At 71.8% G+C, this 52752-nt stretch carries 45 protein-coding genes; 13 read left to right on the top strand and 32 right to left on the bottom strand.

Translation table 11 applies throughout. The annotated features are described in order from the left end of the window. The 3 genes from N865_RS14565 to N865_RS14570 all read left to right on the top strand — a co-directional run. Window positions 1-3580 (top strand): multifunctional oxoglutarate decarboxylase/oxoglutarate dehydrogenase thiamine pyrophosphate-binding subunit/dihydrolipoyllysine-residue succinyltransferase subunit (locus tag N865_RS14565; RefSeq protein WP_034807398.1); only part of this gene is annotated, 3580 nt, incomplete at its 5' end. 127 nt (window positions 3581-3707) lie between these two features. Then, window positions 3708-3884, top strand: a complete 177-nt coding sequence (locus N865_RS22780; RefSeq protein WP_157557712.1) for a DUF6104 family protein — start codon at window positions 3708-3710, stop codon at window positions 3882-3884. Between the two features lie 224 nt (window positions 3885-4108). Next, the gene (locus N865_RS14570) at window positions 4109-4711 is read left to right on the top strand and encodes a GDSL-type esterase/lipase family protein (protein WP_245603777.1); all 603 of its coding nucleotides are present in this window, start codon (window positions 4109-4111) and stop codon (window positions 4709-4711) included. 45 nt (window positions 4712-4756) lie between these two features. On the opposite strand, the gene N865_RS14575 is transcribed toward N865_RS14570, so the two are convergent. Continuing rightward, window positions 4757-5185 (bottom strand): hypothetical protein, encoded by a 429-nt coding sequence (locus tag N865_RS14575; protein WP_051510614.1) that lies wholly within the window; start codon window positions 5183-5185, stop codon window positions 4757-4759. Window positions 5186-5581: 396 nt separating this feature from the next. Between N865_RS14575 and N865_RS14580 the strand changes: the two genes are divergently transcribed. Beyond that, window positions 5582-5830 (top strand): WhiB family transcriptional regulator, encoded by a 249-nt coding sequence (locus N865_RS14580; protein ID WP_013493302.1) that lies wholly within the window; start codon window positions 5582-5584, stop codon window positions 5828-5830. A gap of 113 nt (window positions 5831-5943) precedes the next feature. Here N865_RS14580 and N865_RS14585 read toward each other — a convergent pair whose 3' ends face one another. Then, entirely contained in the window at window positions 5944-7431 is a 1488-nt protein-coding gene (locus tag N865_RS14585) for a sensor histidine kinase (protein ID WP_034807401.1), read from the bottom strand. A gap of 134 nt (window positions 7432-7565) precedes the next feature. Next, window positions 7566-12869, bottom strand: coding sequence for an NAD-glutamate dehydrogenase domain-containing protein (locus N865_RS14590; protein ID WP_051510616.1), 5304 nt, complete (start codon window positions 12867-12869; stop codon window positions 7566-7568). Between the two features lie 201 nt (window positions 12870-13070). On the opposite strand from N865_RS14590, the gene N865_RS14595 reads away from it, so the two are divergent. The 3 genes from N865_RS14595 to N865_RS14605 all read left to right on the top strand — a co-directional run bounded on the left by N865_RS14595 (window position 13071) and on the right by N865_RS14605 (window position 14488). Beyond that, window positions 13071-13391: a hypothetical protein gene (locus N865_RS14595; protein ID WP_034807404.1), complete on the top strand. Its 321-nt coding sequence runs from the start codon at window positions 13071-13073 to the stop codon at window positions 13389-13391. Further along, window positions 13388-13921 (top strand): hypothetical protein, encoded by a 534-nt coding sequence (locus N865_RS14600; protein WP_034807406.1) that lies wholly within the window; start codon window positions 13388-13390, stop codon window positions 13919-13921. The genes N865_RS14595 and N865_RS14600 overlap by 4 nt, the downstream gene beginning before the upstream one ends. 69 nt (window positions 13922-13990) lie before the next feature. Further along, on the top strand, window positions 13991-14488 hold the full coding sequence (locus N865_RS14605; RefSeq protein ID WP_034807408.1) for a DUF2505 domain-containing protein: 498 nt from the start codon (window positions 13991-13993) through the stop codon (window positions 14486-14488). Between the two features lie 107 nt (window positions 14489-14595). Here N865_RS14605 and pruA read toward each other — a convergent pair whose 3' ends face one another. The 8 genes from pruA to N865_RS14645 all read right to left on the bottom strand — a co-directional run bounded on the left by pruA (window position 14596) and on the right by N865_RS14645 (window position 21851). Beyond that, window positions 14596-16224, bottom strand: a complete 1629-nt coding sequence (gene pruA, locus N865_RS14610; RefSeq protein ID WP_034807411.1) for an L-glutamate gamma-semialdehyde dehydrogenase — start codon at window positions 16222-16224, stop codon at window positions 14596-14598. Window positions 16225-16377: 153 nt separating this feature from the next. Continuing rightward, window positions 16378-16779, bottom strand: coding sequence for a DUF4870 domain-containing protein (locus tag N865_RS14615; RefSeq protein ID WP_034807414.1), 402 nt, complete (start codon window positions 16777-16779; stop codon window positions 16378-16380). 141 nt (window positions 16780-16920) lie between these two features. Further along, window positions 16921-17625: an SGNH/GDSL hydrolase family protein gene (locus tag N865_RS14620; protein ID WP_034807416.1), complete on the bottom strand. Its 705-nt coding sequence runs from the start codon at window positions 17623-17625 to the stop codon at window positions 16921-16923. 59 nt (window positions 17626-17684) lie between these two features. Then, window positions 17685-18656, bottom strand: a complete 972-nt coding sequence (locus N865_RS14625; RefSeq protein ID WP_051510618.1) for an alpha/beta hydrolase — start codon at window positions 18654-18656, stop codon at window positions 17685-17687. A gap of 40 nt (window positions 18657-18696) precedes the next feature. Beyond that, window positions 18697-19368: a TetR/AcrR family transcriptional regulator gene (locus tag N865_RS14630; protein WP_084328258.1), complete on the bottom strand. Its 672-nt coding sequence runs from the start codon at window positions 19366-19368 to the stop codon at window positions 18697-18699. A gap of 45 nt (window positions 19369-19413) precedes the next feature. Next, on the bottom strand, window positions 19414-19893 hold the full coding sequence (locus tag N865_RS14635; RefSeq protein WP_084328261.1) for an NUDIX domain-containing protein: 480 nt from the start codon (window positions 19891-19893) through the stop codon (window positions 19414-19416). An 81-nt stretch (window positions 19894-19974) separates the two neighbouring features. After that, the gene (locus tag N865_RS14640; RefSeq protein ID WP_034807419.1) at window positions 19975-20418 is read right to left on the bottom strand and encodes a DUF6912 family protein; all 444 of its coding nucleotides are present in this window, start codon (window positions 20416-20418) and stop codon (window positions 19975-19977) included. Beyond that, window positions 20418-21851, bottom strand: coding sequence for a WS/DGAT/MGAT family O-acyltransferase (locus tag N865_RS14645; protein WP_034807421.1), 1434 nt, complete (start codon window positions 21849-21851; stop codon window positions 20418-20420). The genes N865_RS14640 and N865_RS14645 overlap by 1 nt, the downstream gene beginning before the upstream one ends. 40 nt (window positions 21852-21891) lie before the next feature. Here N865_RS14645 and N865_RS14650 point away from each other — a divergent pair, with 40 nt between their 5' ends. Together N865_RS14650 and N865_RS14655 are read left to right on the top strand one after the other, a co-directional pair. Then, a complete protein-coding gene (locus N865_RS14650) occupies window positions 21892-22296 on the top strand; it encodes a hypothetical protein (RefSeq protein WP_034807423.1) in 405 nt (134 codons plus the stop codon). 4 nt (window positions 22297-22300) lie between these two features. Continuing rightward, window positions 22301-23671, top strand: a complete 1371-nt coding sequence (locus N865_RS14655) for a hypothetical protein (protein ID WP_245603775.1) — start codon at window positions 22301-22303, stop codon at window positions 23669-23671. A 15-nt stretch (window positions 23672-23686) separates the two neighbouring features. On the opposite strand, the gene N865_RS14660 is transcribed toward N865_RS14655, so the two are convergent. Beyond that, window positions 23687-25045 (bottom strand): AAA family ATPase, encoded by a 1359-nt coding sequence (locus N865_RS14660; RefSeq protein ID WP_051510620.1) that lies wholly within the window; start codon window positions 25043-25045, stop codon window positions 23687-23689. Next, window positions 25042-25704: an SAF domain-containing protein gene (locus N865_RS14665; protein WP_034807426.1), complete on the bottom strand. Its 663-nt coding sequence runs from the start codon at window positions 25702-25704 to the stop codon at window positions 25042-25044. The genes N865_RS14660 and N865_RS14665 overlap by 4 nt, the downstream gene beginning before the upstream one ends. A 275-nt stretch (window positions 25705-25979) precedes the next feature. On the opposite strand from N865_RS14665, the gene N865_RS14670 reads away from it, so the two are divergent. Beyond that, window positions 25980-26213 (top strand): helix-turn-helix domain-containing protein, encoded by a 234-nt coding sequence (locus tag N865_RS14670; RefSeq protein ID WP_034807428.1) that lies wholly within the window; start codon window positions 25980-25982, stop codon window positions 26211-26213. Window positions 26214-26222: 9 nt separating this feature from the next. On the opposite strand, the gene N865_RS14675 is transcribed toward N865_RS14670, so the two are convergent. Continuing rightward, a complete protein-coding gene (locus N865_RS14675; RefSeq protein WP_034807431.1) occupies window positions 26223-26768 on the bottom strand; it encodes a hypothetical protein in 546 nt (181 codons plus the stop codon). A 137-nt stretch (window positions 26769-26905) separates the two neighbouring features. Between N865_RS14675 and N865_RS22785 the strand changes: the two genes are divergently transcribed. Both N865_RS22785 and N865_RS14685 read left to right on the top strand, forming a co-directional pair. After that, the gene (locus tag N865_RS22785; protein WP_157557714.1) at window positions 26906-27817 is read left to right on the top strand and encodes a LysM peptidoglycan-binding domain-containing protein; all 912 of its coding nucleotides are present in this window, start codon (window positions 26906-26908) and stop codon (window positions 27815-27817) included. Next, window positions 27814-28383, top strand: coding sequence for an Rv3235 family protein (locus tag N865_RS14685; protein ID WP_051510625.1), 570 nt, complete (start codon window positions 27814-27816; stop codon window positions 28381-28383). The genes N865_RS22785 and N865_RS14685 overlap by 4 nt, the downstream gene beginning before the upstream one ends. A gap of 75 nt (window positions 28384-28458) precedes the next feature. On the opposite strand, the gene secA is transcribed toward N865_RS14685, so the two are convergent. Both secA and N865_RS14695 read right to left on the bottom strand, forming a co-directional pair. Then, window positions 28459-31254: a preprotein translocase subunit SecA gene (gene secA, locus N865_RS14690; protein WP_034807433.1), complete on the bottom strand. Its 2796-nt coding sequence runs from the start codon at window positions 31252-31254 to the stop codon at window positions 28459-28461. Window positions 31255-31331: 77 nt separating this feature from the next. After that, window positions 31332-32654: an MFS transporter gene (locus tag N865_RS14695; protein WP_034807435.1), complete on the bottom strand. Its 1323-nt coding sequence runs from the start codon at window positions 32652-32654 to the stop codon at window positions 31332-31334. Window positions 32655-32719: 65 nt separating this feature from the next. On the opposite strand from N865_RS14695, the gene N865_RS21890 reads away from it, so the two are divergent. After that, window positions 32720-33394 carry an ArsR/SmtB family transcription factor gene (locus tag N865_RS21890; protein ID WP_051510627.1) on the top strand — a complete coding sequence of 225 codons (675 nt, stop codon included), beginning with the start codon at window positions 32720-32722 and terminating at the stop codon, window positions 33392-33394. Between the two features lie 7 nt (window positions 33395-33401). On the opposite strand, the gene N865_RS14705 is transcribed toward N865_RS21890, so the two are convergent. From N865_RS14705 to N865_RS14780, 16 genes are all read right to left on the bottom strand, one after another. Further along, window positions 33402-35792, bottom strand: coding sequence for an ATP-binding cassette domain-containing protein (locus N865_RS14705; protein ID WP_034807437.1), 2391 nt, complete (start codon window positions 35790-35792; stop codon window positions 33402-33404). 323 nt (window positions 35793-36115) lie between these two features. Beyond that, a complete protein-coding gene (locus tag N865_RS14710; RefSeq protein WP_084328260.1) occupies window positions 36116-37390 on the bottom strand; it encodes a winged helix-turn-helix domain-containing protein in 1275 nt (424 codons plus the stop codon). After that, on the bottom strand, window positions 37387-38079 hold the full coding sequence (locus N865_RS14715; RefSeq protein WP_034807439.1) for a response regulator: 693 nt from the start codon (window positions 38077-38079) through the stop codon (window positions 37387-37389). Before N865_RS14715 ends, N865_RS14710 begins: the two co-directional genes overlap by 4 nt. 117 nt (window positions 38080-38196) lie before the next feature. After that, a complete protein-coding gene (hpf, locus tag N865_RS14720; RefSeq protein ID WP_034807443.1) occupies window positions 38197-38832 on the bottom strand; it encodes a ribosome hibernation-promoting factor, HPF/YfiA family in 636 nt (211 codons plus the stop codon). A 224-nt stretch (window positions 38833-39056) separates the two neighbouring features. Next, window positions 39057-39818, bottom strand: a complete 762-nt coding sequence (locus N865_RS14725; RefSeq protein ID WP_157557715.1) for a ComF family protein — start codon at window positions 39816-39818, stop codon at window positions 39057-39059. Between the two features lie 132 nt (window positions 39819-39950). Then, window positions 39951-41771 (bottom strand): LpqB family beta-propeller domain-containing protein, encoded by a 1821-nt coding sequence (locus N865_RS14730; RefSeq protein ID WP_034807446.1) that lies wholly within the window; start codon window positions 41769-41771, stop codon window positions 39951-39953. Further along, a complete protein-coding gene (gene mtrB, locus N865_RS14735; protein ID WP_245603776.1) occupies window positions 41768-43663 on the bottom strand; it encodes an MtrAB system histidine kinase MtrB in 1896 nt (631 codons plus the stop codon). The genes N865_RS14730 and mtrB overlap by 4 nt, the downstream gene beginning before the upstream one ends. 1 nt (window position 43664) lies before the next feature. Continuing rightward, window positions 43665-44342 (bottom strand): MtrAB system response regulator MtrA, encoded by a 678-nt coding sequence (gene mtrA / locus N865_RS14740; RefSeq protein WP_034807449.1) that lies wholly within the window; start codon window positions 44340-44342, stop codon window positions 43665-43667. A gap of 131 nt (window positions 44343-44473) precedes the next feature. Next, complete coding sequence (locus tag N865_RS14745) at window positions 44474-45019, bottom strand: hypothetical protein (protein ID WP_211244909.1); 546 nt, start codon at window positions 45017-45019, stop codon at window positions 44474-44476. Window positions 45020-45228: 209 nt separating this feature from the next. Continuing rightward, a complete protein-coding gene (gene ahcY, locus N865_RS14750; protein WP_034807452.1) occupies window positions 45229-46665 on the bottom strand; it encodes an adenosylhomocysteinase in 1437 nt (478 codons plus the stop codon). 116 nt (window positions 46666-46781) lie between these two features. Continuing rightward, complete coding sequence (locus N865_RS14755) at window positions 46782-47714, bottom strand: DUF808 domain-containing protein (RefSeq protein ID WP_034807455.1); 933 nt, start codon at window positions 47712-47714, stop codon at window positions 46782-46784. Between the two features lie 70 nt (window positions 47715-47784). Beyond that, window positions 47785-49167: a mycothione reductase gene (locus tag N865_RS14760; RefSeq protein ID WP_034807458.1), complete on the bottom strand. Its 1383-nt coding sequence runs from the start codon at window positions 49165-49167 to the stop codon at window positions 47785-47787. Window positions 49168-49250: 83 nt separating this feature from the next. Continuing rightward, a complete protein-coding gene (locus N865_RS14765) occupies window positions 49251-50522 on the bottom strand; it encodes an SIS domain-containing protein (protein ID WP_245603779.1) in 1272 nt (423 codons plus the stop codon). Beyond that, window positions 50482-50676, bottom strand: a complete 195-nt coding sequence (locus N865_RS14770) for a Trm112 family protein (protein ID WP_034807461.1) — start codon at window positions 50674-50676, stop codon at window positions 50482-50484. The genes N865_RS14765 and N865_RS14770 overlap by 41 nt, the downstream gene beginning before the upstream one ends. Then, on the bottom strand, window positions 50673-52163 hold the full coding sequence (locus N865_RS14775) for a phosphomannomutase/phosphoglucomutase (protein ID WP_051510631.1): 1491 nt from the start codon (window positions 52161-52163) through the stop codon (window positions 50673-50675). The genes N865_RS14770 and N865_RS14775 overlap by 4 nt, the downstream gene beginning before the upstream one ends. Window positions 52164-52179: 16 nt before the next feature. Then, window positions 52180-52575: a DUF3499 domain-containing protein gene (locus N865_RS14780; RefSeq protein ID WP_034807463.1), complete on the bottom strand. Its 396-nt coding sequence runs from the start codon at window positions 52573-52575 to the stop codon at window positions 52180-52182. Window positions 52576-52752: the final 177 nt, after the last annotated feature.

Below are 52752 nucleotides of genomic sequence, written 5' to 3' on the forward strand. Positions count from 1 at the left end.
CGCCACGCCGGCCGCCAACGGCGCGGCACCCGCCACCGGCACCCCTGCTGCGACGGCCGCCCCGGCTCCGGCTGCTCCGGCACCGGCCGCCCCCACGAAGGAGGCCGCGAAGGAGGCCGAGGTCCCGACCCCGCGTGACATCCCCGCGGTCAAGGCGACGGGACCGGTCAACGAGGACGTCGTGACGCCGCTCCGTGGCGCTCCCGCGCGCGTCGTCTCCAACATGGAGGTGTCGTTGACCGTACCGACCGCGACGAGCGTGCGCGCGGTCCCTGCCAAGCTGCTCATCGACAACCGCGTCGTCATCAACAACCACCTGGCCCGCTCGCGCGGCGGCAAGGTCTCGTTCACGCACATCATCGGCTACGCCATGGTCAAGGCTCTCGCGACCATGCCCGAGATGAACAACGGCTACACCGAGAAGGACGGCAAGCCCGCCCTCGTGCAGCCGGCCCACGTCAACTTCGGCCTCGCCATCGACCTCCAGAAGGACGACGGCACCCGCACGCTCGTCGTCCCCTCGGTCAAGTCGGCCGAGGAGATGGACTTCATCCACTTCTGGACCGCCTACGAGGACATCGTCCGCAAGGCGCGCAGCAACAAGCTGACCGTCGAGGACTTCCAGGGCACGACGATCTCGCTCACCAACCCCGGCGGCATCGGTACCGTCCACTCCGTGCCCCGCCTCATGAAGGGCCAGGGCGCCATCATCGGCGTCGGCGCGCTCGACTACCCGGCCGAGTGGCAGGGTGCGAGCAACGAGACGCTCAACCGCAACGCCGTCAGCAAGATCCTCACGCTGACCTCGACGTACGACCACCGGATCATCCAGGGCGCCCAGAGCGGCGACTACCTGCGGATCATCCACGAGCTGCTCCTCGGCAAGAACCACTTCTACGACGAGATCTTCGAGTCGCTGCGCATCCCCTACGAGCCGGTCCGCTGGATCCAGGACATCGACTCCTCGCACGACGACGACATCAACAAGGTCGCCCGCGTCCAGGAGCTCATCCACGCCTACCGCGTCCGCGGCCACCTCATGGCCGACACCGACCCGCTCGAGTACAAGCAGCGCCGTCACCACGACCTCGACGTCACGACCCACGGCCTGACCCTGTGGGACCTCGACCGGACGTTCGCCACGGGCGGCTTCGGCGGAGCGCCGTTCCTCAAGCTGCGCAAGATCCTCGGCATCCTGCGCGACTCCTACTGCCGGACCGTCGGCATCGAGTACATGCACATCCAGGACCCCGAGCAGCGCAAGTGGATCCAGGACAAGGTCGAGCGTCCCTACGCCAAGACCTCCCGTGACGAGCAGCTGCGGATCATGCGCCGCCTCAACGCCGCCGAGGCCTTCGAGACCTTCCTCCAGACGAAGTTCGTGGGCCAGAAGCGCTTCTCCCTCGAGGGCGGCGAGTCCGTCATCGCCCTGCTCGACCGCATCCTCTGCCGCGCCGCCGGCGAGGGCCTCGACGAGGTCTGCATCGGTATGCCGCACCGCGGGCGCCTCAACGTGCTCGCCAACATCGCCGGCAAGTCCTACGGCCAGATCTTCCGCGAGTTCGAGGGCAAGCAGGACCCCCAGTCGGTCCAGGGCTCGGGCGACGTGAAGTACCACCTCGGCACCGAGGGCGAGTTCGTCGCCGAGGACGGCGCGAAGACGAAGGTCTACCTCGCGGCCAACCCCTCGCACCTCGAAGCGGTCAACCCGGTCCTCGAGGGCATCGTGCGCGCCAAGCAGGACCGCCTCAACCTCGCGGGCCGCGACTTCACCGTCCTGCCGGTGCTCCTCCACGGCGACGCCGCGTTCGCCGGGCAGGGCGTGGTCGCCGAGACCCTCAACCTCTCGCAGCTGCGTGGCTACCGCACGGGCGGCACGATCCACGTCGTCATCAACAACCAGGTCGGCTTCACGACGTCGCCGAGCTCGTCGCGGTCCTCGGTCTACTCGACCGACGTCGCACGGATGATCCAGGCGCCGATCTTCCACGTCAACGGCGACGACCCGGAGGCCTGCGTCCGCGTGGCCGAGCTCGCCTACGAGTTCCGCCAGCAGTTCAACAAGGACGTCGTCGTCGACATGGTGTGCTACCGCCGCCGTGGCCACAACGAGGGTGACGACCCGTCGATGACGCAGCCGCTCATGTACAACCTCATCGAGGCCAAGCGCTCGGTCCGCAAGCTCTACACCGAGTCGCTCATCGGTCGCGGCGACATCAGCGTCGAGGACGCCGAGCTCGCCCTGCGCGACTACCAGCAGCAGCTCGAGCGGGTCTTCGTCGAGACGCGTGAGGCGACCCGCGGAGCACACCCGTCGGCCCAGTCGGAGGGAGCGACGGACGCGCCGGACAACGCGGGCCTCGAGAAGCCGACGGCGCAGGTCCAGGACGACTCCGCCCCCAAGCGGTCCGCGACCGCCACGGGCGTCCCCGCGAGCGAGATCCAGCACATCGGTGACGCCTTCGGGAACCCGCCCGCCGGCTTCACGGTCCACCCAAAGCTCGCCCAGCTGATGGACCGCCGCGTCCAGATGACGCGCGAGGGCGGGATCGACTGGCCGATGGCCGAGCTGCTCGCCTTCGGCACCCTCCTCAAGGAGGGCACGCCGGTCCGTCTCGCCGGGCAGGACAGCCGGCGCGGCACGTTCGTCCAGCGCCACGCGGTCCTCATCGACAAGCACACCGCGGAGGAGTGGACCCCGCTGCTCTACCTCGGCGAGGGCCAAGCCCGCTTCTGGGTCTACGACTCGCTCCTGTCCGAGTTCGCGGCGATGGGCTTCGAGTACGGCTACTCCGTGGAGCGGCCCGACGCCCTCGTGCTGTGGGAGGCGCAGTTCGGCGACTTCGCCAACGGTGCGCAGACGATCGTCGACGAGTTCATCTCGAGCTCCGAGCAGAAGTGGGGCCAGCACTCCTCCGTCGTGCTCCTCCTCCCGCACGGCTTCGAGGGCCAGGGCCCGGACCACAGCTCGGCCCGGATCGAGCGCTACCTGCAGCTCTGCGCCGAGAACAACATGACGGTCGCCTACCCCTCGACGGCGGCCTCGTACTTCCACCTGCTGCGCAAGCAGGCCTACGCCCGGCCGCGGCGCCCGCTCATCGTCTTCACGCCGAAGTCGATGCTGCGCTCCAAGGCCGCCGCGAGCCCGCTCGAGGCGTTCACCCAAGGCGGGTTCGAGCCGGTGCTGCACGACCACCCGGGTGTCACGAAGGACGTCACCCGCGTCATCCTCGCCTCGGGCAAGGTCGTCCACGAGCTCGATGCCGAGCGTGAGAAGCGCGGTGACACCGCGACGGCGATCATCCGGGTCGAGCAGCTCTACCCGATCCCGGTCGCGGAGATCGCCGAGGCCGTCGGCCGCTACCCCGGCGCCGAGCTCATGTGGGTCCAGGACGAGCCGCGCAACCAGGGTGCCTGGCCGCTCATGGCCCAGTGGCTGCACGAGGACCTCACCGCAGTCGGGGAGAACCGCCCGTGGCGCGTCGTGGCCCGCAAGGCCTCCGCCTCCCCGGCGACGGGCTCGACGAAGAAGCACGCCGTCGAGCAGGCCGAGCTCATGGACCACGCCTTCAACCGCTGACGTCCCGAGCACGCACACCTCCTCAGGGCGGTCGACCCCCGTGGTCGACCACCCTGAGCGCTGCCCGACGGCCGGACAGCGGGCCCGCCTGCGCGGGTCCCGCTGCCGGACGCGATAGCCTCCAAGGGTGTACTTCACCGACCGGGGCATCGAGGAGCTGGCCAGCCGCCGGGGCGCCGAGGAGGTGAGCCTCGAGTGGCTCGCCGAGCAGCTGCGCACCTTCGTGGACGTCAACCCTGAGTTCGAGGTGCCCATCGAACGATTCGCGACGTGGCTGGCACGCCTCGACGACGACGAGGACTGAGCACCGTGAACGACCGCACCCCTGACCTCGACCGCGCGCCGTACGGGGTCGGACCCGCCTACCCTTCCTCCCACACCCAGTTCGTCGACCCCCCCGACACGGGTCCCCTCCGCCGCGCCGCGGCCTCGGCTGATGCCGCCGCGGAGACGACGACGGAGCACCCGGGCGTCGCCGCCCCGGGGCGCGGCGACGAGCCCGCGTTCGCCCCGACGACCGGGTTCACGGTGGCCGAGGGAGTGCGTGACGTGGGCATGGTCTTCGTCGGGGCCTCGATGACGGCCGGCTACGGCGACCCCAAGGGCCTCGGCTGGGTCGGCCGGGTCGTCGCCCGCACCCAGCACCCCGACCTCGACCTCACGGCCTACAACCTCGGGGTGCGCGGGGACACCTCCGGAGACGTCGTCGCCCGCTGGGCGGCCGAGTGCCACCCGCGCTGGAAGGCCCGCTCCGAGCGGCGCCTCGTGCTCTCCGTCGGCACCAACGACGTCCTCAGCGGGATGACGATGGCCCGGTCGAGGCTCAACCTCGCCAACGTCCTCGACGAGGCCACCACGCACGGGATCGGCGCGTTCGTCGTCGGCCTGCCCCCCACCCTCGACCCTGAGCTCAACCGACGGATCGAGGCGCTCGCCGAGGCACAGGCAGACGTCTGCTCTCGACGCGGGATCACCTACGTCGACTGCTTCCGTCCGCTCGTCACGCACGACCAGTGGATGGCCGACCTAGCCGCCAGCCCCGACCGGGCCCACCCCGGGCAGGCGGGCTACGGCCTCATCGCCTGGCTCGTGCTGCACAACGGCTGGAACGACTGGCTCTCGATCGGCTGAGTCCCCGCCCCTCGGGCTGAGCCGCCGCCCCGTCGACCGGAGGTCCTAGCGGGGAGTGTCGTCGATGTGCTCGGCCGCGTCCACGGGCTCTCGCGGCGGCGCGGCCAGGGCGGCGGCGATGCTGGCAACGGCGAGCACCGCGACCGCGATGGCGAGCTCCGTCCGGTCCGACTCGTGGAGCGACCAGGCCACGGGGAGCAGGAGGGCGTTCCAGAGCAGGGTCGGGGTGCGCACCCAGTCGGAACGCCGCCACCACCCGCGCGCGATCGCCAGAAGGAACACGGCGAACACGAGAATGAGCGCGCCGGACGTCGCCGCGCGGCTCAGGTCGGACGTCGCGCCCCCCGCCATCTCGACGACGTAGAACACGACGAAGCCCAGGAGCACCAGGGCCTCGACGAGGCTGAGGATCGCAGCCGCCCTGGGGGCACGCGTGCGCGCCTCGACGGCGGGTGGTTCGGCGCTGTCGGTCACCGGAGCAGCCTACCCATGCAGCCACGGTGCACGAGCGACGTGTCCCGGAGCACAGCGGCAGGTGAGGTTTGGGTCTGGAAACGAATGGCATCTGCGGATAAGATAGATCCTCGTGTGACCTGCTCCCCGGCTCGTGCGCCATCGACGCGCGACGCGATCGCTGCTGAGGCATCACCTCTTGAAGCATCACAGGGCGCCCGCCACACTGGATCCTGACTTCGGACGCGTGCGGAACCACTTCGTGCGCGTTTCCGTTGGTCAGGGGGGTGTTGCCCCGTGGAACACCCCGAAACCACGCACTTAAACGGCTCCGACAACGACGCTGGCGCCCGAGAACGCGCACCACCCCCGAACCTCTCGGTGGTGCCACCAACTTGATGAAGGAGCACGATCCACATGGATTGGCGCGACCGCGCTGCCTGTCTGGATGCTGACCCGGAGCTGTTCTTCCCCATTGGGAACACCGGACCCGCCATTCTCCAGATCGAAGAGGCCAAGGCCGTGTGCCGGACCTGCCCGGTGATCGACACGTGCCTCAAGTGGGCCCTCGAGACCGGCCAGGACGCCGGCGTGTGGGGCGGCCTCTCCGAGGACGAGCGCCGGGCCCTCAAGCGTCGCAACGCCCGCGCGCGCCGCGCCGGCTGAGCCCACGATCGCAGGCCCGGTGACCCGGTTGGGGTCGCCGGGCTTTCGCATGTCCGGGCGGTCACATCCACCGGTCCGGACCGCCGGCGCAGATGCCCGGCCATCCGTTGCGCCTAGGTGACGGGCCGCAGACTCGCGGTGAAGGTCGCGCGCGTCCCGTGCGGCGTGACGCCCTCCCACATGATGCGTCCCTGGAGGTCGGCGACGAGGGACTGGACGATCTGGGTCCCGAGGCCGGACCCGGGTCGCCTGGCCGGGTCGATCCCCTTGCCGTTGTCCTCGATGCAGACGACGACCATGGGTTGCCCGCGCTCGTCGCTCTGCCGCTTGACCGAGATCCGCACCTCTCCCCCGGTGTCCCCGAGCCCGTGCTCGATGGAGTTCTGGACGAGCTCGCTCATGACCATCGCGAGCGCCGTCGCGTCCTCGGCGCGGAGCCGACCGAAGGACCCCTCGGTGATGGTGCGCACGGGGGCGCCGTTCGCCGCCACCTCCACGACGGCGTTGAGGCCCCGCTGCGCGATCGCATCGAAGTCGACGGTCTCGTCGAAGCCCTGGCTCAGCTGGTCGTGGACCATGGCGATCGTGCCGACGCGGCGCTCGGCCTCGCGCAGGGCGTCCTTGGCCTCTCCTTCGGGCACGCGGCGGGCTTGGAGGCGGAGCAGGGCGGCCACCGACTGGAGGTTGTTCTTGACGCGGTGGTGGATCTCGCGGATCGTCGCGTCCTTCGTCATGAGCTCTCGCTCGCGGCGACGCAGCTCCCCGACGTCGCGGAGCAGGACGATCGCCCCGAACCGCTGGCCGGCCTCGGTGAGCGGGATCGCGCGCATCGAGACGGTGGTCCCGCCGGCGACGACCTCGGTGCGCCACGGCTGGCGACCGGTGACGACGAGCGGCAGCCCTTCGTCGACGGGGTAGGTCTCGCGGACGTTGTCGGTCACGACCTGGGCGAGGCTCGCGCCGACCACCTCGCCGAGGTGGCCGAGGCGGTGGAGTGCGGACACGGCATTCGGGCTGGCGTAGGTGACGATCCCGTCGACGTCGAGGCGGATCACCCCGTCGCCGACGCGCGGGGCGCCGCGCCTCAGGCCGGTCGGGGCGCTGCTGTGCGGGAACTCACCGCCCGTGACCATCCGGCAGAGCGCGTCGGCCGTCGCGAGGTAGGTCAGCTCGAGACGGCTGGGCGTGCGCGTCGTCCAGAGGTTGGTGTGCCGCGTCATGACGGCGACGACATGCCCGCCGCGCACGACGGGGATGTACTCCTCACGCACGGACTGGTCGGGCTGGTGGTCGTGCTCGATCTGCACCTGACGCACGCGCAGGATGCGCTGCTCGGCGGCCGCCTCGTCGAGGAGGTCGCGGGTTCGTCGGTCCTCGGCGACGCGGCCGACCTGGTCGTCGACGAAGACGAGCTGACCGGTCGTGGGACGGACGTGGGCGACGGCCTCCCACCGGTCGCTGGTCGAGCGCACCCAGAGGACGAGGTCGGCGAAGGAGAGGTCGGCGATGAGCTGCCAGTCGCCGACGAGCAGGTGCAGCCACTCGACGTCGTGGTCGGGGAGGCTGGTCCGCCCGCGCAGGAGCTCACTCAGGGTCGCCACAGACCGAGCCTATGCGCCCTCTGTCGCGAGCTGCAGGGCGGTCTCCCCGTCCGTATGCCGCTGGGCCGGCTGACGTCGACGGACCCGACCCCGCGGGGTGGGTCACCCCCGGGGCCGGGTCCGTCGACGGTCGGTCATCCGCGCGCGGCGGCCGCCTGCCCGGTGGCCTTCTTCGCCGTCTTCTTCACAGCCTGCTTGGCGGCCTTCTTCGTGGTCGCCTTCGTGGCCTTCGTGGTCTCGGCCTTGGTGACCGTGGCCTTCGGCTGCGTGGCCGTGGACGTCGTCGCGGTCCGCTTGGGCGCCGCATCCGACGCGACGACCTTCTTCGCGGTCGCCTTGCGCGGCGCCACCTTCCGCGCTGCCGTCTTCCGCGCGACGGGTTTCCCTGCCGTGCTCGACGCCGCCGGCTCCTCCGCCGCCTCTTCGGTGGCCTTCTCGGCAGCCTCGGTGGCCACCTCGGTCGGCTCGGCGGTCGCCGCGATCGCAGCCGCCACCGCCTGGGTTGCAGAGACCGCCGGCGGGGCGCTCGCGGTCGACGGGCGGGTCACCGTCCGGAGCGTCCGGAGCGCGACCGAGAGGGCCGCGATCCCGGCGTGGTGCATCCGCTCGATCCCACCGAGGGCGGCCCGGGCCCGGCTGAGGGCGTCGGCGTTGAGCCCGGCCCACTGGTCGAGTCGGGCGCGTGCGTCGTCGCCGCGCCGGCTCACCTCGAGCACGGACCGGCACAGGCTCTCGAGCACCGCGTAGAGGTCGTCACGCAGGGCCCCGCGGGCGAGGGCGTCCCACCGGTCGTCGCGTGGGAGCTTGGTCACCCGGGAGAGCATCGCGTCGATGGAGAACGTCTCCGAGGTGAGGTAGTAGACCCCCACGACCTCCTCGAGCGACTCACCGGTGTCCTCGGCGATCTCGATGCAGTCGAGGAGCGAGTAGGCGTCGAGCAGGGCCGCAGCCGAGAGCGCGAGGTCCTCCGGGATGCCCTTGCCCTCGAGCTCACGGGCCCGGCGCACGAGGCGCTGGCGCTCGCTGCCCTGGAGCAGCTCGGGCATGCGAGCGGCATACGTCTTGATGCCGGGGCGGAAACGGGCGACCTCGCCCGCGATGTCGAGCTCGGCGGGGCGGGAGGTGAGGAACCAGCGCACCGAGCGGTCGAGCAGGCGACGGAACTCGAGGTAGAGGGCCGTCTGTGCCGCGGTGGTCACGACGTTGTCGGTCTCCTCGACCCGGCGCACGAAGCCGGCGAGGTCGAACACCTCACGGCACACGACGTAGGCCCGGGCCACCTGCTCCGGGGTCGCGCCCGTCTCCTCGCCTGCCCGGTAGGCGAAGGTGATGCCGCCGCGGTTGACCATCGAGTTCGCGACCGCGTTGGTGATGATCTCCCGGCGCAGCGGGTGGGCCGCGATCTGCGCGGCGTACTTGCTGCGAAGCGGCTTGGGGAAGTACTCGGCGAGGGTCGCGGCGAACCACGGGTCGTCCGGCAGCGACGTCGCGATGAGCTGGTTCTTGAGGTAGAGCTTCGCGTAGGCGACGAGGACGGAGAACTCCGGCGAGGTGAGGCCGAGGCCGTCCTTCTGGCGCCGCGCGATCTCGGCGTCGCTCGGCAGGAACTCGAGCGCCCGGTCGAGGTCGCCGTTCTGCTCGAGGAACTGGATGAGCCGTTCGTGGACCGTCAGCATCGCGTGCTGCTGGGCCCTGGCGTTGCCGAGGAGGACGTTCTGCTCGTAGTTGTCGCGCAGCACGTGCTCGGCGACCTCGTCGGTCATCGAGGCGAGGAGCGAGTTGCGACGACGCATCGTCAGCTCGCCCGACCGGGTCAGCTCGGTGAGGAGGATCTTGATGTTGACCTCGTGGTCGGAGGTGTCGACCCCGGCGCTGTTGTCGATGGCGTCGGTGTTGACCCGGACCCCGGCGAGCGCGGCCTCGATGCGGCCGAGCTGGCTCATGCCGAGGTTGCCGCCCTCTCCGACGACCTTGCAGCGCAGGTCGGAGCCGTTGACGCGGATCGCGTCGTTGGCCCGGTCGCCGATCTCGGAGTTGGTCTCCCCGGCCGCCTTGACGTAGGTGCCGATGCCGCCGTTCCAGAGCAGGTCGACGGGGGCGAGGAGGATCGCCTTCATCAGCTCTGCGGGGGTCATGCTCTTCGTCCCGGCTCGGAGCCCGAGCGCGGCGATCATCGCGGCGCTGACCGGGACCGACTTGGCAGCCCGGTCGAAGACGCCCCCGCCCGCGGAGATGAGGCTCGCGTCGTAGTCGGCCCACGACGAGCCCGGCAGGTCGAACATCCGGCGCCGCTCGGCGTAGGACGTCGCCGCGTCGGGGTTGGGGTCGATGAAGATGTGGCGGTGGTCGAAGGCCGCGACGAGGCGGATGTGCTCCGACAGGAGCATCCCGTTGCCGAAGACGTCGCCACTCATGTCGCCGACGCCGACGACGGTGAACTCCTGGCTCTGCGTGTCGACGCCGAGCTCGCGGAAGTGACGCTTGACGGACTCCCAGGCGCCACGCGCGGTGATGCCCATGCCCTTGTGGTCGTAGCCCGCGGACCCGCCCGAGGCGAACGCATCGTCGAGCCAGAAGCCGTAGTCGGCGGAGATGCCGTTGGCGATGTCGGAGAACTTCGCCGTGCCCTTGTCGGCGGCGACGACGAGGTAGGTGTCGTCCTCGTCGTGACGCACGACGCGGTTCGGAGCGACGGCCCGGCCGGCGACGAGGTTGTCGGTCAGGTCGAGCAGGCCCGAGATGAAGAGGCGGTAGGAGGCGATGCCCTCCTCGAGCCAGGCCGCGCGGTCGACGAGCGGGTCGGGCAGCTGCTTGGCGTAGAAGCCGCCCTTGCTGCCGGTCGGCACGATGACGGCGTTCTTGACCATCTGCGCCTTGACGAGGCCGAGGATCTCGGTGCGGAAGTCCTCGCGCCGGTCAGACCAGCGCAGACCACCCCGGGCGACCTTGCCGAAACGCAGGTGGACGCCCTCGACGCGCGGGCTGTAGACCCAGATCTCGAACATCGGGCGTGGGGCCGGCAGGTCCGGGATCTTCTTGGGGTTGAGCTTGAGCGAGACGTAGGACTTCGGCTCGCCGTCCACGTCGGGCTGGTAGAAGTTGGTCCGCAGGCTGGCGAGGATGACGCCGAGCAGGGCGCGGACGATGCGGTCGTGGTCGAGGCTCGCCACGTCGTCGAGCGCCTGGCGGATGTGCGTGACGATGGCCTTCTGGCGGGCCGCGCGCTGGTCGAAGCCGGCCTCGGTGCCGGGGAAGGCGTCGGGGTCGAACCGAGCCTCGAAGAGCTCGACGAGGCTGCGCGCGATGCCGGTGTGGGCCACGAGGGCCGACTCGACGTAGTCCTGCGAGAACGTGGAGCCCGTCTGGCGGAGGTACTTCGCGACGGTGCGCAGGATGACGACCTGACGCCAGGTCAGGCCCGCCCCGAGGACGAGGGCGTTGAAGCCGTCGGACTCGGCGCGCCCCTCCCACACCGCGCGGAAGGCGTCCTCGAAGCGGGTGCGGACGTCGTCGGCCGCCGCGCCGGTCCCCCAGGCGGCCGGGTCGGCTCGCAGGCCGAAGTCGAAGATGTGCACGGTCCGGCCGCCCGCGGCAGGCACCTCGTAGGGGCGCTCGTCGCTGACCTCGACCCCGAGGTGCGTGAAGAGCGGGAGGACCTGCGTCAGCGAGAGGCCGCTGCGACGGTAGAGCTTGAAGCGGCGCTCCTCCGGCGCCGTCGAGGCGGCGTCGTGGTAGAGGTTGAGGCCCGTCGCGCCGTCGAGGTCACCGAGGCGGTCGATCCGCGCGAGGTCGTCGACGGCCGTGGCCACGTCGAAGTCCTCCTTGTACGCCTCGGGCAGGGCCTTCGAGTAGGCCGCCATGGCCCGGGCCGCACCCTCGATCCCGCGGGCCCGGGTCAGGGCCTCCGAGAGGTCCTCGTCCCACGTCCGCGTCGCGTCGATGACCCGCTGCTCGAGGGCCGCCTCGTCGATCTCGGGGATGTCGGTGCCGGACGGCATACGGACGACGAAGTGGAGGCGGGCGAGGGTCGACTCGCTGACGCGCGTCGTGTTGTCGATCGTCTCGCCGCCGAAGGCCTGCAGGAGGATCGCCTCGATCCGCAGGCGCACGGTCGTGTTGTAGCGGTCGCGCGGGAGGTAGACGAGGCAGGACATGAAGCGCCCGAACTCGTCGCGGCGAAGGAAGAGCTTGGTCTTGCGACGCTCCTGCAGGTGCAGCACGCTCGTCGCGATCTCGGCCAGCTGCTCGGGGCTCGTCTGGAAGAGCTCGTCGCGGGGGTAGGTCTCGAGGATCTGGAGGATGTCCTTGCCCGAGTGGCTCTCGGGGCTGAGGCCCGTCAGCTTGAGCACCTGCTGGGCCCGGACGTCGAGCAGCGGGATGTCGTGGATCGTGTCGTTATAGGCGGCCGAGGCGTAGAGGCCGAGGAAGCGCTGCTCTCCGACGCACTCGCCCCGCGCGTCGAACTTCTTGATCGAGATGTAGTCGAGGTAGACGTCGCGGTGCACCGTGGCGCGGGAGTTGGCCTTGGTGATGATGAGGATCGACGAGTCGCGGGCGGCCTTGCTCGCTGCCGGCGTGAGGATGAGGCCGCTGCCGGCCTGCGGGCGGTCGTAGCGCAGCACACCGAGCCCGGTGCCCGGGACCTGGCGGGAGACGTCCTTGCCGTCCTCGTGCGTCAGGGAGTACTCGCGGTAGCCGAGGAAGGTGAAGTTGTTGTGCGCGAGCCACTCGAGGAAGCGGCTCGCCTCACGAGCGTGGTGCGGGTCGGTCCCGGGCGGGGTGGCCGCCTTGAGGTCGCTCGCGATCGTCAGGGCGTGGGCGCGCATCTTGGGCCAGTCCTCGACCGCGTCACGGACGTTGTCGAGGACGTGGCGCAGCCGCTGCTCGACCTCGGGCAGCGCGGCGTCGGGCAGCCGGTCGATCTCGAGGTGCATCCAGGACTCGCGGACGATCTCGAGGGATCCGCTCGAGACCGTCGTCGAGCCGTCGGTGAGGACCTCGGCGAGCTCGCCGGTGATGCTGCGACTCACGGTCACCTGTGGGTGGACGATGAGGTGGACCCCACGGTCGAAGCCGCCGAGCGCCGCGACGACGGAGTCGACGAGGAAGGGCATGTCGTCGACGACGACCTGCACGACGGTGTGCGGGGAGCTCCACCCCACCTCCTCGGTCGTCGGGTTGACGACGCGGACGTTCACCGTGCCGGACGGACGGTCCATGGCGAAGGCCCGGTGGCCGAGCGCGATCGCGGCGAGCTCCTCGGGATCGCGCGCGATGAGGTCCTCGGTCGCGACGAGGCGGTAGTAGGCACCGAGGAACTGCTCGAGCTCACCCGCCTTCGCCGCCGACGAGGCTCGACCCTTCCGGGGAGCCGGGGTGGCAGCGGCCGTGGCCGCCTTCAGGACGTCGATTCGAGACTGTTCGAGTGACGCGGACATGCGGTTGTCGATTTCCTCACGTGTGACCAGTGCGCGACACGACGTTGTGCACGCATCTCATCATGCGAGCCTAGCCCTGCCGGGCCGATGCTCCGAACCGGCCCCGTCGAGAGCCCTCGAGAACCGCCGAGAACCGCCGAGAACGGGCGGCCCCGGTGGAGAACCTCGGGCGCCTCTCCCGCCGTTGCCTAGAGTGAGGGCATGACCGAGGGGGCCCCGGGCGCGCCGCCGTCCGCCGCGCCGACGCTGCGGGCCCTGGCGCGCGCCAGGTCGACGTCCCGGGAGCTGTCCGACCAGCTGCTGACCCACCTGCCCGACCTCGGCGACCTCCCGACCCAGCGCGCCCTCGACGCGTGGGTGGAGCAGGCCGCGGACACCCTTCGTGCACTCTCGGAGGCCGTCGAGGAGCGACTCCTCGACCTCGGACGGCGTCCAGGTCCGGGCCCCTCCCCCGAATCGGCACCACACCCCGCACCGCTCGGACACGACGTGACCGCGGCGCGCGACTGGACGGCGGGATGACCACCGGCGCTCGCCTTCCGGGCGACCCCGGCAGCGTCTCCGCGCTCGGCGGGGCCCTCCGCAGCCAGGCGCTCCGGCTCGCCGACCTCGTCGACGAGCTCGAGTCCGCGACGGCGCGGGCGAGCCGGATGGCCGGGAGCGCCCCGAACGGGGAAGGGGCTCACGCCGACCCGAGCGACCACGAGCGCGACCTGCTCACGCTCGCTGCGACAGAGCTCGACCGCATCGGGGGCCTGCTCCAGGCCTGGACCGCGGGGTCGGTCGAGGACGGCGCGAGGCTCCGGTCCCTCGCCGACGACGCCGAGCGCGCGGGGCTGCGCGTCGAGGGGCACCTCGTCGTGGAGCCACCCGGCCCGAGCCGCGCCGACCCGGCCGAGCGGCTGAGGGCGCGCGAGCACCTGCAGGAGCTGCTCAACCGGGTCACCGCCGGGCGGGCTCGTGAGCTCGCGCGGCTCGGCCGCGAGCTCGACGCCTCACAGGCGGCCCTCGCGCGGGTGTCCGACCGGGCACGCGCGGGGCGTCGTGCCTGACGACCGTCGGGCGCCCGCGACCGGTCCGGGCCCGGCGCATGGACCTCGACCGTGGAATACCGTGTCGCCATGAAGATCTCCGAGACGATCCACTACGACGCCTCCCCCGACACCGTCTTCGCGATGCTCACCGACGAGGGTTTCCAGGAGCGCAAGTGCCTCGACGCGGGCGCCGTCAGCCACGACACGACGATCACCACTGAGGGGTCGGGCGCCCGGATCGTGACCCACCGGGAGCTGCCCACCCACGACCTGCCCGACTTCGCCAAGTCGATCGTCGGCAGCAAGCTCGCGGTCACCGAGACCTACGCCTGGGGCCCGGCCGCGGCAGACACCTCGCGTGTCGGGGACCTCACGGTCCAGGTGTCCGGGGCGCCGGTCGTCATGCGGGCCAAGGTCGCGCTCGTTCCCAACGGCGGCGGAACCCGGATGCAGATCGACGGCGACCTCAAGGCCTCGATCCCGCTCCTCGGCGGCAAGGTCGAGAAGGCTTCGGCCCCGGCGGTCGTCGACGCGATCCACAGCGAGGGCCGGACCGGGCGTGGCTGGCTCGCCGAGCACGCCTGACCCACGGACTCCTTTCCGGCCGTATGCCGCTGTGCCGGGTCCGCGCCGACGCGCGGTCCCGGCCCAGCGGCATACGTGAGCCCCCTTGGGGGCCGGCCGTCCCCGGATCAGCCCATGTGCGGGTAGGTGTGGTTCGTCGGCGGGACGAACGTCTCCTTGATCGAGCGGACGCTCGTCCACCGCAGGAGGTTCTGCGCGGCGCCCGCCTTGTCGTTGGTGCCGGACGCGCGGCCGCCGCCGAAGGGCTGCTGGCCGACGACGGCACCGGTCGGCTTGTCGTTGATGTAGAAGTTGCCCGCGGCGAAGCGCAGCCGCTTCGTCGCGTCGGCGATGGCCCGGCGGTCCTGGGCGATGATCGAGCCCGTCAGGGCGTACGGCGCGAAGCCCTCCATCTGGTCGAGGACGGTGTCGTAGTCGGCGTCGGGGAAGACGTGGACGGACAGGATCGGGCCGAAGTACTCCGTCTTGAACGACTCGTCGGTCGCGTCGTCGACCTCGAGGACGGTCGGCCGCACGAAGTACCCCTCGGAGTCGTCGTAGGTCCCGCCGGCCAGGACCTCGATCGAGCTCGTCGCGTGGGCGCGGTCGATGGCGTCCTTGTGCTTGGCGAAGGCGCGGTCGTCGATGACGGCACCCATGAAGTTCGAGAGGTCGGTGACGTCGCCCTGGCGAAGCGAGGTGGTGATGTCGACGAGGTCGCCCTTGATCCGCTTCCACACGGAGGCGGGCACATAGGCGCGCGAGGCGGCCGAGCACTTCTGGCCCTGGAACTCGAAGGCGCCCCGGACCATCGCGGTGCGCAGGACGGCCGGGTCGGCGCTCGGGTGGGCGAGGATGAAGTCCTTGCCGCCGGTCTCGCCGACGAGGCGCGGGTAGGTGCGGTAGCGGTCGAGGTTGGCGCCGACCTCCGCCCAGAGGTGCTTGAAGACGGGGGTCGAGCCGGTGAAGTGGATGCCGGCGAGGTCCTCGTCGTGGAGCGCCACCTTGGACACCTCGGCGCCGTGGCCCGTCACGAGGTTGATGACGCCCGGGGGCATCCCCGCCTCCTCGAGCAGCTCCATCGTCAGCTGAGCCGCGAGTTGCTGGGTGACGGCGGGCTTCCACACGACGGTGTTGCCCATGAGCGCCGGCGCGGTCGGCAGGTTGCCGGCGATCGCCGTGAAGTTGAACGGGGTGATCGCGTAGACGAACCCCTCGAGCGAGCGGTAGTCGGAGCGGTTCCAGATGCCCTTGGCGTTGAGGGGCGGCTGCTCCTCGAGGATCGTGCGGGCGAAGTGGACGTTGAGGCGCCAGAAGTCGATGAGCTCGCACGCGGCGTCGATCTCCGCCTGGTATGCCGTCTTGCTCTGTCCGAGCATCGTCGCGGCGTTGAGCCGGGCCCGCCACGGTCCGGACAGGAGCTCGGCGGCCTTGAGCAGGATGGCGGCGCGGTCGTCGAAGGAGAGCTCACGCCAGCCGGGCGCGGCCGCCTTGGCGGCGTCGACCGCGCGGCGGGCGTCGTCGGTGGTCGCGTTGCGCAGGGTTCCGAGGACCTTCGCGTGCGCGTGCGGCTGGCGGACCGCGATCGCCTCGCCCGAGCCCATGACGCGCTCGCCGTCGATGGTGTGCGGCAGCTCGCGCTCGGTGCTCCCGAGCTCGGCCAGAGCGACCTCCAGCGCCGCGCGCTCGGGGGATCCCGGGGCGTAGTCGAGCACCGGCTCGTTGGCCGGTGCGGGCACGTGGGTCACTGCATCCATCCGCGTCTCCTTGGTTCGGTGGGCCTGGTTGGGCATGGTTGGGGGTGGCGGTGACGTCCCGGGTGCGCCGGCGGTCGGCCGGCCACCCGGGGACCTGCGCCCGGTTCGCGGGCGCAGGTGACGTCACCCCATCGTTCCACGTCCACCGAGCGGTCAGCGCAGGACCGTGATCCCCCACGGGTACCGGTAGCTCTCGCCACGGTTGGCCCGGACGGCCGCCGTGATGTGGAACCACAGGCTCGCGACGAAGGCGACGGCCCAGAGGATGATCGCGATCGGGATGCCGATGAGGGTGATGAAGAAGAGCCAGCCGACGATGGTCATGACCCAGATGACGAGGTTGAAGTTGAAGGCGCCCGCAGCCGCCTGCCGCACGAAGGCGCTCTTGTCCTTGTAGAGCGCCCAGACGACGAGCGGGCCGACGATCGAGAGCCAGCCGGCGGAGAGGACCGCCGCGGCCAGCGTCGAGACGTGGGCGATGACGGCCATCGAGCGCTCCTCACCGGAGACGGCGACGGCATCGGAGTACGGGTTCGGGGAGGTCGGTTCGTTCATGACTCGAGTCTGGTGCGCCAAGCCCCCTCACCGCCACGGAGGACTCCCCTGAGAGAGCCCTGATCCGACCCTGACTCGTCCCGGGCCCGACCCCGGTGGGGCCGGGTCCGGCGCGTTTCGGAACGTCGACGAGACGCGGGCTCAGGCGTCGGCGCGCACCGGCTCCTCGACGGCGAGCGAGCAGACGGCGCTCGCGTCGTCGTCGATGCCGAGGGTGCGGAAGAGGGTGCGGGCCAGCTCGAGGTGCCCCGTGGCGCTCGGGTGGAACGGGTCGTCGAGCCACCCAGCGGCCGGGGCGCCGTCTTCGGCGGACTCGGCCCAGTGCGCGGCGTGGTCGACGAGCACGACCCCGAGGTCTGCGGCGACGGAGCGGACCTGGTCGACGTAGGCCTCGAGCGCCTCGGGCGAGCGGCCACCCTCGGCGACGACTCCCGGCGGCGTCTGCAGGACGACCGTCGCCCCGACGTCGCGGCTGCGCTGCACGATCTGGTCGAGGCGGTAGCGGTAGCCCCGGACCCCGTCGGGACCGTCGAGCACGTCGTTGGTGCCGAACATGACGAACACCACGTCGGGCGCGAAACGACCTGCACGCCAGTGGAACTCGGGGAGCAGGTCCTCGGCGCGGCTTCCCGAGACACCCGAGTTGATGACGGCGTCGCTGAGCCGGCCGAGCTCGCCACGGACGCGCTCGGCGAAGTGCTCGACGTAGCCGCGACGGCCGCGGGTGTGGGTGACCGCCTGGGTGATGCTGTCGCCGAGGAAGACCCACGTGACCGGGGGGCCGGAGAGGACCTCCCGCAGACGGTCTGCGTCGCGGCGGGCGTACTCGTCAGCGGTGAAGTCCATTCGGGCACCGTAACAAGGGAGCACGGGCGGCCGTCCCCCCCGGACCACAGGGTGGACGGTCACGCCACGTTGCTGACCCCGTCGCGGCTCGGGACGGGCCAGGGAGCGGGGGCCTCGCCCCCGTGCAGGCTCGCCTCGACGGGGAGCCGGTCGACGAACCGCGCGATGGCGCCCCCGACGGCGCGGTCGGCGAGAACCCTGCGGTGGCCGAGACCGGCGGTCGAGTAGAGCTCGGCGCCCGGCCAGGCGGCGACGAGGGCGGCCGAGGCCGCGTGCTCGAGGTCGCGGTCGAGCAGGTCGTGCACGACCAGGAGGGCGGGTCGCTCGTGGGGGTCGAGGAGAGCGGGCAGCACGAGGTCGTCGACGGCATACCCGGTCCGCCTCAGGGAGCGCTCGGCGAGCCGGCGCTCGGTGCGGGCGCCGAAGCCGAGCTCCGTCCGGAAGCGGGCGAGCAGGTCGGGCACGCTCACGACGGGCGCCACCAGGACCAGTCGCTCGGCGGCGACCCAGCCGTCCCGCAGGGCGAGGACCGCACCGAGCGCGCCGAGCGAGTGCGCCACGACGGCCCGGGCCGGCCCGAAACGCGCGGCGACGGCGTCGAGCGACCTCCCCAGCTCGGCGGCATCGCTCGAGGTCGGCCCGTTGACGCCCGGGTCGGACGCGCCGTGGCTGAGGGCGTCGAACGCCACCACCCTGAGGCCGCGGTCGAGCAACGGTGCGACGAGCGGGACGAGCTGCTCGGCACTGCCGGCGCGGCCGTGGACGAGGTAGACCACCGGGCCCTCACCCCAGACCCAGCCGCGGATGGTCCGCCCGCGCAGCGTGACCGCGAAGGGCGCGCCGAGGAGCTCCCTGATCGTGGGCAGCCTGTCGCCGAGTCCCGTGGTGGCGGGAGCCCGGCCGGGGAGGCGGAACCAGACTCGTTCGGCCAGGCGCGCCCCGACGGACGGCGCGAGGCGCTCGAGGCTTCCGAAGCCGAGTCGCGTAAACGACCGAACGATCGTGCTTTTCTGGACCGAGAACTGAACCATTGACGTGACCTCTCCTGGTGGTGCCGAGCCCGGCCGGGCGTCAGGCGGTGGGAGCCGCGGCGGCGGCGCTGGATGACGGGGTGGACGTGAGCGCACCGACGGCCGGAGCAAGGGCCGGGGCGCCGACCACACGGCAGTCCGCGAGGAGCCGCTCGAAGGCCCGGCGAGCACGCTCGGCGGCCGCGTCGTCGCGCATGAGGCGCTTCGCGTGGTGGTGCGCGAGGATGATCCCCTCGAGCTCGTAGGCGAACTGTGCGGGGTCGACGTCGGGGCGGAAGTGCCCCTCCGTGATCGCGGTCCCGACGACGAGGCTGATGGACTCGAGCTTGTCGCGCTCGGCCCGGAGGAGCTCGTCACGGACGGCCCCCTCCTGGTCGTCGAACTCGCTCGCCGCGTTGACGAAGATGCACCCCCCGCCGTAGCCCTCGGACTGCCACGCGATCCAGTGGTCGAAGAACGCGCGGAGACGGGGCTCGCCCCGGGGGGCCTTGATGGCGGGGCGCAGGACGACGTCGCCGAAACGGTCACGGGCGCGCCGGAGGACCTCGACCTGGAGGGCCTCCTTGGAGTCGAAGTGGGCGTAGAGGCCGCTCTTGGACAGCTTCGTCGCCGCGGCGAGCGTCCCGATCGTCAGGCCGCCCAGCCCGACGAGGGATGCCAGCTCGGCCGCCTCGTCGAGGATCGCGGACTTCGTCTGCTCGCCCTTGTTCATGACACTAGAAAAGCACGATCGTTCGGTCGTGACAAGAGGTCACGATCACCCTTCGTCAGGAGCCGGGGGGATCTCCGCTCCCGTGGCGCCCGCCTGCCAGGCCCGCACCGTGTCGCGCCACACCGCGACGCTGTCGGGCATGAGGGTCTCCGGGTCGTCGTCGATGCGGCGGACCAGCTCGTCGAGGGTCACCCAGTCGCCCCATGCGACCTCCTCCGGCTGCCAGCGGATCAGGCCGTCCCACGTCGCGCAGAACCGGAAGGCGCGGTAGCGCGTCGCGTCGTCCGCGTAGTCGGCGACACCGAAGGACACGAGCGGGACACCCTCGATGCCGAGCTCCTCCGCGAGCTCGCGGACCGCACCGACGTCGGGCTCCTCCCCCGCCAGCACGACACCGCCGGCGGTGAAGTCGAGCAGGCCCGGGTAGACGTCCTTGGTCGAGGTCCGCCGGTGCAGGTAGACCCGCCCGCCGGAGTCGCGCACGACGATCGAGGAGGCTGCGTGGCGCAGGTTCTGGGCGCGCATGACCGAACGCTGAACCGCGCCGCACTCCCGCCCCGCGTCGTCGTAGAGAGCCACCAGCTCCTCCGCTGCCACTGCCGGACCTCAGCCGAAGAACGCGCGCACGTCGTCGAGCTCGGTGACGTCGTACCAGAGCAGCTCGTCCGCCTCGTCGTCGACGGCCCCGGCCGACACCGCGTCGTCGATGTGGAAGGAGGCGACCCGCGCGAGCGGCAGGGGGACCGTCAGGGCGACCATCGAGACGGTCCGGCCGTCGCGCGGTGCGACCCAGCTCGCGTCGGCGTCGGCCGCCGCGACGACCCGGCGGTCGCCGGGTGCCGAGCGAAGCGCCCCGGCCGCAGCCACGGCGTCGCTGAAGGCGGCGTACTCGAGGTCCTCGACGTCGAGGCCGGGCGCGCTGGCCTCGAGACCCCGGGTCACGGCATACGCGACCCGGGGCGTGCCCGGCCCGGCCGGGAGGGCACCCGCGGTGCCCAGCTCCTCGAGGTCAGGACGACCGAGCGGCACGTAGACGCGGACGACCGGCATCAGGACTCCCTCCCGCTCGACAGCTCGGCGAGCGACTCGACGATCGACTGGCCGAGGTCCCCGACGTCCGGCATCGCGTCGCGGTCGGCGTTGAGGCCGTAGTAGACGCCCCCGTTGTACGACGTGATCCCGATCGAGAGCGCCTGCCCCTTGGCGAGCGGCGTCACGGGATACGTCGAGACCATCTCGGCGTCACCGGCGTAGAGGGGGGTCTGCGGTCCGGGGACGTTGGTGATCATGACGTTGTAGAGCCGCCTCGACATCGCCGACCCGAGCCGGGCGCCGAGCGCGTGGAGGGTCGGCGGCGCGAACCCGGCGAGGTTGGCCAGAGACGTCGCCCCGACCGCCTGCCCGCCCTCCATCTGCTGGCGCATCGCGAACGCGATCTGGTGCAGGCGCATCGACGCCCCGGGCTCCCCGACGGGAAGGTTGACGACGCACGCCATGACCTGGTTGGCGTACATCCCGGACGGGTCGTCGCCATAGATGCTCACCGGGACCATCGCGCGCACGACCGTGCCGCTGCTGACCGGCTCGCCCCGGCCGAGGAGCCAGGTTCGGAACCCGCCGGCGATCGTCGCGAGGACGACGTCGTTGATCGTCACGTCCTCGGCGTAGGCGCCCCGGGCGAGACGCTTGCGCACGATGCGGTAGTCGTCGAGGTCGGTCGCGACCATGACCCAGCGACGGGCCGAGCCGATCTCGGCGTTGAGCGGCGAGGATGGAGCCGGGCGCGCCGCCGTGCGCGCCACGGTCGACAGGAAGGCCCCGGCCGACTCGAGGGCGCGGACGCCGACGTTGACCGCGTCGTTGACGCCGCCCCGCACGAGGTCGACGACCTGGGTGGGACGCCGGACGGCATCGACGAGGGCCTCGGTGACGAGCTCGACCGACGACGGCGCACGGCTCGGCTCCCAGCGGACCGGGAGGTCGGGCGAGCTCTCGTCGGGGGCCGGCTCGGGGACCGAGTCGACGATGACGTGGGCGATGTCGAGGGCGTTGACGCCGTCGATGAGCGCCTGGTGGGTCTTGGTCACGATGGCGAAGCGGCCGCCCTGGAGACCCTCGACGAGATAGACCTCCCAGAGCGGCCGCGTCCGGTCGAGCCGGCGCGGCTGGACCCTGGCGACGAAGTCCTGGAGCTGGCGGTCGCTCCCCGGCCGCGGCAGGGCGGCGCGCCGGACGTGGTAGCTCATGTCGAAGCCCTCGTCGTCGACCCAGACCGGGTTGCCGATGCGCCCGGGGACGTCGCGAACCTTCTGCCGGAACCGTGGGATGGCGCTCAGGCGGTTCTCGATGATGGTGACGAGCTGGTCGTAGTCGAAGCCGCTGTCGAGCGGCTCGAAGACCATGACCGACCCGATGTGCATCGCCGTCGTCGACTCCTCGAGGTAGAGGAACGACGCGTCGAGGGAGGTGAGCCGGTCGGACATGCTCACACTCTGCCAGAACGCTCCCCCTAGGATCGCAGCCATGCGCCTCCTCCGAGTCCTGCCGTATGCCGCATGCCTCCTCGCGCTGTCCGGTGCCGCCGCGTGCGGGGCCGGAGATACCCCGTCGGGGCCCGGCGCGGGTGGCGCCGTGAGCTCCACGGGTGGCGCGGGCACGACCGCAGCGAGCCGGCGTCTCGAGGTGACGATCTCGGGCACGACCGTGACCCCGGCACCCGCGCAGGTCGAGCTCGGGATCGGCCAGACGCTCGAGCTCGTCGTGACGAGCGACCACGACGACGAGCTGCACGTCCACGGCTTCGAGGTCGAGGCCCCGCTCAAGGCCGGGACCCCGACGACCGTGCGGCTGACCGGCACCACGGCCGGCCTCTACGAGGTCGAGACACACGACCCCGCCCTGACGCTGCTGACCGTCGCGGTCCGCTGAGCCGATGACCGACCCGACGAGCCTGACGACGGTGCTGCTGGCGCCCCACAGCGTCCACGCCCTCGTCCCCGCGCACGGTGTGGGCAGCCGCAGCGACCTGCCGCTCCCCTTCACCGCACTGGTCATCGGAGCGCTCGCCGCCCTGCTCATCTCGTTCCTCGCGATCGGCTTCCTGTGGCGCGAGCCGCGGCTGCGTCCGAGCGACGGCATCCTCCTGCCCGACGCGCTCGCCCGGGCCCTCGACTCCCGCTGGCTCCGCGGTCTGGCTCGGGCGGTCACGGCCGTCATCGTCCTCTGGACCCTCGTGGCCCTCGTGGCCGGTCCGGACTCGGCGAGGAACCCCGTCCCGAGTGTCATCTACGTGTGGTTCTGGGTCGGGCTGGCCTTCGGATCGATGCTCTTCGGCCCGATCTGGCGTGTCGTCAACCCGCTCCGGGCCCTCCATGCCGGGCTGCTCCGCCTGGCACGGGTCTCGCCCGACCTCGTGGCCCTGCAGTACCGGGCCGGCCTCTGGCCCGCCGCCCTCGGCCTGGGCGCCTTCACCTGGGTCGAGCTCATCGCCGAGGACAACACGAGCCTGCCGTTCCTCCGGCTCCTCGTCGGTGCCTTCGTCGCGATCTCCCTCCTCGGCTCGGCCCTCTTCGGCCGCGTGTGGTTCGACGAGGCTGACCCGTTCGAGGTGTGGTCGCGGCTGCTCGGCCTGCTCTCACCCCTGGGCCGGCGCGACGACGGCCGCTGGGGGCTGCGCACCCCGCTCCACGGTGTCAACACCCTCCGTGGCCAGCGGGGGCTCGTGGCCACCGTCGCCGTCATGCTGGGCAGCACGGCATACGACGGCTTCTCGGCCAACCTCTCGTGGGCGACGTTCGTGCAGACCTCGCCGCTCCCGGCGACCCTGCTCAAGACGGTGACGCTCGTCGGCTTCTTCGCCGCGGTCGCGGTCACGCTGTGGCTCGCGGCGCTCGTCTCGATGCGGCTCGCGGACCGGCCCGTCAGGGACTCGTTCGACTTCGTCAGCGACATCGCGCCCTCGCTCATCCCCATCGCGGCCGGGTATCTCGTCGCGCACTACTGGTCCCTCTGGGTCTACCAGGGGCAGCTCGCCTGGACCCTCATGACCGACCCGCTCGGCACGGGCGCCGACCTGCTCGGCACCGCCGGGCTCACCCCCGACGACGCGCTCATCCAGCCGACCCTCGTCGCGACGATCCAGGCGGTCAGCATCGTCGTCGGGCACCTGCTCGGCGTCGTCGCCGCCCATGAGCGCGCGGTCACCGTGCTCGACCGTCGCTCCGCCGTGATCGGCCAGATCCCGCTCATGGTCGTCATGGTCTTCTACACCGTGAGCGGGTTGACGATCCTCTTCGCGCCCTGAGGACGAGCCGAGGCGTCATCCTGCAGCCGGCACCCCCGCGGTCCGCCGCCAGCGCCGCCGTCGCACCCCGGCGCGACTCCGCGTCCAGGGCACGACCGCGTCTGCGAGGTCGGTGACGGCCCGACGGAGCGCCGAGTCCGGCGCCTGCTCGACGACCGACCGGCCGGCCAGGAGCGCCGCGTCGGTGGTCGAGGGGTCGTCGGGCAGGAAGCGCACCGCCTCGAGCCCCGCGAAACGCAGCAGGGAGTCGGCGATCCGCTCCTCGGGCCGCGAGCCGACGGCCGCGCTCCGGACGCGGTTGACGACGACGACCGGCTCGGGCGACGGGACGGTGCCGAGCTCCTGCAGGCCGCGGACGAACCGCTGGAGCGCGACGGGATCGGCACCGCCGACGGCGACGACGACGTCGGCCGTCGCGAGCGCCGTGAGCGTCGCCTCGTTGCGGCGCGGAGCCGCGGTGTCATAGCTCAGCTCCTCGTCGTCCTCGAGGCAGAAGCCGCAGTCGACGACGACCACGGGTGCGAGGACTCGTGCGAGCTCGATGACGCGTTCGAGGGCCGCGCCCCGCACCTCGGGCCACCGGTCGGCCCGGGGCAGGCCGGTGACGACGCGAAGGTGCGACGCGGCATACGGCGCGATCCGCGACAGGGACGGGAGGTCGAGGCCGCCGTGGTCGGCGGCCCGGCACGCGGCCGCGATCCCAGGCGCCTCGTCGAGCAGTCCGAGGACCTGGGCCACGGAGCCGCCGTAGGTGTCGGCGTCGACCAGGACGACCTCGGTCCCGCGTGAGGCCACCTCGACGGCGAGGTTGGTCGCGACGGTGGTGCGCCCGGGCGCCCCGGTGGGGCCCCACACCGCGACGACCCGCGACCGCGGCGCGTCGTCGCCGTGGACCGGAGCGCGGTCGGCGCCGGCGGGAAGCCAGCCGGGCTCGTCGGGCGACCGGGGCCCGACGGACGACCCGGGGTCAGCCACGCTCCCGGGCAGTGCCGTCGTGGCCTCGTCGAGACCGTCGGGCCACCCGCCGGTGCTCTCGTCGTCGAGGGCGGCGCCGATCCGGTCGGGATCGGCGTCCATCGGCAGGACGAGCGCGACGGCGAGCTGGCGAAGCCGGCGCTCGGCGGCCTCGTCGTCGGGCGGGACGAGCCCCACGACGCGCAGCCCCTGCTCCCGGACCCGGCGCACGACGCTGAGGTCGAGCCCCCGCAGGTCGTGGGACACGACGGCGACCTGCCCGATCCCGGCCTCGGCGACGGAGACCAGCTCGGCGACGTCGGCGCACCGGCGGGCGATCGTCACTCCCCGCACCCGTTCGAGCGCGGTCGCGACCAAGGACTCCCACTGGGGACTGAGCCCCGTGACCACCTCCGTCACGAGGCACCGTCCGTCGCGGTGCCGGGCACCGGGACGAGCGTCACCTTGGCCTCCGCGTCGACGGCCTCGACGAGGGCCTGGACCTTCCCCGCGGGGACGTACACCTGGACGGAGGTCGTCGCGGTGCCGCCGAGGCTGCCGCCCCTGGTCTGCACCGCCGCCACGGCGGCTCCCGCAAGCAGCTTGCGGGTCACCGGGTCGGCGTCGTCCAGACCCGAGCCGGTCTTGGGGGTGACGTAGACGTCGACCCGGCTGCCCCGGACGAGCCCTGCCGTCGACCCGGTGTCGGAGCGCACGGTGACCCGCTGCACCCGGACGGCGTCGGGCGCGCCGACCGCGGAGCGGGGGACGAGCTCGCCCGCTCTGACGTCGCGCAGGAGGTAGCTGCCCTCCGGTGCGGGCGCGTCGGCGGGCAGGTAGGCCACGACCCCCTCCCCGAGCCGGACGTCGACCCGGGTGAAGGACGACGCCGTGACCCGGTCACCCGCGACGAGGTCATCGGCTGCCACGTAGACCGGAGTGCGGTCGTCGGCGCTCGCCACCGCCTTGGCACCGAGCGTGGCGGAGAGCAGCACGAGGAGGATGCCGACGACGAGTCGGCTGTCCCTCCAGGACGGTCGTTGCAGGCGTTTCGCGGCAGGCCTGGCCAGCTCGGTCACCGAGCATCTCCCCCTGTGTGGTCGCTGTGAGTCATCTCTGAAGCGGCGACACCCGAGCCCGTCGGAGGCCGCGCGGGCTCATCCTGCCGCACTTGGACGCGGACCGCCTCACCAAGACCCAGCCTGTGGAAAAGCGGCCGAGACCGGCGGGAGATGTACCTAGGATGGAGTTGTCCACACCGTGTCCATCCATCTGGACGGCGGCGACGACAAAGATGCGGTCCCTCCGGGTAAGGAATGACCGAGCCGCGATGCGGCGACCGTTCGAAGGAGTCATGGTGACGCAGCAGCGCTTCCTGCAGCTGGCCGAGGTGTCCGAGATCCTCAACATCTCCTCTGCGCAGGCCTATGCGCTCGTGCGCTCCGGCGAGCTCCCCGCGATCAAGATCGGCGGCCGTGGGCAGTGGCGCGTCGAGACCACCGAGCTCGAGAACTACATCCAGCGGATGTACGCCGAGACGAAGTCGTTCGTCCGGGCCCACCCGTTCGGCGGCTCGATCGACGACTGACGGGATCCGTCAGAGGCGACGCACGGTCACGAGCGCCGCGAACGGGATGAGCTGCATCCCCACGACGTTCTCGGCGCGGCGTGGCGCGTCGGACGCGTGCTCCGCCAGCTCGAGGTGATCGGCGGCGACGACATCGATCGTCCCCGTGGTCAGGCGCCCGTCGAGGTCGAGGACCTCGACCGTGGCCCGGTCTCTGCTGACCGCCCGCAGCGCTGCACCGAGGGCGAACCGCTTGGCCACCACGGACGGCGCGTGGGTGCCGGTGCCCAGGCCCGACACCGCGCGGACGGAGCCGAGGGCCACGAGCTCCGGCCGGTCCGGCCGGGTCTCGAGGAGGAGCCAGTCGGGGCCGACGTCGACGAGCTCGCCGACCAGCACGCGTCCCGGGACACGGACCGACACCCGGCGCGTGCCGAGGCTCCCGAGCAGGCGGGAGTGCAGATCGACGGATGCGCGCTCCCGGCGCGTCCGGTCCGCGATCTCGGCCTCCTGACCGCGTGACTCGTCGCGCGTCAGCTGCGCCTCGAGGTCGTCGAACAGCCGCTCCCACCGCATTCGCGTCTCCCTGCCGTTTGCGCGCTCACCCCTCCGTCCTGGTGGAGGACCCGCCCAGCGTAGCGATGGTACGACCCGAGTGAGACCAAGTGAGGTATTCATTGACCAAACGCAAGCAAACTGCGTTAAATGCTCTCATGAAGCTCTCCTCGCCTACCGCGCCGACCACGACCGCTCCTCCGATGGGCGCCCCGGCCGCGACGGCCTGGGCGCGGCCCGGCGGAGCCGTCCTGCGGGCGCTCGTGAGCTGCGGACTGTGCCTCGTCGTGGCCCGTGTCTTCGCGCAGGTCGCTGTGACCGGGTGGCCGTCCGGCGCCGCCCGGGCCGATGACATCGTCCTCGCGCTCCTCGCCTGGGTCGGGATGGCCTGCGCCCTCTGGCTGGCCGTCGGCACGGCGCTCGTCGCCCTGGGCCGGGTGCCCGGGTTCGTCGGCAGCGCCTCCGCGGCCGTCGCCGCGCGCATCACCCCTCGACTCGTCAAGCAAGCGCTCGGGATGGCCCTCGGCGCCTCGGTCGGCACGCTGGCTCTACCCGCAGGTGCGGTCGCGGGCCCGCTGCCCGTCGCAGCCCCCAGCGCCACGTCCCCGACCCTGCCCGACCCCGGGTATCACCCCACGACGGAGGAGAGCGCCGTACCGGTCGGGACGGTCGGCTTCCCCGGCGCCGGCGCCCGGTTGGCCCCCGCGACCACGACGACGCCGCCGCCCGTGCCACCCACCCGGGACCCGACGACCACCGCATCGCCGGACGCCCTACCGGGGCCAGGATGGCGCCCGACGCGTCCCGCACCGGTCCTCGACCCGGAGCGAGCGACTCTCCTCGCCCCGGCTCCGCGGCTGCAGACGGCAACAGTCGAGCAAATCACCGTCCGGCGCGGCGACACCCTGTGGGCCATCGCGGCCCGACACCTCGGACCCGAGGCGACCGATGCCCAGGTCGCCCGCGAGTGGCCGCGGTGGTATGCCGCGAACGCCGGGGTCGTGGGAGACGACCCCGACTCCATCGAGCCGGGGACGCAGCTCGTCGCACCCGAGGTCCTCCCGCGATGAGCGGCGAACGACGGACGGCGGGCACGACGACGAACCCGCGCAAGGCCACCCGACGGCATACGGGCGACGTCCGGCACGAGGGCTTCACCGTGCGCCCGATCCCCCAGACGGCCCCGCAGATCATCTCGGCGGACGACGCCTGGCTCGGTCCCGCCCCCTACGCTCAGGAGGCGCTGGCTCTCGACTTCTTCCCTCCCGGGGACGAGGACTTCGACCGTCGGCCGACCCGGACGAGCCTGCTGCCCGACCCGACGCCCTTCGTCGCCCGGCTCTCGCAGGCCATCGTCGAGGTCGTCTCCGGCCAGCGGCCCGCTCCGCAGCTGATCCGGCACACCGCGCCGAGCCTCTACTCGGTCCTCGCCCGTCAGGCGATGGTGGCCGCGCGACGACAGCGCCAGGGCCCGCGGCGGCCGGCCGTCGTGCGCCGGGTCCGGCTGTGCGAGCCCGCCGACGGGATCGTGGAGGCGTGCGCCGTCGTCGTCTCGCACGGCCGGGTGCGCGCACTCGCCCTCCGGCTCGAGGGCCTCGACGGGCGTTGGCTCGTCACGGCGCTGACGATCGGCTGAGTCCGGCCGCAGACGGCGACGGCCGGGCGACCACGCGTGGGTGGTCGCCCGGCCGGCATCGGATCGGCAGACTCGTCAGCGGCGCTTGCGCTTGACCTTCTTGCCGCGTCGGTCGGCCCGGCGCTCGAAGGTCTGCTGGCCGCCCGTCTCGACGGCGCGACCGTCCTCGCCCGGGGCGGTGTAGCGCAGGGCCGAGGGGCGCTGCCCGTCGGCCGGCAGGTCGACGCCCGAGACCCGGACCCCGCCGTCGCCGAACGCACTCGAACCCCCGGCCGGAGCAGCCGCGGCCCCGGTGACATCGTCGGCAGCAAGTGCTCCGACGAGCTCGGAGACCGCCATCGGCGCCGCGCCGACCTGGGCCGGCGGCGGAGTGACCTCGACCTGGACGGAGAAGAGGTTGGCGACCGACTCCTCCTTGATCGCGTCCATCATCGCCTCGAAGAGCTGGTAGCCCTCGCGCTGGTACTCGATGAGAGGGTCGCGCTGGGCCATGGCCCGCAGGCCGATGCCCTCCTGGAGGTAGTCCATCTCGTAGAGGTGCTCGCGCCACTTGCGGTCGAGGACCGACAGGACGACGCGCCGCTCGACCTCACGCATCGTCTCGTCACCCAGGGTGGCCTCGCGCTGGTCGTAGGCGTGGTGGGCGTCGGACATGAGCTGCTCACGGAGCAGGTCGGCGGTGATCGACTGGCGGCCGCCGGCGAGCTCCTCGACCTGCTCGATCGTCACGGAGACGGGGAAGACCTGGCGCAGGGCGTCCCAGAGGCGCTCGAGGTCCCAGTCCCCGGCGAAGCCCTCGGCCGTGGCGGCGTCGACGTAGCCACCGACCACGTCGTTGACGAACATGCGCAGCTGCTCGTGGAGGTCCTCGCCCATGAGGACGGCGCGCCGCTCGTCGTAGATGACCTGACGCTGGCGGTTCATGACGTCGTCGTACTTGAGGACGTTCTTGCGGATCTCGTAGTTCTGGGCCTCGACCGCGCCCTGGGCCTTCTGGATCGAGTTCGTGACCATCTTGCTCTCGATCGGCACGTTGTCCTCCATGCCGGCGGTCTGCATGAAGCGGTCGACGAGGCCGGCGTTGAACAGGCGCATGAGGTCGTCGTGGAGCGAGAGGTAGAAGCGCGACTCGCCGGGGTCGCCCTGGCGGCCGGAGCGACCGCGGAGCTGGTTGTCGATACGGCGCGACTCGTGGCGCTCGGTACCGAGGACGTAGAGGCCGCCGAGCGCGGTGACCTCCTCGTGCTCGGCCGCGACGGCCTCCTCCGCCTTGGCGAGGGCCTCGTCCCACGCGGCTTCGTACTCCTCCGGGGTCTCCTCGGGGTCGAGGCCGCGACGCTTCAGCTCGGTGACGGCGCGGAACTCGGAGTTGCCGCCCAGCATGATGTCGGTGCCTCGACCGGCCATGTTGGTGGCGACCGTGACGGCGCCCTTGCGGCCGGCCTCGGCGACGATGGCGGCCTCGCGCTCGTGCTGCTTGGCGTTGAGGACCTCGTGCTTGATGCCGCGCTTCTTCAGCTGCTGCGAGAGGTACTCGCTCTTCTCGACGGACACGGTGCCGACGAGCACGGGTTGTCCGAGCGCGTGCCTCTCGACGATGTCGTCGACGACGGCGTCGAACTTGGCGACCTCGGTCCGGTAGACGAGGTCCGGCTGGTCCTTGCGGATCATCGGCCGGTTGGTCGGGATCGGGACGACGCCGAGCTTGTAGATCGAGTTGAGCTCCGCGGCCTCGGTCATGGCCGTACCGGTCATGCCGGAGAGCTTGTCGTACATGCGGAAGTAGTTCTGCAGGGTGATCGTCGCGAGGGTCTGGTTCTCGTTCTTGATCTCCACACCCTCCTTCGCCTCGATCGCCTGGTGCATGCCCTCGTTGTACCGGCGGCCGGGGAGCATGCGGCCGGTGTGCTCGTCGACGATGAGGATCTCGCCGTTCATGACGACGTAGTCCTTGTCCTTCTTGAACAGCTCCTTCGCCTTGATGGCGTTGTTGAGGTAGCCGATGAGGGGGGTGTTGACCGTGTCGTAGAGGTTGTCGATGCCGAGGAGGTCCTCGACCCGGGCGATGCCCGACTCGAGGACGCCGACGGTCCGCTTCTTCTCGTCGACCTCGTAGTCGCCGCGGCCGTCCTCGCCACGGCTCAGGCGCTGGACGATCCGCGCGAACTCGACGTACCACTTCGTCGCGAGGTCGGCCGGGCCGGAGATGATGAGCGGCGTGCGGGCCTCGTCGATGAGGATGGAGTCGACCTCGTCGACGATGCAGAAGTTGTGGCCGCGCTGGACGAGCTCGGACGGCTCCCACGCCATGTTGTCGCGCAGGTAGTCGAAGCCGAACTCGTTGTTGGTGCCGTAGGTGATGTCCTTGGCGTACTCCGCGCGGCGCTGCTCGGGGGTCATCGAGGCGAGGATGCAGCCGGTCTCCATGCCGAGGGCGCGGTGGACGCGGCCCATGAGCTCGGACTGGTACTCGGCGAGGAAGTCGTTGACCGTGATGACGTGCACGCCCTTGCCGGACAGCGCGTTGAGGTAGGACGGGAGGGTCGCGACGAGCGTCTTGCCCTCACCGGTCTTCATCTCGGCGACGTTGCCCTGGTGGAGAGCGGCGCCACCCATGAGCTGGACGTCGAAGTGGCGCTTGCCCAGGGTGCGCTTGCTCGCCTCCCGGACGGCGGCGAACGCCTCGGGGAGCAGGTCGTCGAGACTCTCACCGGCCTCGAGGCGCGCGCGGAAGTTGGGGGTCTCCTCGCGCAGCTCCTCGTCGGTGAGCTTCTCGAAGTCGGCCTCGAGGGCGTTCACCTGCTTGGCGATGCCCTGGAGCTTCTTCAGGGTCCGGCCCTCGCCAGCGCGAAGCAGCTTCTCGATGACCATCTGTGATCTCACTCCCGAATTCGTGTGGACCCGCCCGAGGGTGGGCGCCGTCGCCCGTGCTTCGTCACGGGACCCGCCTAGGCTAGCCGTCCCTGTGGCTCCTCGACCAACGCGCCACCGGCCACGTGGAGTTCCCCTGCGCCCGCCGGGCTCGGGACGGGCCCCTCCGGTATGCCGCCCGGCGCACTCGCGAGGCCACGGCGGGCCACGAGGACGGCGGGCGCAACGGCGAGCAGGAGCAGGCCCAGCGTGATGAAGGTGCCGCGCGGGCCGAGCTGTGTACCGAGGGCCCCGCCGAGGGCGAGGGCGAGTATCGAGGCACCCCGCGCCGCGCCGTTGAGGACCGCCATGACCCGTCCGCGCCAGGACTCGAGCGTCCGGCCCAGGGCGAGGACCGAGACGAGGGCGTTGACGACACCGTTCGCGCAGCCGAGGAGGGCGCCGAGGGGGAAGAGCATCCACAGGCTGCCGATCCGGCCGGTGGCGGCGACGCCGAGCCCCATCACGAGGATGGCGACCGAGGCACCCGTGAGCCGGCGCGCATCGGCGTCGAAGCGCCCGCCGAGGAGCGAGCCGGCGATGGTCCCGGCGGCGAACGCCGCGCCGGCCCAGCCGAAGGCGGTCCCACTGCCACCGAGCACGTGGGTGACGAGGAGTGGCTCGACGACGTTGACACCCTCACCGGCCAGCACGACGACCAGCAGCGCCGGCAGGAGCAGGCGCAGCACCGCATCCCGGCGCACGTAGGCGAGCCCGCCCCCCGCCGAGGGGGTCTGGTGCGGGGCCGGGGACAGCGGCATACGCCTCGCGCGGACCGCCCAGCCCGCGGCGACGAGGACGACGAACGTCGCCGTGTCGACGAGGAGCGCCCCGTGATAGCCGACCGCGTCGAAGAGCAGCCCGCCGACGGCCATGCCGATGAGGCCTCCCACGCCGGACAGCGCCATCTGCAGCCCGATCGCGCGGCCGACGAGCTCGTCGCCGACGATGCGGGGCACCAAGGCCGACCAGGCGGGGCCGGTGACCGCCTGGCCCGCTTGAAGGACCGCGACGAGGGCGAGCGTCACAGCGAAGCCGGAGGTCGAGCCGAGGTCGGGTCCGACCACGAGGCCGAGCGAGGCGGCCGCCTGGAGCAGCCCACCGGCGACGAGGACCCGGCGCGAGTCGTAGCGGTCGGCCAGGCGCCCGGCGACGCCCGCCAGCAGCAGGATCGGCGCGCCGAAGGCCATGAAGAGAGCGGTGAGGCGACTGGCATCCCCACTCTCCGATACCGCGAGCGCGAGGACGGCCACGGTGATCGTGTCGCCCATGACGGACAGGGCCCGGGCCGGAAGGGCGATGCGGAGGTCGCGGACCGCCCAGAGCGAAGGAGACGTGGATTCGTGAAGGGTTTGCTTCATAACTGTGAAGGTAATGCTTCACAAATGCGGCCGTCAAGCCCCTTTCCGCGCCTACGATGAGCGTCATGGCGACGGAGCAGGGAGCGCGCAGGCAGGTCACCATCACCGACCCACGCGCCCTGAAGGCTCTCGCCCACCCGGCGCGACAGCGGCTCATACGCCTGCTCGCCGCCGGCGAGGTCATCACCGCCACCGAGGCCGCCACGCTCGTCGGGATGTCTCCGTCGGCCGTCAGCCACCACCTGCGCCAGCTCGAGAAGTACGGGCTGGCCGAGCGCGCCGAGGCGACCGGCGACGGGCGGGAGCGGCCGTGGCGGATCGGCGCCGACTCGATCGGACTCAACCCGGCACCCGGCGACGAGGTCGGGACGATCGCGACCCAGTCGATCGTCGGGCTCGAGATCACCGACCTGATCGACCGGCTCGAGGCACACCAGGGCCAGCCGCCGGACCCCTGGGGCAGCTACATCGGCCTCGGGCGCCGCGACTTCTGGCTCACGCGGGACGAGGTCGAGATGATCCGGGACCGCCTCGAGGAGCTGCTCGCCGACTTCGACCGGACCCGCTCGACGCGCTCACACCCGGAAGGAGCCCGGAGGCACACCCTGCTCGTCTCGTTCGTCCCCAACGAGGGCGTGAGCCTGCTGGACGGCGCCCGCGCCGCCGACGGGGACGCCGACCGGGACGCCGTCCGGGACGCCGGCGCGGAGGTCGGCGCCGAGGTCGGCCGGGACGGATAGCGCGTCGTCAGGCCCCGACGTAGGCGGCCAGGTGCTCCCCGGTCAGGGTCGAGCGGGCGGCGACGAGATCGGCAGGCGTTCCCTCGAAGACAACGCGGCCGCCGTCATGGCCGGCGCCCGGTCCGAGGTCGATGATCCAGTCTGCGTGGGCCATGACCGCCTGGTGGTGCTCGATGACGACCACCGACTTGCCCGAGTCGACGAGCCGGTCGAGCAGGCCGAGCAGCTGGTCGACGTCGGCCAGGTGCAGGCCCGTCGTCGGCTCGTCGAGGACGTAGACGCCGCCCTGCTCGCCGAGGTGGGTCGCGAGCTTGAGCCGCTGCCGCTCGCCGCCGGAGAGGGTCGTGAGCGGCTGGCCGAGCGTGAGGTAACCGAGGCCGACGTCGGCCAGGCGCTCGAGGATCTTGTGCGCCGCCGGCGTGCGGGCCTCGCCGTCGGCGAAGAAGCCGAGCGCCTCGTCCACCGACAGGTCGAGCACGTCGGCGATGTTGCGGCCACCGAGCTCATAGCCGAGCACCGCCGCCTGGAAGCGCCGGCCCTCGCACTCCTCACACGTCGACTCGACGGTCGCCATGACGCCGAGCTCGGTGTAGATGACGCCGGCGCCGTTGCATGCCGGGCAGGCGCCCTCGGAGTTGGAGCTGAAGAGGGCGGGCTTGACGCCGTTGGCCTTGGCGAACGCCTTGCGGATGGGCTCGAGCAGGCCGGTGTAGGTGGCCGGGTTGCTCCGGCGCGAGCCCCGGATGGCCCCCTGGTCGACGACGACGACGCCGTCGCGCCCTTCGACGGAGCCGTGGACGAGCGAGCTCTTGCCCGAGCCGGCGACGCCGGTGACGACACAGAGGACCCCGAGCGGGAGGTCGACGTCGACGTCGCGCAGGTTGTGGGTGGAGGCGCCGCGGATCTCCAGAGCGCCCTTCGCCTCGCGCACGGTCTCCTTGAGGATGATCCGGTCGTCGAGGTGGTGCCCGGTGACCGTGTCGCTGGCGCGCAGCCCCTCCACGGTGCCCTCGTAGACGACCCGACCGCCGCCGCTGCCGGCGCCAGGCCCGAGGTCGACGACGTGGTCCGCGATGGAGATCATCTCCGGCTTGTGCTCGACGACGAGGACGGTGTTGCCCTTGTCGCGGAGCTGGGCCAGCAGCGCGTTCATCCGCTGGATGTCGTGGGGGTGCAGGCCGATGCTCGGCTCGTCGAAGACATAGGTGACGTCGGTCAGGGACGAGCCGAGGTGGCGGATCATCTTCGTGCGCTGCGCCTCGCCGCCCGAGAGGGTGCCCGCCGGCCGCTCCAGCGACAGGTAGCCGAGGCCGATCTCGGCGAAGGAGTCGAGCAGGTGCTGCAGGCCCTTGAGCAGTGGCGCGACCGACGGCTCCTCCATCCCCCGCAGCCACTCGGCGAGGTCCGTGATCTGCATGGAGCACAGGTCGGCGATGTTCTTGCCCCGGATCCTCGACGACAGCGCCTCCTTGGACAGGCGGGTGCCGTCGCAGTCGGGGCACGTCGTGAAGGTGACCGCCCGCTCGACGAACCGGCGCACGTGCGGCTGCATCGCGTCGAGGTCCTTGGACAGCATCGACTTCTGGATCTTGCTGAGCACGCCCTCGTAGGTGAGGTTGACGCCCTCGACCTTGATCCGCTCCGGCTGGCCGTGGAGCAGCTTCTCCCGCTGCTTGTCGGTGAACTTCCCGATCGGCTTGTCCATCGGCAGACCTGCACCGGCGAAGATGCGGCCGTACCACCCGTCCATGCTGTAGCCGGGGACGAGCAGCGCCCCCTCCGACAGCGACTTGCTCTCGTCGTAGATCGCGGTGAGGTCGAAGTCGTTGACCGACCCCATCCCCTCGCACCGCGGGCACATACCGCCTTGGTAGACGGCCTCGCGCACCACCGAGGTCTCCGTGTGGCTGCCCCGGTCGGTCTTCATGACCCCGCTCGCGACCCGGGTCGGCACGTTGAAGGCGAACGCCGTGGGCGGCCCGATGTGCGGCGTGCCGAGGCGGCTGAAGAGGATCCGGAGCATCGCGTTCGCGTCGGTCGCCGTCCCGACGGTCGAGCGCGGGTTGGCGCCCATCCGCTCCTGGTCGACGATGATCGCCGTCGTCAGCCCCTCGAGCAGGTCCACGTCGGGCCGCGCGAGCGAGGGCATGAAGCCCTGGACGAACGCGCTGTAGGTCTCGTTGATGAGTCGCTGCGACTCGGCCGCGATCGTCGCGAAGACGAGCGAGCTCTTGCCCGAGCCGGAGACCCCCGTGAACACGGTGAGCCGCCGCTTGGGCAGCTCGACGCTGACGTCCTTGAGGTTGTTGACCCGCGCGCCGACGACCCGGATGAGATCGTGGCCGTCGGCCGGGCGCTGCACGGCCGTCGATGCGGCCGTCTTCGTGGCGGTGCTCATCGTGCCTCCATCTCTCGGGCCGGCCGGCTCAGGCCAACCAGCGGCCGCCGCGCATCAGCTCGCGGTCGTCGAGCTCGTTCTCCTCGCGCCAGGCCTGGATGCGGCGCGGGGAGACGAGGAACCAACGGTACGTCGTGCCGAGGTCGCACGGGTCGAAGCCCGTGCGTGCGGCGAAGCGGTCGCCACGCTCCGTCCGGCGAGGCCGTGCTCACCCAGAGGTCGACGTCGTGGGCGAGCCGCTGCTCGGTGTCACATCGACTCTGGGCGCGGGACCGGGGCTGGGGCATATCGCTCCTCGGGTGGTCATGTCGGTGGCTGTCACGCTAACCGCGGGCCGCAGATGCGGGCTTCTCCGTTCCTGATCGATCCGCTCCCCCGCCGCCGTCACCCGTCTCTGCCTGGGCGGACACGAGGACACCGTCGAGCCCCAGCCAGTCGGCCATGGAGTCGAGGTTGCGGTGGAGCGCGGCACGCGCCTCCATCGGCGCCCCCGGCTGCCACGTCACACGGTGGCATCGAAGCACCCCGGCGGCGCGGTCGGCCTTGAGGTCGCACCGCGCGACGAGGGCCTCGCCATGGAGGAAAGGCAGGACGTAGTAGCCGTGGACCCTCCGATGGGCCGGCGTGTAGATCTCGATCCGGTAGTGGAAGTCCCAGAGCGCGTGGATCCGGTCGCGCTGCCAGACGAGCGAGTCGAACGGGCTGAGCAGCGCCTCGGCATGGACCCGACGAGGGATGCGGGCCTCGGCGTGCAGCCAGGCCGGCTGCCAACCGGGCACCGAGACGGGAATGAGCTCGCCGTCGGCGACGAGTCGCTCGATGGCCGGACGGGCGTGCGCGCGGCCGATCCGGAAGTAGTCGGCGAGACAGCGCTCCGTGCCGACCCCGTGGGCCCGGGCGGCGATCCGGACGAGCTCGAGGTAGCGGTCCGGGTCGTGCTCGGGCCCGGGGCGGTTGACCCAGGCGTCGCGGAAGGCAGGCGGCGGCGTGACCTCGAGAGCGGCATACCGCCTCTCGAACTGGGAGGTCCGCCCCGCCGAGCTGATCCGCCCGGCCCAGAAGAGGTACTCGAGGCAGTCCTTGACCTCGGACCAGTTCCAGCCCCAGTGGTCCTTCATCCGGGGGACGTCGTGGGCGAGCGCGGTCTCGACCTGCCGCGCCGTGAGCGGGCCCCGGGCGACGACCTCGGCGAAGACCGACTCGACGAGCTCGGGCTTCTCGGCCAGGACGCGGCGCATCCCACCCCATGCCTTCGTCTCCGCCTGACGCATCCGGTGGTCGAGCAGCGGCCACGTCGAGGGCGGGATGAGGCTCGCCTCGTGGGCCCAGTACTCGACGAGGCGGCGCGGCGCCCGGTCGCGCGCCCGGTCGAGCAGGGCGGTGTCGTAGGGCCCGAGCCGGGAGAAGAAGGGGAGGTACTGGCTTCGCGCCACGACGTTGACGCTGTCGATCTGCACGACCCCGACGCGGTCGATGACGCGCTGCACGTGGCGCATCGTCGCCCCGAACGGCTCGGGCCGCGGGTCGAGGAAGCCCTGGGCCGCGATCGCCACCCGCCTGGCCTGACCCCGGGTCAGGCCGCGCACGGACGCCGTCATTCGCCTGGCTCGATGAGCCGCTGGCGGACGGCATACATCGCCGCCTCCATCCGCGAGTGCATCTGCAGCTTGTCGAGGATGTTGCGGATGTGGTTGCGCACGGTGTTCTCGGAGATGAACAGCTCCGTCGCGATCTCGCGGTTGAGCCTCCCCCGCGCGACCAGCTTGAGGATGTCGAGCTCACGCTGGGTCAGGCGAGGCAGCTCGAGGCCCGGGGTGGGCGGGGAGGGTGCGCTCGCGCGCTCGCTGATGAGCGTGAACTCCGTGAGGAGCTTGGACGCCATGAGTGGTGAGATGAGCGCCTGCCCGTGGTAGAGCGCGCGGATGCCGGCCGCCACCTCCTCGGGGGGGACGTCCTTGAGCAGGTAGCCGTTGGCGCCGGCCCGGACGGCCTCGAAGAGGTTGTTCTCGTCGTCGGAGCTCGTCAGCATGAGGATCCGCACCGACGGGACCTGCTGCTTGATGACGCGGCACGCCTCGATGCCGCCCCGCTTGGGCATGCCGACGTCCATGACGATGACGTCGGGGAGGGTCTCCTCGGCCTGGTCGACCGCCTCGACCCCGTCGGCCGCCTCCCCGACGACCTCGATGCCCTCCTCCGTGGCGAGCACGGTCTGCAGCCCCCGCCGGTAGAGCGCGTGGTCGTCGACGATGAGGACGCGGATCACGTCGATGGGGTGCTCGGTCACCGGCCCATCTTGGCAAAGATCGGTGACAGTGACCGGCGCACCGCCCGAGAACCACGCCGGGGCGTCCCCTCAGCGGGGACGCCCCGGCGATCTCGCCGTCTCGGACCTACAGGGGGATCAGCCCGTGGCGGCGATGTCGGTTTCGGTCTCGAGGTGGAGCACCCCGTAGCTCCAGCCCCGGCGCCGGTAGACGACGCTCGGCCGGTCGGTCTCGGAGTCGTGGAAGAGGAAGAAGTCGTGGCCGACGAGCTCCATCTGGTTGATGGCCTCCTCGAGAGTCATCGGCGCGGCCGAGTGGACCTTCTCGCGCACCTCGATCGGCGAGTTGCCGACGGCGCCGAAGCGGTCGAGGTCGCTCGTCTCGGCCGGCGGCTCGGCCGGCTCGACGACCGAGCCGTTGCTCGAGGCGTCGACCCGGGCCGTCGCCTGGGCCACCGACTCTGGGAGTCGTCGTCCGCGGCTGACGCGCCGCTTGTCGTGCACCCGCCGGAGACGGTCCATGAGCTTGTCGACGGCCGCGTCGAGCGCGGCGAACTTGTCGTCCTGGCTGGCCTCGGCCCGGATGACCGGGCCCTTGGCGTGGCAGGTGATCTCGACTCGCTCGGAGCCCTTGGCCACCTTCTCGTGCGTGACGACGACGTCGACGCGGTGGACCTTGGGCGCGAGAGACGGCACCTTGGCCAGTCGCTCGTCGAGCTGCTCTCGGAATCGGTCGGGTATCTGGACATGGCGTCCAGTGACGACGATCTCCACAGTTCCTCCTAGATCGCGCAGGGTGTGAGGTGCACACAGTGCCGAATGGGGTTCGGGCCCGGGAGAGGCCCGCTTGTCGCGTGGGCACCACCCCTTCCGCTCGATCTCGCCCCGCGGGCCGGCGAACCTGAGGTCGCCGGATCCCCTCTGGGCGGGGGGTTCATACTTCGACACTACTGGGCCGACTGGGTCGTGGGAAGGCATCCCGCGAACCGACGGAAACGTCACACTCGGCCCCTCTCGCCACCCGTGCGATGGTCCACCGGACGACGTCGGGTGGCCGCGACCGTCGCCCCGAGGACGTCTGCCGCCCCGGCCTCGCGCAGGGCCCGGGAGGCCTCGGCCATCGTGCTCCCGGTTGTCATGACGTCGTCGACGAGGATGCAGCGTCGCCCCCGGACCACGTTGTGGCACAGGGACTTCACCGTCATCGCTCCGTCGACGTTGGCGCGCCGGCCCAGCATGCCGAGCCCAGACTGGTCGTCGACCCGACGAGTGTGGACGAGGGCAGGGACGACGCGAAGGGGCCGGCTCCGGTGGGGTGCGCCCCCGGCCGCGACGAGGCGCGCAACCCCCTCGAGCGGGATGTCGCCCCGGAGCCTCTGGGACGCCCGTGACGACGGGGCCGGAACCACGAGGACCGGGCCGCTGGACCACCCGCGGAGACGCTCCGCGGCCGACAGGGACGCCGCGATCGACACTGCGAGCCGCCCGGCCAGCAGGACATCGAGATCACGCCTCCCGCCGTCCTTCCACACCCTGATGGCCGTGCTCAGCGGGACGGAGTACGCGCCCCACGCGTGGACGGGCGGCAGCCCGGTCGGCACAGGGTCGGGCCGGACCCGGACCGCGCCGGGGCGCTCGGGTCCGGCAAGAGCCAATGCGTCCAGGGCGCGCGCGCACCGGGGGCACCAGCGCGTGCCCGGGCGTCGGCAGGCGGCGCACTCGAGCGGGAGAACGAGGTCGAGCAGGTGACTCAGGACCATCCGTGCAGCCCACCGGACGCCGGGTCGAGCGGGGAGCCACCGGTGCCTCCCGTGTGGACGAGGGAGAAGCGCGGCGAGGGATGTGGACGACCGCGGTCCTACGGCCCGGTGCCGGCCTCGGCGTCGCCGCCCTCAGCGCCCCGGGACCAGCAGGTCCGTCGCCTCGTCGGTCTTCCGCCACGTCGCGCCCGCCCGGACGAGCACCCTCCCGCCGGAGGTCAGCACGACGAGCCCGCGAGCCCCGTCGATCGTCGTCAACGAGGACGCGTCGGCGACCGAGGCGAGACGGCTGTCCTCCGGGTCGGAGTTGCCCCGCCGGCGTATGCCGTCGAGCCCCCCGCCGATCGTGCCCACCCACGGGCGGACGGCCTCCGCCGGGTCGACGCGGCCGAGGACGGCATACGTCGTGCCGCTGAGCCAGAGCACATCACTGATGAAGGTCAGCGGGTCGGCCTGCCGGAGTGGGGCCGCGAGGGCGATGGGCTCACCGTTTGGGGCGCGGACGATCCCGCTGAGCCCGAGCTGGACGTCACCCCCCTGCCGGTTCGTCGTCACCATGAGGATGCGGGCCCCGTCGGGAGCGAGCGCGAGGCTCACGATCCTGCGGTCCTTGAGCCACGGGGTCGCGAGCGCCTTCGGGACCCGGCGCACGGCACCCTGGCCGGTGTCGAGGACGAAGACATGGTGGGCGCCGGACGAGTCGGCCCCGCCGACCCACAGGTAGCCCGAGCTGTCGAACGTCGGGCGCGTCAGCGACGTCGCGAAGGACGGGACGAGCACGATCGGGGCCGTGCCCCTCCAGAGCGACAGCTCCTTGAAGTCGCCGCCCACCGCCGCGATGACGGTCGAGTCGGTCGAGAGGGCCAGCCTGACCCAGCCCTGGGGGATCCGCGTCGCGAACGGCTGCTGCGCGGCGCCGATCGTCTGGCGCTTCGGTCCGGAGCTGTCGGGCAGTTCCCGGGGATCCATCGCGGTCAGGGTGTCACCGCGCCGGCGCAGTGCGTAGGCGAACACCCTCGACGGCTCCACGTCGAAGCCGAGGGCGCTCGCCGAGGAGGCCGACGAGTCTCCGCCCGGCAGGTCGAGGCTCGTACCCTCGGCGGCCAGGGCCACGGAGGTGACGGACGGCAGCTGGGAGAGCGTGGCGGTCAGCTGGGCCCACATCGCCGTCCGGTCGTCGGGGTCGGCATCGCGAGCCCGCGCGCTGAGGTTGACCTGCGCCGTCCCACCGTCGATCGGGACCGCGTTGACCGCGAGCTTGGTGTTGCTCGGCACCCCGGTGACGACGGCCCCCGCGAGGTAGTCGGGGACGGGACCGAGCTGCGCCCGGGCGAGTGTCGTCGCGAACCGCGAGCCGTTGGGGAACCACCGCGAGTCGGGCACGAGCGTCCGGCCGGCCGGGGTGACGTAGTAGATGAACCGGTTGGTGTAGAGCCGGTCGAAGGCGTTGGTGTCGAGCCAGAGACCGAACCCGCTCGCCGGCAGCTCGATGCGCCATTGCCCGCCCACCTTGGTCAGCCCGAAGGTCGTCCGGACCTTCGTCCCGGCGGGGAGCTCGCGATAGCGGCCGTCGGGTGACACCGTCGCGACGGCGACGGCCGTCACCTCGATCGATTCCGGGCCGAGCCGGCGCAAGGTGACGTTGCCGTCGCCGTCATAGACGACGACGTCGTGGAGCGTCCACTGCCAGAGGTCGACCGACTGGGGAGCGAGGAAGGACTTGCCGGCCTGCCGCGTCTCGTCGCTGTCCTCCCCAGCGCGGATGAAGCCCCGGACGATCGCCTCCTCGCTCGCACCGTCGACGGGCCCCTGGGCGCCGACGAGCGGCGCGGGCTCGTTGATCGGCTCGCCGAGGCGGCGACCCTCGACGACGGGTCCGGAGCCGGGGAGCCCCTGGCAGGCCCCCAGCGTCAGTGCCGCGAGTGCCGCGACGACGGCTGCGCGCCACCTCATCCGCCACGCTCCGTCCAGCCGGCCGGAGCCCGGTGCGGATCGACCGTGGCGGAGCCGATGGCTGGCCCCGGCGTCTGGGCGACTCCGGCGCCGCCGTCGGCGCTCGGCGCGCTCGTGATCCCCGGCGCGCTCGTGATCCCCGGCGCGCTCGTGATCCCCGGCGCGCTCGGGGTCCTCGTTCCGGCCGCCTCGTCGACCGCCGCCAGCACGGGACTCGGCGTCCGGTCGAGGCCGGCCACGGCCTCCGCTCCTTCAGCCTTGGCTCGCTCGGCCTCCGCCAGCAGGGGGCTGAGCGGCAGCGGCGAGGAGACGATTGCGGTGTCAGCAGTACGGGGCAGCGTGAGCCGGAAGCACGAGCCCTCCCCCGGCGCACCCCAGGCCTCGAGGCGCCCGGCATGGAGGCGCGCGTCCTCGAGGGAGATGGCGAGGCCCAGCCCGGTCCCGCCGGTCGTCCGGGCACGGGCGGGGTCGGCCCGCCAGAACCGCGTGAAGACCAGCGCGGCCTCACCGGGGCGCAACCCGACGCCGTGGTCGCGCACCGTGACCGCCACCGCGGAGTCGTTGGAGCCGAGGGTCACCTCGACCGGATGCCCCTCGCCGTGCTCGATCGCATTCGAGACGAGGTTGCGAAGGATCCGCTCGATCCGGCGCGAGTCCATCTCGGCGATGACCGGTCCGGGGGGCTCGGTGACCACCAGCTGGGTGCCCTTGCGGGCGGCGAGGGTGCGGTGGGCGTCGACGGCACGGTCGACGCACGCGCGCAGGTCCGTCGCCTCGATCTCGAGCACCGCGGCACCCGCATCGAAGCGCGAGATCTCGAGGAGGTCTGTGAGCAGCGCCTCGAAGCGGTCGAGCTCGTTGTGGAGCAGCTCGGCCGAGCGCGCGACGGTCGGCTCGAACTCGGCGCGCGAGTCGTGGATGAGGTCGCCGGCCATGCGGATCGTCGTGAGCGGGGTGCGCAGCTCGTGCGACACGTCGGAGACGAAGCGCTGCTGGACTCGAGACAGGTTCTCGAGCTGGGCGATCTGCTGCTGGATCGAGGCGGCCATCGCGTTGAACGAGTGCCCGAGTCGCGCGAGATCGTCCTCGCCCTTGGAGCGCATCCGCTCGTTGAGATTGCCCTCGGCGAAGCGCTCGGCGACAAGGGCGGCGCGCCTGACGGGGTCGGCGACGAGTCGCGTCACGACGAAGGCGATGGCCCCGACGAGAAGGATCAGCACGGCCCCGCCGAAGAGGAATGTCCGGCCGATGAGGCTGATGATCTCGCGCTCGCGGTGCATCGGGTAGATGAAGTAGAGGCCGTAGTCCCCGGCAACGGGAAGCGTCACCTTCTGCCCGACGATGACGGCCGAGATCTCGTCGGCGTTCTCGCTGATCGTCGCGACCTGGATGTGCTGTCGGTCGGGCGCCGCGGCCACCTGCGCGCGCAGCTCGTCGGGGATGAACCGGACGCCGACGACGCCGCTCTCGATCGGGCCGATGACGACGGGAGCCGTGTTGGTGTCGAGCCGGGTGAGCACGACGTAGCGGACCTCGTTGCCCGCGTCACGGCGGTACTTGTTGACGAGGTCGGTCGCGGTCTGCGTCAGGTCGGCCTGCGAGGTGGTCTTGTCCGTGAAGTCGAACTGCTTCTGCGCATCCGTCGCGTCACGGAGGCTGTCGTCAGCGGCGATGCGCTGGCGGCCGTCGACGAGACCCTGGGCGATCGAGCCGTAGCGGTAGGTCCCAACGGCCGTGAGGACGAGGATGCCGAGGAGCATCGTGACGACGACGACGCGGAAGCCGAGGGAGGAGCGCCAGAGATGCAGGACGCGCCGCCACCACCGAGCCAGCGTCACCCCGGCCCGGGAGGCGAGGCCGCGGCGCGCGTCGTCGACGAGCGGACCGCTCATGTCAGGACGGACCGGCCTTGTAGCCGACGCCTCGGACGGTCACAACGATCTCGGGGTGCTCGGGGTCGTGCTCGATCTTGGAGCGCAGGCGCTGGACGTGGACGTTGACGAGACGGGTGTCACCCGCGTGGCGGTAGCCCCAGACCTGCTCGAGGAGGACCTCGCGGGTGAAGACCTGCCACGGCTTGCGGGCGAGCGCGACGAGCAGGTCGAACTCGAGCGGCGTGAGGGAGAGGGCCCGGCCGTCCCGCTTGACGGAGTGGCCGGCGACGTCGATCTCGAGGTCGCCGATCGTGAGCTTCTCGGGGGCGGGCTCATCGCCGCGGCGCAGCCGGGCGCGGACGCGGGCGATGAGCTCCTGGGGCTTGAAGGGCTTGACGACGTAGTCGTCGGCACCGGACTCGAGCCCGACGACGACGTCGACGGTGTCGGTGCGTGCCGTCAGCATGACGATCGGCACGCCGCTCTCGGCTCGGATCCGACGGCACACCTCCATCCCGTCGAGCCCGGGGAGCATGACGTCGAGGAGCACGAGGTCGGGCCTCGACTCACGGAACGCGCCCACCGCCTCGGCGCCGTCGGCGACGTGAGTCACGTCGAGCCCCTCGTTGCGCAGCACGATCCCGAGCATCTCTGCGAGCGCGAGGTCGTCGTCGACGACCAGAACCCGACCCTTCACCACACACTCCCTCCGCGGCCCGCGATCCGCACGGACCACCACGTCTTCGCCAAATCATCACACACGCAGGCCATGGGCCCGTTCGTCGAGCGCACGCGGGGAGTCTCGGAGGGTCGCGCAGGGTCACCCCCTCACTGCGTGATGTACCACTTACCGCCGATCTTGACGGCCTTGAAGCTCGACACGACCTCGGCCGCGACGGCCGGCTCGGTCGTTACGCTCTCGAAGGTGGCATTCGCGCCGCTGACCGTCGCACCGGAGATCGTCAGCCCCTCGAAGGCCGACTTGAGCTCCTTGAGCTGGTCGAGCAGCGGCGTGATGGTCTTGATGCACGACGCCGAGGCGCCGGGGATGCTCGAGAAGGCCTTGCCCCGCGTCGCCATGACGGAACAGACCCCTTGGCCGTCCCCGCCCACCATCGCGTTGAGCCACGCGGTCATGGCGGCCTCGGGGGTCGACTGGTCCGCTGGAGCCGCTGCGGTCGGGGTACCGGTCGCTGCACCCGACGAGCCGCCCGTCGGAGTGGCCGCGCTGCTCGACCCACCGTCGGCGGGGGCCGTGCTCGAGGTGAGGCCGGAACCGGCCCCTGAGGGGTCGGCGGCCGGGTCGGCCTTGCTGCACCCGGCGAGCGCGGCGGCGAGCGCGAGCGCGATCGCGCCCATCCTCAGCGTTTTCATGGTGTCCCCAGGTCGTCGGTCAGCGTCGTCGGTCTCGTCGGGCGGCCCTTCGGGTCCGCCTTCACCAGTCGTCCTGCCATCCTGCCACGAGCGCCCGACCGATCCCCCGCCGGTCCGTCACGGCCCCAGACGGACGTATGCCGCCCTCCCGAGCGCGGGAGGGCGGCATACGTCGTGCCGGTGCGGGGACGCGAACGGCGGCTCCGCTGTCAGTAGCGGTAGTGGTCCGGCTTGTAGGGGCCGGCGACGTCGACGCCGAGGTACTCGGCCTGACCCTTCGTCAGCTCGGTGAGCCGGACGCCGAGCGCCTCGAGGTGGAGGCGGGCGACCTTCTCGTCGAGGACCTTGGGCAGGGTGTAGACCTCGTTGGCGTACTCGCCCGGCTTCGTGAACAGCTCGATCTGGGCGATCGTCTGGTTGCTGAAGCTGTTGCTCATGACGAAGCTCGGGTGGCCGGTCGCGTTGCCGAGGTTCATCAGGCGGCCCTCGGACAGGACGATGATGCTGCTGCCCGACGTGAAGGTCCACTCGTGGACCTGCGGCTTGATCTCGGTCTTCGTGACGCCGGGGACGCGGCCGAGGCCGGCCATGTCGATCTCGTTGTCGAAGTGGCCGATGTTGGCGACGATCGCCTTGTTCTTCATCTGCGTCATGTGCTCGGCCGTGATGACGTCCTTGCAGCCCGTGGTCGTGATGAAGATGTCGGCCGTCTCGACGACGTCCTCCATGCGGGCGACCTGGAAGCCCTCCATCGCGGCCTGGAGGGCGCAGATCGGGTCGATCTCGGTGACGATGACGCGGGCGCCCTGCCCGCGGAGCGACTCGGCGCAGCCCTTGCCCACGTCGCCGTAGCCCGCGACGACCGCGACCTTGCCGCCGATGAGGACATCGGTGGCCCGGTTGAGCCCGTCGATGAGCGAGTGGCGGCAGCCGTACGTGTTGTCGAACTTGCTCTTGGTGACCGCGTCGTTGACGTTGATGGCCGGGAAGAGCAGCTCACCGGCCTCGGCGAGCTGGTAGAGGCGGTGGACGCCGGTCGTCGTCTCCTCGGTGACGCCCTTGATGCCGGCCGAGACGGTCGTCCACTTCTGCGGGTCGGCAGCCGTCGTCCGGCGCACGAGCTCCTTGAAGACGCCGAACTCCTCGGAGTCCTCGTCGGTCGTGGGCGGGACCTGACCGGCCTTCTCCCACTCGACGCCCTTGTGCACGAGCATCGTCGCGTCGCCGCCGTCGTCGAGGATCATGTTGGGGCCCTCGCCACCCGGCCAGGTGAGGATCTGGTCGGTGCACCACCAGTACTCCTCCAGCGTCTCGCCCTTCCAGGCGAAGACCGGGACGCCCTGTGGGTCCTCCGGCGTGCCGTTCGGGCCGACGACGACCGCGGCGGCCGCCTCGTTCTGGGTCGAGTAGATGTTGCAGGAGGCCCAGCGGACCTCGGCGCCGAGCGCCGTCAGCGTCTCGATGAGGACGGCCGTCTGGACGGTCATGTGGAGCGAGCCGGCGATGCGGGCGCCCTTGAGCGGCTGGGCCGCGCGGAACTCCTCGCGGATCGCCATGAGGCCGGGCATCTCGTGCTCGGCGAGTCGGAGCTGGTGTCGGCCGGCCTCGGCGAGGCTCAGGTCGGCCACCTTGAAGTCAAAGGACATGCGGGATCTCTTCCTCGGATTGTCGGTGTGCAGACCCGGCGCGCCCCTCTGGGCTCATGTGGCGGGTCATCACCCACGCCGGCGGTGGACCAGTCTACCGGTTCGGGGCACTCGGCTCAGTGCGCGGCGGCCTTCCGGCGCGGGAGCACGTGCATGACCGCAACGATGACCGCACCGACGACGAGGCCGAGGAGTGCGGAAGCGAGGGTGTTGACGAGCCAGCCGAGGACGCCACCGACGCCCGCGACCCCGTGCACGGCCTCCTCGAGGTGGTGCACGAGGTCATAGGGCGCGTGCCAGCCGAGCTCGTCGATGCCGACGAGGAGGATGTGGCCACCCACCCAGAGCATCGCTGCGATGCCGACGACGGACAGGACCTCGAGCAGGACCGGCATACCCTTGACCAGGCCGCGGCCGACCCGCTGCGAGAGACCCGAGTCGCGCTGCGCGAGCCGAAGGCCGATGTCGTCCATCTTGACGATGAGCCCGACGACGCCGTAGACGAGCGCGGTGATCACGAGGGCGACGAAGACGAGGATGATGCCGCGCGAGAGGAACGGCTCGTTCTCGACCTCGTTGAGGGCGATGACCATGATCTCGGCCGAGAGGATGAAGTCGGTGCGGATGGCCCCGGACACGACGGCATCCTCCTGCGAGCCGTCGACGGCCGCCGGCTCCTCGTCCGCGCCATGGCCGGAGACCGCCTCCCAGATCTTCTCGGCCCCCTCGTAGCACAGGTAGGCGCCGCCGACCATGAGGATCGGGGTCAGCAGCCACGGGAGGAACTGGCTGAGCAGCATGGCCACCGGGAGGATGATGAGCAGCTTGTTGCGCAGCGACCCGAAGGCGATCCGCTTGATGATCGGCAGCTCGCGCTCGGGCTCGAGGCCCTGGACGTAGCGCGGCGTGACGGCCGTGTCGTCGACGACGACGCCGGTCGCCTTGACGCTGGCTCGTGCGGCGGCGGCGCCGACGTCGTCGACGGAGGCGGCCGCGAGCTTGACGAGAGCTGCGATGTCATCGAGGAGCGCGACCAGTCCACCTGCCATGGTCCACATCGTAGGTGGCCGGGGCTCAGGTTTCTCCCAGCGTCCGGGCCGGCGGGCGACCCCGGAACCGTCAGGGCTGGTCGAGATCGAGGCCCAGCAAGGCGTTCTCGACGACCTCGGCGAGCGCCGGGTGGATCCAGTACTGCCCACGAGCCACCGTGTGGGCCGGCGTCCCGATCGAGATGGCCTGGATGAGCGGCTGGATGAGGGTCGTCGCGTCGGGCCCGAGGACGTGCGCCCCGAGAAGCAGTCCGGTCGCGGGGTCGGCGATGACCTTGCACACGCTCGTCGTGTCCTCCATGGCCCACCCGTAGGCCGTGTCGCCGTAGGCCTGGACCTTCGTGACGTGCCGCAGCCCCCGGGCCACGCACTGCTGCTCGGTCAGTCCGATGGTGGCGACCTGCGGGTGGCTGAAGACACCCGAGGGCACGTGCTCGTGGGGGAAGGAGCGCAGGTCGTCGGGATGGACGAGGTTGTGCGCGACGACGCGCGCCTCGGCGTTGGCGACGTGCTTGAGCTGGTAGGGCGAGCTCACATCGCCCAGCGACCAGACCCCGGAAGCGGTCGTCCGTCCGTGCTCGTCGACGACGATGCGCCCGTCGGGGTGGAGGTCGACGCCCGCGAGCTCGAGCCCGATGCCGGCGGTGTTGGGGTGGCGACCGGTCGCCACGAGCAGGAGGTCGCCCTCGGCCGACCCGCCGCCGAGGAGGTCGGCGCGGATCGTCCCGTCCTGCTCGGTCAGCGAGCGGGCCGTCGCCATGGTCCGCACGTCCCAGCGCCCCCGGGCGACGTCGGTGAACCGGCGCGCGATCTCCGTGTCGAGGTGGCGAAGGAGCAGGTCACCCCGGGCGAGGATCGTCACCCTGGACCCCAGCGAGGAGAACACGTGCGCCATCTCGACGGCGATGAAGCCGCCACCGATGATGAGGAGGCGCTCGGGGACCTCGTCGATCCGCATGATCGTGTCGGAGGTGTGGAACGGGACGCCGGACTCGGTGACGACGTCGGGAACCATCGGGTGGGCGCCCGTCGCGACGACGACCTGGTCCGCGGCCAGCAGCGCGGTGCCGCCGTCGTTGAGGTCGACCGTGAGCCGCCGGTCGCCGGTGAACCGGGCCCGTCCGAGGTAGGCGGTCGTGTTGGGGCCGTCGACCCGCCACCGTTTCCCGCTCTCGGCGATGGGGTCGATGCGCCCGAAGATGCGGTCGCGGATGTCGGCCCATCGGACACCGTCGACGGTGGCGTCGACGCCGTAGCGCGCGGCCGAGCGGATCCCGTCGGCGACCTCGGCGGCGTAGACGAACATCTTCGTCGGGATGCAACCGACGTTGAGGCAGGTACCGCCGAAGGTGCCGGACTCGATGACGGCCACTCGCCGGTCGTCGAAGTCGGGGGTCACGAGCGAGTTGCCCGACCCGGTCCCGATGATGGCGAGGTCGTAGTGCTCCGTCACACGGGGCAGCCTATGACGCGCCGGTCGGGCCGGACCGGGCGGCCCTGCCGCTCCCAGCGCGGGGCGCCCGGCCCGGGGTCGCCTCAGGCGTGCCGGGCCTTGCGCAGGAGGCGCACGTGCGGAGAGGTGGCCGGGTCGAAGCCCTGGCCGAGCGCGAGGTAGGTCGCGGCGAAGTCGGTGAGCGCCACATGGGAGGCGAGCCGCAGGAGGGGCTCGGGTGCGACGGCGTCGACGAGGGAGACCCGGACCCCCGCGTCCTCGGCGACCGAGACGATCATGTCCACGAGCGACCGGTCGAGGTCGTCGGGCGACGCCGGCACCTGGGGCTGCGGCTCGTCGCCGGCTTCGTCGCTTCGCCCGGCACCGGCACCACCGGTCGGCGCGGACGCGCCGCGCAGCATGATGAGCCGGAGCGGCGCCCGCATCGGCCCGTCGAGGAACGGGTCGATGAAGATGTCGTCGCCGGCCTGACCGGCGGCCTCTCCCGCGGCGAGCGTGCCGTCGAAGCACGCGACGATCTGGCTCGCCGCATCGGGTAGCACGCCTGACGCGACGGGGACCCGGCCCGTTCGCCCGAACATCGCGGCGGCCCGACGTGCGGCGACCCCGCCGAACCAGCCGGAGCCGAGGACGATCGGCACCGACTCGGCGACCTCGACGGCGAGCACCTTGGCCGGGTTGACGAAGGACTCCGAGGAAGGCCTGGCCTCCTGCGCACGATCGTCGAGGACGTCTGCGAGCGACGCCAGGATCGCATGGCTGACCGGAGCGAGGCGGAGCACGTCGGCGGCGAGGAGGACCGGGGTCGCCTGTGCCCACATCGACGTCCGTGACGACGCCCCCGGGACGGTGATCGGCACGTGGATGCCGCGAGCCCGCGCCGACACCTCGGCCAAGGGCGAGTCGGGCGCGCCGACCGTCAGCAGAGTGGCACCCCGACGGGCGGCCTCGGCCGCGAGGCCCAGCGTGCCGGAAGCCCGACCGGACTGAGACACGGCGACCACGAGGTCGAGGGCACCGACCCAGCCGGGCAGTGGTCCGGAGGAGCAGCCCTGGACGGGGATCGCCGCTGCTCCGCGCGTCGCGGCGTCGAGCAGGTCGGCGACGGCCGTGGAGCCGCCGGCGGCAGCGACGACGACCCCGCGCGGCTCGAGCCCTTCGAGCCGCGAGAGCCCGGCCTCGTCGGCCGCGTGGACCGCCCGCCGAACCTGGGCGCCGGCACCGGCGAGGGCCCGGAGCGTGCCGCTGCGGTCGAGACGCTCGAGGGTGTCCTGGTCGTCGAGCCGCGCCTCGTCGAACACGGTCGTCGTCGGGTCAGGCGTCGAGTCGGCGGGCGAGGTCGACGAGCAGAACAGGGACACCGCTCTCGATGGGGTAGCCCAGCGAGCAGGCAGCGCACTGGAGCTCGGCCCCGGAGGGGCCGTGCGCGTCGGCGAGCACGCCCTTGCACTGCGGGCAGCGGAGGATCTCACGCAGCCACGGCTCGATGGTCTGAGGGGTCTGGCTCACTGTGCTGCTCCTCCGTCGTGGCCGGCGTCCGGCCCATGGTCGGGACCGGTCTCCTGGTCCGCGTCTGCGTCGGACCGGATCAGGTCGAGGATCTCGTCGCGGACGCGCTCCATCGTCTCACGGTGGGATGCCTCCACATTGAGTCGGAGCAGGGGTTCGGTGTTGGACGCGCGGACGTTGAACCACCAGGCCGAGGACCCCTCCGGGCTCGTGATCGTCAGGCCGTCCAGCTCGTCGGTGTCGGCGCCGCGCACCTGGGCCCAGGCGCGGATGCGGTCGACGATGCCCGCCCGGTCGGTCACGGTCGAGTTGATCTCGCCCGACGCGGCATACCGCTCGTACTGCGCCGTGAGCGAGGCGAGGGTGCCGGCCTGCTCGCCGAGGGCCGCGAGGACGTGCATCGCGGCGAGCATCCCGGTGTCGGCGAACCAGAAGTCGCGGAAGTAGTAGTGGGCCGAGTGCTCACCGCCGAACACCGCATCGACCCGGGCCATCTCGGCCTTGATGAACGAGTGGCCCACGCGCGTCCGCACCGGCGTCGCGTCGAGCTCGCGGACGACCTCGGCGACCGCGGCGCTCGAGATGACGTTGTGGACGATGGCGACGTCGGTGTCTCCCCCCGCCCGCGCACGGGCGATCTCGCGCGCCGCGACGAGCCCCGTGATGGCGCTCGGCGAGACGGGCTCGCCCGCGGCGTCGACGACGAAGCAGCGGTCGGCATCGCCGTCGAAGGCGAGGCCGAGGTCGGCGCCGTGCTCCACGACGGCGGCCTGCAGGTCGACGAGGTTGGCCGGGTCGAGCGGGTTGGCCTCGTGGTTGGGGAAGCTGCCGTCGAGCTCGAAGTAGAGCGGGACGATCTCGAGCGGGAGCTCCGGGAGCCCGGCGGCGGTGCCGAGGACCGCCGGGACCGTGTGGCCCCCCATGCCGTTGCCGGCGTCGACGACGACCTTGAGCGGCCGGCAGCCGGAGAGGTCGACGAGCTCGCGCAGGAACCGGGCGTAGTCGCCGAGGAGGTCACGCACGTGGAGCGCCCCGGGGCCCCGCGTCGGCGCGTAGAGGCCGCTGCCCCCGTCGAGCAGCCACTGGGCGAGGTCGCGGATCTCGGCCAGTCCCGTGTCCTGACCGACCGGTCGGGCCGCGGAACGGCACAGCTTGATGCCGTTGTAGCTCGCCGGGTTGTGGCTTGCGGTGAACATCGCCCCCGGCAGGTCGAGGGCCCCGCTCGCGTAGTAGAGGCCGTCGGTCGAGCACAGCCCGATGAGGGTGACGTCGACACCGCGGGAGGTCACCCCGTCGGCGAAGGCCGCGGACAGCTCGGGCGAGCTCGGGCGCATGTCATGGCCGATGACGACGCCGTCGTGACCGTCGGGCAGGGCGATGATCTCGGCGAAGGCCGCGCCGATGGCACGGGCGACGGCGGGCGACAACTGCTCGGGGACGAGACCCCGCACGTCGTAGGCCTTGACGAAGTCGGAGAGCTTTGGCACGGGACGACCCTAGCCGTCACGTGTCCCTGAGGATGCGCAGGTGTCCACGGCGGGCGGCCTGGCCCGCGCCGGACTCGACCTCGGCGACGGGCTGCCCGCGCGGGGGGTCCTCCCGGTCGTCGGAGGGTCGGGTCGGCCGGGGCCGGCCGGCCTCGCGCACGGCGTCGGCCAGGGCCAGGAGGTCGTCGCCCGCGAGGGTCGGCTCGGGGTACTCACCACCGAGGCGAACGACGTCCCAGCCGCGCGGGGCGGTCAGGCGCTCGGCGTGCTCGCGGCACAGGTCGTAGGTGTGCGGCTCGGCGTACGTGGCCAGGGGGCCGAGCACGACGGCCCGGTCGGCATACGCGTAGGTGAGTGTCGCGACCGCCGGGCGCGCGCACCCCGTCTTCGAGCAACCACGAGTGAGACCCACGTTCGTGGACTCTAGCCCGCAGGTCCGACGTCGCCGAATCACCACGCCGTCACGCGCACGGACGGGCGCACGGACGGGCGCACGGACGGGCGCACGGACGGGCGCACGGACGGCGCGCGGGCGTCGAGACGGCGCCGCGGGGGTCCGGCCGTCGCCCTCCGATCTAAGGTGGTGCCG

Origin of the sequence: Intrasporangium oryzae NRRL B-24470, assembly GCF_000576595.1 — a bacterium.
GTDB lineage: Bacteria > Actinomycetota > Actinomycetes > Actinomycetales > Dermatophilaceae > Intrasporangium_C > Intrasporangium_C oryzae.

Excerpts from the sequence above, each read along its gene's own strand:
- N865_RS14590 (WP_051510616.1), bottom strand. The coding sequence starts at position 12,869 with ATGTCCGCGTCACTCGAACAGTCTCGAATCGACGTCCTGAAGGCGGCC.
- N865_RS14620 (WP_034807416.1), bottom strand. The coding sequence starts at position 17,625 with ATGGACTTCACCGCTGACGAGTACGCCCGCCGCGACGCAGACCGTCTG.
- N865_RS14685 (WP_051510625.1), top strand. The coding sequence starts at position 27,814 with ATGAGCGGCGAACGACGGACGGCGGGCACGACGACGAACCCGCGCAAG.
- N865_RS14615 (WP_034807414.1), bottom strand. The coding sequence starts at position 16,779 with ATGAACGAACCGACCTCCCCGAACCCGTACTCCGATGCCGTCGCCGTC.
- ahcY (WP_034807452.1), bottom strand. The coding sequence starts at position 46,665 with ATGTCCTTTGACTTCAAGGTGGCCGACCTGAGCCTCGCCGAGGCCGGC.
- N865_RS14710 (WP_084328260.1), bottom strand. The coding sequence starts at position 37,390 with ATGACGGCGTCCGTGCGCGGCCTGACCCGGGGTCAGGCCAGGCGGGTG.
- N865_RS14675 (WP_034807431.1), bottom strand. The coding sequence starts at position 26,768 with ATGCGGTGGGAGCGGCTGTTCGACGACCTCGAGGCGCAGCTGACGCGC.
- N865_RS14595 (WP_034807404.1), top strand. The coding sequence starts at position 13,071 with ATGACCGAGGGGGCCCCGGGCGCGCCGCCGTCCGCCGCGCCGACGCTG.
- N865_RS14645 (WP_034807421.1), bottom strand. The coding sequence starts at position 21,851 with ATGTCCGACCGGCTCACCTCCCTCGACGCGTCGTTCCTCTACCTCGAG.
- N865_RS14625 (WP_051510618.1), bottom strand. The coding sequence starts at position 18,656 with ATGGTTCAGTTCTCGGTCCAGAAAAGCACGATCGTTCGGTCGTTTACG.
- N865_RS14650 (WP_034807423.1), top strand. The coding sequence starts at position 21,892 with ATGCGCCTCCTCCGAGTCCTGCCGTATGCCGCATGCCTCCTCGCGCTG.
- N865_RS14580 (WP_013493302.1), top strand. The coding sequence starts at position 5,582 with ATGGATTGGCGCGACCGCGCTGCCTGTCTGGATGCTGACCCGGAGCTG.
- N865_RS14605 (WP_034807408.1), top strand. The coding sequence starts at position 13,991 with ATGAAGATCTCCGAGACGATCCACTACGACGCCTCCCCCGACACCGTC.
- N865_RS14695 (WP_034807435.1), bottom strand. The coding sequence starts at position 32,654 with ATGAAGCAAACCCTTCACGAATCCACGTCTCCTTCGCTCTGGGCGGTC.
- mtrB (WP_245603776.1), bottom strand. The coding sequence starts at position 43,663 with ATGAGCGGTCCGCTCGTCGACGACGCGCGCCGCGGCCTCGCCTCCCGG.
- N865_RS14630 (WP_084328258.1), bottom strand. The coding sequence starts at position 19,368 with ATGAACAAGGGCGAGCAGACGAAGTCCGCGATCCTCGACGAGGCGGCC.
- N865_RS14730 (WP_034807446.1), bottom strand. The coding sequence starts at position 41,771 with ATGAGGTGGCGCGCAGCCGTCGTCGCGGCACTCGCGGCACTGACGCTG.
- N865_RS22785 (WP_157557714.1), top strand. The coding sequence starts at position 26,906 with ATGAAGCTCTCCTCGCCTACCGCGCCGACCACGACCGCTCCTCCGATG.
- N865_RS14635 (WP_084328261.1), bottom strand. The coding sequence starts at position 19,893 with ATGCGCGCCCAGAACCTGCGCCACGCAGCCTCCTCGATCGTCGTGCGC.
- N865_RS14755 (WP_034807455.1), bottom strand. The coding sequence starts at position 47,714 with ATGGCAGGTGGACTGGTCGCGCTCCTCGATGACATCGCAGCTCTCGTC.
- N865_RS14640 (WP_034807419.1), bottom strand. The coding sequence starts at position 20,418 with ATGCCGGTCGTCCGCGTCTACGTGCCGCTCGGTCGTCCTGACCTCGAG.
- N865_RS14655 (WP_245603775.1), top strand. The coding sequence starts at position 22,301 with ATGACCGACCCGACGAGCCTGACGACGGTGCTGCTGGCGCCCCACAGC.
- N865_RS14670 (WP_034807428.1), top strand. The coding sequence starts at position 25,980 with ATGGTGACGCAGCAGCGCTTCCTGCAGCTGGCCGAGGTGTCCGAGATC.
- N865_RS14745 (WP_211244909.1), bottom strand. The coding sequence starts at position 45,019 with ATGAAAACGCTGAGGATGGGCGCGATCGCGCTCGCGCTCGCCGCCGCG.
- pruA (WP_034807411.1), bottom strand. The coding sequence starts at position 16,224 with ATGGATGCAGTGACCCACGTGCCCGCACCGGCCAACGAGCCGGTGCTC.
- N865_RS14600 (WP_034807406.1), top strand. The coding sequence starts at position 13,388 with ATGACCACCGGCGCTCGCCTTCCGGGCGACCCCGGCAGCGTCTCCGCG.
- N865_RS14705 (WP_034807437.1), bottom strand. The coding sequence starts at position 35,792 with ATGAGCACCGCCACGAAGACGGCCGCATCGACGGCCGTGCAGCGCCCG.
- N865_RS14725 (WP_157557715.1), bottom strand. The coding sequence starts at position 39,818 with ATGGTCCTGAGTCACCTGCTCGACCTCGTTCTCCCGCTCGAGTGCGCC.
- secA (WP_034807433.1), bottom strand. The coding sequence starts at position 31,254 with ATGGTCATCGAGAAGCTGCTTCGCGCTGGCGAGGGCCGGACCCTGAAG.
- N865_RS21890 (WP_051510627.1), top strand. The coding sequence starts at position 32,720 with ATGGCGACGGAGCAGGGAGCGCGCAGGCAGGTCACCATCACCGACCCA.